Below are 57,671 nucleotides of genomic sequence, written 5' to 3'. Positions count from 1 at the left end.
TCGGCGCTGACGGCCAGGTCGGCCTCCAGGCGCTCGCGCAGCAGCCGCCCGCACCGTCGCTCCTCGGCCGGCACGGGACCGGTCGCGGTCTGTTCGGCCCGGTCGAGGTCGGCGAGCGTCGCGCGGAACACGTCGTCCATCCGGGCGCGGCCTTCCGGCGAGAGGTCGGGCATCTCGTCCCGGCCCTCCGGCACCCCCAGCCAGGTGGCGATGCCCGGCTCTACCCGGGCGAGCTCTGTGACGTGGGCGTCCGCCACGTCGCGCACCGCGCGGGAGCCGGCGGATATGTCGTCGCCCACGTGTCTCCACCTCATCCTGAGTCGTTCGCTCATTGGTTCTGTCCGGGGGTACGGCGATGCGCCATGGACCACGTAACGGACTTCAGAACGCGGTGTGCCGCACCGCCGGGGAACAGACTGGCCCGGCCGCATCCACCGGTCAATGAAGGGCCGATTAAACGCCGCCGCTCTCGGACACCGCCGGCTGGACGGGACGACCCGTCCCAAAATGACGCAGCTTGACGGTGTCGGCGCGGGTCTCGGACGCGCCGGCCGCCGAATGCCTGCGCCGCCGGCCGGTGTGAACGGGGTCGGCGGCGCAGGCCGCGGGGCGCGAGCGTGGACCGGGTGGGCGGCGGAGCGGTCAGCGGGGCAGGAACACACCGGTGCCCTGGTCGCAGGCGAGGGCGTGGACGCGGCTCGCGAGGGCCACGTCGTGCACCCCCATGCCGAACGGGTTGATCACCGTCCGGTCGGTGGGGGTGATCCGGCGTTCGTAGGCGCCGGACAGGAGGGTGGCGAGGTCTGCGTCGACCTGCCGGGCTCCCGGTGCCCGCGTGTCCGGGCCGGTGGCGCGCCCGGCCTTGGCCAGGCGCCCCAGGAGGCGGGTGTCGTCCTCGCTCACGAGGTGCCAGTCGTCGACGAACAGGTGCTCCGCGCCCAGGAGTACGTCCTCGGCGGCATCGTCGAGCGAGACATTCAGGAAGACGGAACCCTCCGGCAGCCAGTCCAGCGGTACGTAGGGGGTCGTGGTCGTGGTGGTGGCCAGGGTGACCTGGGCGGAGCGGACCGCCGATTCGGGGTCGGCGGCGATCACCACCTCGATTCCGGGCAGCGATGCGCGCAGTTCCTCGGCGAACGCCTGGGATCTGGGCGGTGAGAGGTCGTAGACACTCGCCGACTTCACGGCACCGTGGGCCGCCAGCAGACCCAGGTGCGTACGGGCCTGTACACCGGTTCCCAGCACGGCCACCCGGTCCACGGTGGGCAGGGGGCGGACCGCACGCAGCGCCGCCACGGAGACGGCTGCGGTGCGCAGGGCGCTGATGTGCGCGCCCTCCATGATGCAGACCGGTTCGGCCGTCTCCGTGTCGTACAGCAGGATCAGGCCGGCGGCACGGGGCAGGCCACGGTCCGGGTTGCTCACACTGGCGTTGATGATCTTGCAGCCGTACGCGCCCTCGTGCCAGGCGGGCAGAACGAGGCTGCGGGCCGCGGCTCCGTCGGGGGCGGTCCAGCGCAACGCCGCCTCGGTCGCCACTCCGGACCGGTTCGCGCGCACACCGAGGAACGCCTCCGTGACCGCGTCGAGCGGGTCGACCCCCGCGCACAAGGACTTGACGGCCGCACCATCGAGGTATCGCAGCGGACTGGGTTCGGTTTGCATTGACTACTTCCCTCTCGTTGCAGAACACGGGAAAACACGCCCCTTGAGGGGGTCGGACGGGCTCCCATACGGTCGCCCGCATGAACTCTCCGCGGCCTCGCCCCAAGAAGCCCCCGCGCTGGCTCCTGCGCACTCCGGACCCGAACGCACCGGCCCGTCTCTTCCTCTTCCCTTATTCGGGGTGCGGCGCCTCGATGTACCAGGCATGGCCGCGGCGCATCGGAGCGATCGACGTCTGCCTGATCCAGCCGCCGGCCCGGCAGAACAGGATCGCCGAACCGCACTACGGCACGTACGAGAACATGGCGCGGGACCTCGTCGAGTACCTGCGGCCTCACCTGGACCGGCCCTTCGCGTTCTTCGGGCACTGCGGCGGAGCGCTCCCCGGTGTCGAGGTGACCCGGCAGCTCGCCGCGGCCGGGCTCCCGCTGCCCGAACGGGTCTTCGTCTCGGGGCAGGTCGCGCCGCACGACGGACCGTACAGCCGGCTCTTCGAACTGGGCCGCGACGGGCTGCGCGCCGAGCTCGGCCGCATCATCACCGCGCTCGGCGGCGAACCGAGCGGCCCCCTGGTCGAGATGGGTCTGGAGGTCCTCGTCAACGACCTGGAGGCGAACCGGCGTTACTCTCCCGGCCGTATCTCCCTTCCCTCGGGCGTCACCGCGATCGGCTGGTCCGAGGACACCGAGATCCCCACGGAGCTCATGGGCGGCTGGCCGGACGTCTCGGCCGGCCACCGGTCTGTCGAGTTGAGTGGCGACCACTTCGCGTTCCTGTCCGCGCCCGAGGCGCTGCTCGCCGAGATCCGGCGGGACTTCGGACGGGTGGCCGAGGCCCCGGTCGTGTAGGAGCGGGGGTCGGACGGCCTGGGCGGCGCGTGCTTCGCGCCGCCCTCGTGCTCTTCCCGGCCGGACACGTCAGCGGTCCGCCGCGGGCCGGAGCACATGACCGCAGCCGGCCCCGCGCACCCGTGGCCGCAGCGGGCCCGCGCTCGCCCAGCGCGCATGGCGGTCCGCGTAGTGCCGGCTCAGCGGATGCCCCGACTGGCCGGCGGGCAGCTCGGTGGTCACGAGGTCGTCCACCGTGGCCACGATCCGGCCGGCTGCCCCGAACCCCGGGACGGCGGTGCGCACAGTATGCAGCGTGCCGGCCTGCGCCAGGGGGCGGATGCCGAGCACTCCGTCCGCCCACGGTGCGAGCGAGGTGAGAGGGTGCCTGAAGCCGATCCTGTTCAGACGGCCCCACTTCTTCGGTCCGTCGCGCAGCGCCGCCCTCACGCAGTCGGCGACGAAGCCGTCGGCGTCGGTGGTCCCGGCGGGCAGGAGCGCACAGTCACGAGCGCCGAGGATCGCGAGCAGTGGCCGGTCGTAGTCCCGGAACGGGAAACGGAACGAGGGCTCGTGTTCGCGGCAGACAGCCACGTAGGGGGCGAGGACCCGCCGGGCCAGGATGTCGCGCAAGCGCACGAGGACGCCGAAGGCGCGGGAGCCGGTCGCCGCGGTGCCGTCCCACTGCTCGAGCAGGGACCGGGCCGGGTCACCGGGCTGCAGCGCGGACACCGCGAGGTCGCGGTAGGGCAGGTAGAGATCGGCCGCGACGTCGTGCTGCAGGGCGTGCATGGCGCCCGCATCGTGCCGTTCGGCCGTGCCGAGGACATCGCGGATGCGGCGCGCCCGGTGGCCGGGATCCAGGTCGAGGCCGATCCGGAACTCGTCCTCGGGCAGAGCGCCGTCGTTCGCAGAGACGAGGATGCCGTCGGCGGGGTCGATGATCCGGGGGCGTTCCGGACCGGTGAGGTGACCGTCGGCCAGCCGGGTGCGCGGGGTGCCGGCCGGCCGGCGGGGCAGCAGTCCTGTCGCCAGGTGCGCCGTCCGCTCGCGGTCCATGACAAGGACGTTCAGCGCGACCCCGTGGGCGTGGTCGAGGACCGCGATGGCCTCGTCGACGTCACCGGCGTGGGCGAGCCGCTGGAACCGCAGGTCGGCGGCGCGGGGGTCGTGCCCCGTCCAGCGGGCAGCGACCTTCTCACCGCACAGCTCGGCGTGTGGGACGGGCGCGGTGCCGACCGTGGTGACCTCGAGGGTGGCCGGCGCCCGGCCACGGACGCGGATCTCCTCCGTCCTGGTGAGCAGGTCCTCCTCCGCGGCCGGGACCAGATCGAGCACATCGGCGGTGAGGTTCGTGACGCCCCAGGCGATCCGTCCATTGGTGCCGGAGAGCACCACCGGCAGGCCCGGGCTGGCCAGTCCGCGCAGCCGTGTGCCGGGCCAGGCGAGGTCGACCTCGTAGAGGACGTTCGGCACGCCGAAGGCCAGGTGCAGGTCGTTGGCGAGCAGCGGCCCGTCGCCGGGGGCGATCCAGCAGTTGGAGCCGGGGATGGCCTTGTCTGGGGCGATGAGGTCCTCGGCGCCCGTCTCACCGCGGTGGCGCGCCAGGTCGGGGGGCCGGCGCCCGGAACCGCCGCCCGGCAGGAAGAACTCGGCGACGGGTTCGGGCAGCGCACGGCGCATGACCGCCTCCGCCCGCTTGGCCTCCTCGTTCCAGGACAGTGAGTGCGACAGCACGAGCGAGGTGAGCACGCTGTCCTCGACCCGCCACGGCTGCGGCCGGTATGCCAGGAACCGGCACTCGAACGGGGTCTGGTGCGCGTAGGCGGCGTTGACCCCGTCGGTGAACGCCGCCAGCAGCTCCCGTTCCGGCTCGGCGAGTTGCTCGGTCGCGGCCCGGGCCGCGGCGGCGAGCCCGAGGCGGCGGTACACGGTGTCCACCGGCAGTGCGGTCCGGCCCCACACTTCCGAGAGCCGGCCGCCTCCGGTGCGGCGCACGAGGTCCAGCTGGAAACCGCGGTCACGGCCCATCGTGTAGCCGAGCGCGCGGACGGCGTCGTGGTAGTTCCGCGCGGTGATCCGCGTGACGCCGTCGCTGCCGCATTCGGCCCGCACCGGTGCGGTCAGTGCGGGCACCTCGATGTCACCCGGACAGCACGGCGCCGAGTCCTTCAGGGCACGCAGCAGCCGTCGCTCAACTGCGACCCGGCCGCAGTTGCGGTGCAGGTAGCCGGCGATGCCGGCCGCGCCCGCGGCGAGCACGGCTGCCGACACCCAGGGCCACGCGAGGAGCACGGCTGCGAGGAGCACGGTGGCCGAGCCTGCCGCGCCCACCGCCCGGGCTGTCGGAAGCAGCCACAGGCGGCGCAGGCGCGGACGGTGAACCGGGCAGGTCACGGCGTCTCCAGGAGGGCGGTGGCGGTGGTCCGCACGGCGGTCGTGATCGCTTCGAGCAGCTCGGCGGCCAGCCCCTTCGGCACGGTCGCGGGCTTGTAGCGCAGCTCGAACACCAGCGCGTCACCGGCCGGTACGAGCCCGAGGACGAAGCTGGACTCGGTGGCCACGAGCCGGGCGCTCAGCACGTCGCTGCCGGGCGTGTACGGGGTGAACACGAGGCCGTCGTCGGGTGCGACGATGCCGACCTCCTCCTGTCCGACGAGCACCGCCTCGAACACAGGGCCCTCTCCCGGGGAGCGGTCCTGCAACGCGGCAAGCACCTCCTCGAACGGCAGTTCCTGGTTGTCGAGGGCGTCGACGCAGACTTCACGGGCCTGCCTGCCGACCGCGACGGGATCGGTGTCGTCCAGTCGCATCCGCAGCACGACCGTGTTGGTGACGAGTCCGACGACCTCGTCCATGCCCGGCTCGACGCGGTTGGCGAGCATGGTGGCGATGCGGATGTCGTCCTGGCCGCTCCACGCCCCCAGCGTCGTCGCGTACGCGCCGAGCACGAGCATGAAGTCGGTCATGCCGTGCCTGCGGGCCGCGGCGCGGACCGTCCGTACGTCATCGGCCGCGAGCGTGGTCCTGGTCACCGCCGAGCGTAGCCGCTGCACGAACGGGGCCTGCGTGTTCAACTCGGCGAAGCGGCTGCCGGGGCCGTCGGCGAGGGCGGGGAACGGCGCGCCGAGGCGGTCGAGCCAGAACTCCCGCTGCCGTGCCCCTTCGTCGGTGCAGAGCCATGCGGCCCGGTCCTTGGCGAGCGAGCCGCTGCCGCGGGGGACCGGCCGGGCCGCGGGTGCGCCGTCGGCGGCGATCTCGCGGTAGATCCGGGCGGCTTCGGACAGCAGCACCGAGAGCGAACGGCCGTCGCACACGATGTGGTGGACGTTCACGAAGACCACGTGCCGGTCCTCACCGATCCGGTGCACGACGACGCGCAGGAGTGGCGCGTGATCCAGCGGCAGTGCCTCCCGGGCGGCGGCGGCCATGCGCTGCTCGCAGCGGCGGGCCGGGTGCTCGTCGGCCGTGTGGTCCTCGACGTCGACGCTGATCGCGACGTGCGGCTCGACCACCTGGACCGGGCCGACGCCGGTGTCCTCGAACCGCGTGCGCAGCGCCTCGTGGCGGGAGGCCAGTTCGGCGAACGTCCGCTCCAGGACGGCGATGTCGAGCGGGCCCTCGGCGTGCAGTGCGCCCGCCATGGCGAACAGTCCGACGCCGGACAGTTGCCGGGCCACGTCCCACATCTGGTGCTGGGCGCGGGAGAGCGGGTAGCGGGCCGCCGACTTCGCGACGGCGGGCGTCGTGGCCGGTGCGGCCGGTACGGTGTCGCCTTCCAGGAGGTCCGCCAGGCCCCTGATCGTGGGCTCCGCCATGAAGGCGCGCATCGACAGGTCGCCGTGGCGGGCCCGGAGCCGGCTCACCACCTGCATGGCGGTCAGCGAGTCGCCGCCCGCGTCGAAGAACGGTGTGTGCGCGTCGATGTCCGTGACGCCGAGGACCTCGGTCCAGATCTCGTGGATGCCGGCCTCCAGGGCCGTGCGGTCCGGCTTCGGTTCCGCCGCGGTGACCGGGGGCAGGGCGGCGGCGACCGGGACCGGAGGCGCCGTGGGGGCGGTGGCCCGCGCGAGCGCCCCGGTCGCGTCGGCGGCCGGGCCGGACGCCAGCAGTCGGGCCAGGTCGGCGATGCCGGGCAGTGGGGTCTCCAGGAAGGACCGCTCGGCGCCCTCGATGATCGAGGCCAACGCCCTGCGGTGCACCTCGGCCGCCAGCGCCATCGTGCTCTGCGGCAGCACGGCCGCGTCGTACTCCATCAGCAGCCGCAGCTCGTGGGTGCGCACGTCGACGGTGTAGGCCGAGCTGTACGCGTAGTGCGTGGACTCCAGCTCCTGCGCGTCCAGCAGCTTCAGGCCGCCGGCACCGACCATCCGGCGGGTGTTGTGGTAGTCCGTGAAGTTGAAGCCGGAGTCGAACAGCGGCTCCGCGCCGTACGAGGCCTGGATGGCGGCGCTCGGGTACCAGCGGTGCCGCATCATCTCCTGTTCCTCCTCATGGAAGCGCACCGCGAGCTCCGCCCACGACAGCCCGCCCAGCGCGACCCGCAGGGGCAGCTGGTTGAGGAAGAGGCCGAGGACGCGGTCGGCGTCGGAGTCCTCGGGCCGGCAGGCGAACACCATGCTGGTGGTCACCTCGTCGGAGCCGGTCAGCCACGACACGACCCGCAGGTGCGCGGCGCACAGCAGCGCCTTCACCGGCACGCCGAGCCGGGCGGCGACAGCCCGCAGGTTGTCGAGGCAGCCCGACAGGTCCACGTGGAACTGCCGCATCACGGGCGTGCCCGAGCGCTCCGGCGCGATCAGCCGGGCCGGTCCCGCGGTGCGCTCGGCCCAGAACGCCCGGTGCTTCTCGTCGGCGAGCGCCGCCTGTTCCAGGGCCACGTAGTCGCCGAAGGTCGTACGCGGACTCGGCTGCGGTCCGGGCGTGCCCGCGTCGAGCAGTTCGAGGTAGCGGGTGTGGAGTTCCTCGAAGAAGACGTTCACCGACCAGCCGTCGAGGATGACGTGGTTGTGGGTGAAGATCAGCTGGTAGTCCGTCGCGGACGTGGCGAGCGCCACGAGCCGGAACGGGCCCGGCCGGGACAGGTCGAAGTCCTCGGCGGTCTCACGCGCCACCACCTCCCGGATGCGTCGCTCCTGGCCGTCGGCGTCGAGCCCCCTCAGGTCCTCGTACGTGAACGGCACGTCGACACCGGTGTGCACTCGCTGCACCGGCCCCAGTTTGTTGGCGAGGTCGAAGCTGGTACGCAGTACCGGATGGCCGTCGGTGACGGCCTGCGCGGCCGCCCGGAACGCCACCGGGTCCAGCACGCCGCGCACCCGGTAGCTCAGCATGATGTGGTAGACGCGGGCGTCCGGTGCCATCTCCTGGTGGTACAGCATCCCGGACTGCAGAGCGGTCATCGGATAGGCGTCGACGACGTCCGGCGGGAAGACCGCGCCGTCCGGCAGCTCGGAGAACGGCGTGCGGAGAGGCCGGTCCTCTCCGACGGCCACGGCCCGCGGTGCGAGGGCGGCGACCGTCGGCGCGGCGTACACGTCCCGCACGGTCAGGCCCAGGCCGCGGTCCTTGGCGAGGCTCACGACGCGGATCGCCCGCATGGAGTCGCCACCGCTTTCGAAGAAGTCGGTGCCGGTGGTGAGGGACGGGTCCATGAGGACCTCGCGGAACACGTCGAGCAGCAGGGTCGCACGCCGATCGGACGGTGCGGTCTCGCCCTGGGCCGACGACGCCGGCCGGGACGCCGAGCCGCCGGCCGCCGCAGCGGCGACCACAGCCCGCCGGTCGAGCTTGCCGTTGTTCGTGAGGGGAAGGCCGTCGGCCACCACGACGGTGCGCGGGACCATGTAGCGGGGCAGCGTCGAGCGCACCGCCGTCAGGAGCTCGGCCGGTTCGGGCGTGGCGCCCTCCTCGGGCACGACGACGGCCACGAGGTGTGCGCCGCTGTCGTCCGTGGCGACCGCGGCGCCGGCCGCGGCGACCCCGGGGCGCGCGGAGAGCGCCGCCTCGATCTCGGCGAGTTCCACCCTGAAGCCGTTGACCTGCACCTGCTGGTCGCGGCGGCCGAGGTAGGCCAGGGTGGTGCCGTTGCGCCGTGCGAGGTCGCCGGAGCGGTACATGCGGGCGCCGGGAACGCCGCTGAACGGGTCGGGCAGGAACCGCAGAGCGGTCTCCCGCGGCCTGCCGAGGTAGCCGTCGCTGACCTGCGGGCCGCCGACGTAGATCTCGCCGACGCAGCGTTCGGCGACCGGCACCCCGTCGTCGTTCAGGACGTGCAGCGCGGTTCCGGGCAGCGGCGTGCCGATGTCGGACTCCGCGGTCCGGGTGTCCTCGGGGCGCAGCCGGCGCCACGACGCGTGCACCGTCGTCTCGGTGATCCCGTACATGTTGACGAGCTCGGTGCGCTCTCCGACCTCTTCGTACCAGCGCTCGACCAGCCTCCGGTCCAGAGCCTCGCCCGCGAACAGCACGTACCGCATGTGCGCGGTGGAATCGGGGCGCGCGGCGAGCGCCGGCAGCATGACGGTGAGCGCGGACGGGGTCTGGCTGAGCACGGTGACCCGCTCGCGCGCGCACAGCTCGGCGAACTCCTCCGGCTCCCACGTCGTCAGCCGCGGCACCACGACGAGTCTGCCGCCGTGCACGAGACAGCCGAACATCTCGTACATCGACACGTCGAACGAGCAGGCGTGGAAGAGGGTCCACACGTCGTCGGGGCCGAGGCCGTAGCCGTCGACGGTCGCGTCGAGCAGGCTCAGGACGTTGTGGTGGGTGACCCGCACGCCCTTGGGCCGGCCCGTGGAGCCGGAGGTGTAGATCACGTACGCCGCCGCGTGCGCGGGGACGTGGTCGAGCCCGGTCCTCTCCGGGGCGTTCACGAGTTCGGCGGGGGCGGCCCGTTCCCCGGGCACCGTCGCGTCGTCGGTGATGGTGAGGCGGGCACCCGAGTCGGTGAGGATGTCGGACACGCGCGCCGTCGGCCAGGACTCGTGCAGCACCACGCTCGCGCCGCCCGAGGCCATCACGCCGATGACGGCGACGACGAGATCCAGGCCGCGCGGCAAGGAGACGGCGACCACGTCGCCGGCGCCGATTCCGCGCGCCCGCAGGGCCTCCGCGGTCGCTTCGATCCGCGCCCACAGCTCCGTGTAGGTCAGAGCGCCCTCGGGCGCGGTGACGGCGATCGCCTCCGGGCGCGTCCGGGCCGTCGCGGCCAGGCGGCCGGTCAGCGACTCGTCGGCGCCCGGCAGCCGGACGGGTGCGGCGACCGCGCCCGGGGCGGCGGCCCCGAAGGCACCGGTGGCGAGCGTCGTGACCGAGGCGTTCGGGTCGGCGCCCGCGGCCGCCAGCACGGCGAGGACGGTGTCGGCGACGGCCTCGATGTCCGCGTCGGCCACGGTCTGGCGGTCCGCCTCCAGGTACAGGGCCAGGGCCTCGCCCTCGTCGCGGACGAGGAAGTTCAGACCGTACTTGGCACCGACCTGGGCCACCTCGACGTGCTCGATCGCCAGTCCGGGGAAGCGGGGCGCGGGCAGCGTCGTGCCGAGGTCGGTGATGATGACGTTGAACGCCGAACGGGCGGCGGCGACGTCCTCGGGCACGGGCGCGTGGCGAACGGCGCCGAGTACGGCCGACCGGGTGCGCCGCACCAGTTCGGCGAAGGGCGCGGGACCGGCGTCGAGCCGGACCGGCACCATGTCGAGCAGCAGGCCGACGACCCGTTCCAGACCGGTGCGGTCGCGGCGGGAGACGGGCATGCCGACCACCAGGTCCTCGCGTCCGGTGTGGCGGGACAGCGCGACGGCGATCGCGGTGGAGACCACGGTGAAGACACCCGTACGGGCCTGCTCGGCGATCCGCCGCACGGCCGCGGTGGTGTCGGCGGGGACGACCACGCGGTGGGCGTGGCCGCGCTCGGCATCGACGCCGTCGAGCGGCGGGGGCAGGGGGAGCGCGCTCAGCGACGCGTCGTCGAACGTCTCCCGCCAGTACCGGCGGGAGACGGCGAGATCGGCGTGGGCGACCCGGTCGGCCTCCCAGCGGGCGTAGTCGACGACGGCGACGTCGTCGGCGAGGGCGGTCGGTCGCCGCCCCGCGACCCGGCTGCCGTAGCAGCGGGCGAGGTCGTCGAGGAGCGGGGCGAAGGACGTGCCGTCGGCGATCACGTGGTGCAGGACGAAGAAGAAGACGTGGTCCTGCGGCGCGAGGCGGAACAGGCGCATCAGCACCGGCGGCGCCGTGTCCAGGGGCAGGGGCAGGTCGGCGAGGCGCGCGCACTCGGCCAGGCAGGCGTCGAGACCGGTGGCATCGGTCACGGTCAGCGGGGGCTCCACCGCCGGCAGCACCAGCTGTCGCGGCTCGCCGTCCGCCACCGGGAACACCGTGCGCAGCGACGGGTGCCGCTCGTGCAGGTCCCGCAGCGCCGTGACGAATGCGTCCTCGTCCAGCGGGCCGCGCAGACGCAGCGCCCCGCACAGGTTGTACGTGCCGTCCTCGGCGAAGTACGAGGTGGCCCACAGCGAGCGCTGCGCCGCCGTCAGCGGACCGGTGTCCCCGCCGGGAGCCGGGGGCCAGGTCAGCCCCTCACGCCGGCCGACGAGACCGATGAGGTCCTCGCGGTGCAGCTTCATCTCCGCCAGCAGCTCGGGCGGCAGCTCCTCGCCTCGGCCGCGGTAGCGGAGCCGGTCGTCGGTGAGGCTCAGGGTCACACCGAGGTCGTCCAGGTGGCTCAGTACGTCCCGCGCGCTCACAGCTCCCCCTCGAAGACCGGCTCGGCCATCCGGCGGTCGGCGCGCAGGCGGTCGAGCTCGGCGGCGACCTCCTGGACCGTGCCCAGCTCGAAGAAGTCCTCAAGGTGCAGTTCGACACCGGTCACCTCCGTGAGCCGGTAGAGCACCTGTACCGCCAGCATCGAATGGCCGCCCAGTTCGAAGAAGTCCTGGTCCACGGCGACCGACTCCACGTCGAGCAGTTCCCGCCAGACCTCGGCGACCTGTTCCTGTGTCGACACCTTCATCACCTTTCGCCGAAAGTCAGTACCGCGTCGGGCTCGGCCGCTCCGGAGCGCAGCACGTCGGCCACCGCCTTCGCCCAGCCCGCGACCGTCGCGGAGTCGAGCGTCTCGGGCCAGAACAGGACTTCCAGCCGCAGCCGGTCGGTCTCGCCGGAGACGTCGATCATCAAGTCCATGTCCATCACGGGGTCGGCCAGCTCGCGCGGCTCGACCCGGAGGTCCCCGATCCGCATCCCGGCGCGCCACGCGCTCTGATGTGTGACCTTCACCTGGAAGATCGGGAACCGGCCCGCCTGGCGCGGCGGGTTCACCGCCGCGACCAGCTTGTGGAAGGGAAGCCGGTCGTGCTCCTGCGCGCCGAGCACCTGTCGCCGGGCCAGGTCCAGCAGCTCGCCGAAGGACGGCGCCTCGCCGGGTGCGAGGCGGATCGGAAGCTGGTTGACGAACGTGCCGATCAGCTCCTCGCTGCCGGGCCACGAGCGGTTCACCGAGTCGATGCCGAGCACCAGGTCGGTGGTGGCGGTCGCCTCGCGCAGCACGACGTACGAGGCGGCGAGCACCGCCATGAACGGGGTCGCGCCGTGGGCCCGCGCGGTCTCGGCAAGGGCCTTCGTCTCGTGCGCGGTGAGGAAGGTGACCACGTGGTCGGTCCCGAAGTCCGGCTTGGCCGGCCGGGGCCGGTCGAGCGGGAGGTCGATCGCGCCGGGCGTGCCCGCCAGCGTCTCGGTCCAGTACCGCGTGCACTCCTCGGCTTCGCTGCCCTCAAGCCACGCGCGTTCGGCGGCCACGTACTGGGAGAACGAGGAACGAGGCAGGGCCACCGTGGTGTCGCCGGCCAGCGCCCGCTCGTAGTGCTCGGCTATGTCGCGCTTGAGCACCTCAAGGGACCAGCCGTCGGCGATCAGGTGGTGCAGCGTGACCACGAACACGTGGTGATCGTCGGCGATCCGCTCCAACCTGGCCCGGGCCAGCGGCGGTTCGGGGGTACGGGCGGAGATCCCGCATCCGTCCGAGGTGCCCGCTTCCAGGGTGAACTCGGCCTCGGGCCGCAGAGCGGCCTTCGGGACGCCGCGCTCCTGGCTGAAGACGGTGCGCAGCGGTTCGTGCCGGGCGGCGACCGCCGCCAACGCGTGCCGCAGCGCGTCCTCGTCGAGCGGGCCGTACAGGTCGAGGGAGAGGACCAGCAGATTGGGTGCCTTCCGGCGGTGCAGCTGTTCGAAGAACCACAGCCGCTCCTGCCCGGAGGACAAGGCGCCCACGGCGCGCGGCTCCTCGCCGACGGTCACGGATCCCGCCGCCCGGACCGCCGCGAGGAGTCCCCTCGGGGTCGGCTGGGAAAGGAACGCCCGCAGGGACGTTCCCTCCGCGCCGAACCGGGTGCGGGCACCGGCGACCAGGGTCATCGCGAGCAGCGAATCCCCGCCCGCGGTGAAGAAGTCCTCGTCCGGACCGATCACGGCCACGCCGAGCGCCTCGGCGACCAGCCCGCACGCCACCTCCAGATCAGGCTCCCGGACGGATGCCGCGGCGGTGTCCGGGGACATGTCCTCGGCGCACAGGGCTTCCAGGACCCGGTGGTCGGTCTTTCCGGAGGTGTTCACCGGCAGCCGCGCGAGCACGGTCACCTCGTGCGGGACGAGGTAGTGCGGGGCGCCTGCGCGTACCGCGGCGGCCGCGTCGACCGGGGCGTCGAGCGTCACGAAGGCCCGCAGCCGGCCGCCGGTGAACACACAGGCGGCCGAACCGACCCCGGGCACCCGCAGCAGCTCCGCCTCCACGTCGCCCAACTCGACCCGGTGGCCGCGGACCTTGACCTGGCGGTCGCGGCGGCCGTGGAAGTCGATGGTGCCGTCGGCAGCGCGGCTCACGCGGTCGGCGGTGCGGTACAGCCTCGCACCAGGCGCCCCTGACAAGCCGTCCGGGACGAAGGCCAGCGCGGTGCGCACCGGGTCGCCGATGTAGCCGCGCCCGACGCCGGCGCCGCCGACCAGCAGTTCGCCCTCGGTGCCGGCCGGCACCTCACGGCCGTCCGCGTCCACCACGTACAGGCGGGTGTTGAGCACTTCCCGGCCGATCGACGGCCAGGGCCGGGCGGCGCTCTCGGCCGCGGTCACCACGTGGTGGGTGACGTCGTCGGAGCACTCGGTCGGGCCGTAGGCGTTGACGATCAGGCTGTCCGGGCAGTGCTCGTACCAGCGCCGGGCGATCGCCCCGGGGAGCGCCTCTCCGGTGACCACGAGGTACCGCAGGGAGGACAGCCCGGCCTTCAGGTCGTCGTCGAGCTGCGCGGTGAGCACGGCGAGGAAGGACGGGACGATCTCCAGCACGGTCACGCCGTGCCGGCGGACCCACGCCACGAGTTCGGCGGGCTCGGAGATGTTGTGGGGTGAGGCCACCGCGGTCCGGGCGCCGATCGTCAGCGCGACGAGGGTCTGCCACACGGAGATGTCGAAGGAGAGCGGCGCGGTGAGGCCGACGACGTCGGCGGGGCCGAGCTCCAGGTCCGCGATCTTGGCCGCCAGGTGGTTGTCCATGCCGCCATCGGCGACCATCGCGCCCTTGGGCGTGCCGGTGGACCCGGACGTGAAGATCACGTACGCGAGACCGTCGCGCGGCCGGTCCGGCACAGTGCCCTGGGCCTCCCGGCCCGGCTCCCCGTGCTCCGTGACGGCGACGAGCACGCTCGGCTCCGGGTCGAGCCCCGCCACGACCTCGGCGGCGAACTCCTCGTGCCCGGGTTCGACGAGCAGGGCCCGCACGTCCGCGTCGGCGCACATCCGGCGGGCGCGCCGCACCGGTACGCCCGGCTCCACCGGGACGAAGGCCGCGCCGGCGAGCAGCACGCCGAGCATCATCGCCACGTAACCGGGGCCGCGGTCGGCGACCAGCGCCACCACGGTCTCTCTGCCGGCACCGGCCGCCCGCAGCGCCTCGGCATGCCGACGGGCCAGGGCGTCGAGTTCCGCGTACCCGCGGGTGACCCCGTCGGCGACCACGGCGGGCGCCTCGGGGTGCTTCCGCCGCCACGAGGCAAACCGATCCAGCACAGGGCTCACCATCGGTTCGGTCATGATCAGGTCCTCTCCACCAGGTCGCGCACGGGAAGCAGCTCGGCCAGGGACGCCGCGCCGGCACCGGCCAGCGCACGCACCGTGGCGCGCAGCCGGCGGGCCAGGTCCGCGATGCCCGCCGCGTCGAACCGGCTTGTCTGGTAGCGGTAGGTCACCTGGTAGCCGCCGTCCCGCTCCTCGATGTCGATCAGCAGCGGATACGGGGCCGCGGCGATGTCCACGCCGGTCTCCGCCACCTCGAGACCGGCCAGTTCGACGGGCCGGGAGGGCGGCTGCATCACGAGCATCACGTCGAACGGCGACCCGTCGCCGCCGGCGGCCGGCGTGAGCAGCGGCGCCAACTCCTGGAAGGGCACGTTCGCCGACCGGTAGGCCCGCAGGGCGCCCGCACGGACGGCGGCCAGTGCCTCGGCGGGCGAGTCGGCCGGGGACAGGTCGACGGCCAGCACCGAGACGTTCAGGAGCGGGCCCACGACCCGCCGCCACTCGGGCCGGTCGCGCTGGGCGATCAGCGTGCCGAGCATGATCTGCTCACGCTCGTCCGCCCCGCTGTGGGTGAGCGCGGCCAGCGCGGTCGCGAACACCATGTAGGGGGTGGTGCCGGTACGAACGGCGAGGTCGCGCACCGCCGCGCCGAGATCGGCGTCGAACACGTCGCCGTGTCCGGCCGACGCCTCCTCGTCCGGCCCGGCCGGCACGACCCGGCCCGGCAGTGCGGACCGCCGGGCCGGACGGCCCACCACGTCCCGCCACAGGGCCGCCGTCTCACCGCGGTCGCGCCCCTCCCACCAGGCACGCTCGGCGAAGCAGTAGTCCGCGAAGCCGTAGTCGGCCTCCGTCCGCCGCCGCCCGTCGTAGCGGTCGGCAAGCTCGCGCAGGAAGACCGTGACGGACCAGCCGTCGCACACGATGTGGTCGATATTGACGAACAGGCCCCAGTCCCGTTCCCCGAGCCGGGCGAGCAGCGCGCGGAACGGCAGCTCCCGGCGCAGGTCGGCGACGACCGCGGCCTCGTCCTCGACCAGCCGGTCGAAGACCGCTTCGCCGAGCTCGGCCACCGGGCCGCGCAGGTCCAGGCGGGCGAGGTCGAACTCTTCGGCCGGGCGGGCGGTCCAGGTGAGTTCGCCGCCGTCGGTGGCGAACCGGGCCAGCAGCACGGGGTGCGCGGCCAGGGTCTCCCGCAGCGCACCCTCCAGTGCGTCCTCGTCCAGGTCGCCGCGCAGCCGCAGCACGCCGGGCATGTTGTAGGTCGGCGCGTGGGGGTCCATCTCGCGCAGGAACCAGAAGCGCTGCTGTGCGGCGCTCGCGGGGACCGGCCTGGACGGGTCCGCGGGGACGCGGTCCTGCGCCCGGTCGGCGATGGCCGGGTCGGCCGCTCGCACGGCGGCGACGAAATCGCGCAGCCGCGGGTTGGCGAAGACGACGTCTACCACGAGCGCCACGTCGAGCAGGGCGTTGACCCGGTCGATCATGGCGAGCGCGAGCAGGGAGTGGCCGCCGAGCTGGAAGAAGCTGTCGTCCCAGCCGACCGTGTCGAGCTCCAGCAGGTCCGTCCACAGGGTGCGGACGGCCGCAGCGAGCGGGTCGTCCGGCTCGGCCGTGACACGGGTGGCCGTCGGTGAGGTGAACGACAGCGAGCGGTAGTCCACCTTCCCGTTCTTGGACCGGGGCAGTCGGCCGAACTCGGCGATGATCGTCGGGATCATGTGCCGGGGCAGCAGCTCGGACAGGACGGCGCGGAACCGCTCGTCCTCGTCCAGGTCGAGCACCGTCGCCACGTCCTGCGGCCCGCCGGGGCGGGACACGTACCCCACGAGCGAGGCACCCGCCGGCCCGTGGTGGACCTTGACCGCGGCCTCGACGACGCCGGGGCACCGGCGCAGCGCGGTCTCGACCTCGCCGACCTCGATCCGCTGGCCGCGGATCTTGATCTGGGTGTCGGCGCGGCCCAGGAACTCCAGATCGCCGTCGGCGTTGACGCGACCGAGGTCGCCGGTGCGGTAGAGCCGTCCACCGGGCACGGTCGCGTACGGGTCCGGGACGAACATCTCGGCGGTCCGCCTCGGGTTGCCCCGGTAGCCGCGGCCGACCGCGCCGCCGCCGACATGCAGCAGGCCGACCACACCGGGCGGCACCGGCCGCAGGTGCTCGTCGAGGACGTGCACGGTGGTGTTGGCGAGCGGCCGGCCGACCGCGGTGGTCATCGACGCGTCGGGTCCGGCCGCGCACAGCCCGGCGGTGACGTCGTCGGTGCACTCGGCAGGGCCGTAGGCGTTGTACACGGGGATGCCGGGCAGCTCCCGCATCCAGCGCCGCAGCACGTCGTGGGTGAGGCTCTCCCCCGTGGACAGCATCACCCGCAGGGCGCCCGGGGTCGCGGCGAAGCCGGTGTCGAGCAGCGCCATCATGTTGGACGGCACCAGTTCCAGCATCGTCACGCCGCCGTCGACGACGGCCTTCAGCAGGCTCGCGGGCGACTGCGAGTCCGGCTCGGGCACGATCCGCACGCGACCGCCGATCATCAGCGGAGTCAGCAACTGCCACACGGAGATGTCGAAGGAGACCGGCGCGGTCTGGGCCACGCAGTCGTGCTCGGTGAGCCCGAACTGCTCGACCATCTGCCACATGTGGTTCGTCACACCGTAGTTGGTGGAGACGGCAGCCTTGGGAACGCCGGTGGAACCGGAGGTGTGAATGATCGTCGAGGTGGCGTGGTCGTGGCAGAGCCGCGGCGGCCGTACGTCGGTGGCACCCGAGACCAGCTCGGCGAGATCGAGCACCTCGTGGCCGCCGAACAGGTGGCGGCCCGAGGCCCCGGCGATGATCGCGGCCGGCTCGACCGCGTCGACCATCGCCTCAGCCCGCCGGGGCGCCTCGCGGGGACTGATCGGCACGTAGGCGCCGTCGGCCTTGTGCAGACCGACCAGAGCCACGAGGTAGTCGGCGGACCGGTCCGCGCTCACCACAACGGTACGGTCGGTGCCCACACCTGCGGCCCGCAGCCGCTCGGCCACATGGTTGGCGCGGGTGTCCAGCTCAGCGTAGGTCAGCCGGACCCGTCCGTCATCGACCGCGACGCTGTCGGGGGCACGGTCGACCCAGTGCTCGAAGGAGTCGAGGTAGTTCTCCGGGCGCGGCACGTCGGGGCCGATCCCTCGGGCGACCAGCGCGGCGGCCTCGTCCTCGGCCAGCAGCGGGAGCGGGCCGGACGCCGCGCCGATGGCGGTGAGCAGCACCGGCAGGGTCCTGGCCACCAGCTCGGCCTGGTCCCGGGAGACCGCGGCGGAGTCGTACTGGAGCTGGAAGTCCAGCACGTCGTCGCGGATCGCCACGTTCAAGCCCAGGTCGGACTGGGTGGTGTGGTCGGGAACCGCGTGGCCGTGCAGGGTGACGGCACCTGCCACCAGTTCGGCTCGTTCGTCCCCGGTCACGATGCCCGCCGCTCCGGGCAGTGAGGCCGTGTAGCAGGTGAACATGGCCTGGAAGATCGTGGCCGTGGCGGTGTCACGGTCGGGGTTGACCAGCCGCACGATGTCGGACAGTGGTGTGTCCGCGTGGTCCAGCACGTCGAGGACGTGCCGGTGGGTGTCGGCCGCGAACTCGGCGAACGGCACCTCGGGGCGGTAGGCGGAGCGCACCGGCACCACGTTGACCAGGTAGCCGACCCACCCGGCCAGGGACCGGTCGGTGCGACCCGCGGTGGGCACGCCGACGATCAGGTCGGACTGGCCCGACAGCCGGTGCAGCAGCACCTGGTAGGCGGCGAGCAACAGGTTGTGCAGGGTCAGCCCGTGCTCACGGGCGTACTCGGCGAGCGGGGTGGCGGGCACCTGGAAGGCGAGGGACTCGCGAGGCGCGCCGGCCTCGGGCCGGCCGAGGTCGGGCAGCGTGAGGGTGGGAAGCTCGCCGTCGAGTTCGAACAGCCAGAAGTCGCCGTGCTCGTGGGGCGCGGCCGGGAGGGGCAGCGGGTGGGGGTCCGCCTGCTCACCGCGCAGGGCGGCGGCGAGGTCGGCCATGACGATCGCGAAGGACGACACGTCGCACACGATGTGGTGCAGGGAGAGCGCGAACAGCCAGTCGTCCCCGCGGCGCAGCAGCGCGGCGCGCAGCGGCGTGCCGGAGCCGAGGTCGAACGGGCGGGTCGCGATGTCGCGGTACCAGGAGGCGGCCTGCTCGTCGGACCAGTCGCGTCCGTCGGCGACCTCGACCTCGGGGGCGTTGGTGTCGCGCACCTCGGCGTACGGGGCGCCGTCGCGCGTGGTGATCGCCAGGCGCAGGCTCGGATGGCGGGCGGCCACGGCGCGCAGTGCGGCGCGGAAGGCCTCGGGGTCGACGGTTCCGGTGACCCGGAACGCTCGCGTCACGTTGTAGTCCCCGCCGTCCTGCCCGGCCCGGTGCAGGAACCACAGGGCGCGCTGCGAAGGGGTGAGCCCGTAGCCGTCGGGCGCCGCGGCAGGGACGGCCTCGGCGGTCGTGGTGGTCGCGGCGGCCGTGGAGGCGGCCACGGCGAGTTCGGCGATCGACTCCGCGCGCAGGGCGACGGTGGGCGTCAGCGTGACGCCGAGCGCCTCCTCCAGGTCGTGCCGCAGGCGGACGGCGGTCAGCGAGTCGGCGCCGAGGTCGGCGAGGGCGGCGTCCGCCGACGGGGGCTCCGCGAGACCGAGCAGGGCCCCGATGTGGAGGCGCAGGGCATCGGTCGGGGAATGAGCCCTCAGCAGCTCCGCGAGCGAGGAGCTGCGCCCGCTCAGCGTGTCGTCGCGCAGGACCGACAGCACACCGTCGAGGTAGCGCTTCCGGACCGCGTAACGCTGGACCTTTCCGCTGGACGTCTTGGTGATGGTGCCGGGCGGCACAATCAGGACCGTGCGGGCTGTGACGCCGTGGACGCGCGACAGAGTGGCGCGGACGCGCGCGGCGATCTCCGGCAGGCGCTCGGCCGGGGTGTGGGCACCGACCTCCTGGCAGACCACGACCGCCTCGTCCCCGTCGTGGCCGACGCCGAAGACGGCACAACGTCCGGGCCTGACCTCCGGGTGGCAGGTGCCGGCGTCGGCCTCCAGGTCCTCGGGGTAGACGTTGCGGCCGCGCTGGACGATGAGGTCCTTGGCCCGGCCCACCACGAACAGCTCGTCGCCGTCGCGGAAGCCGAGGTCGCCGGTGCGCAGGTGGGTGCCGAACGCCTCGCGGCTCCAGTAGCCGTCGCCGTTGCTGTCGCTCGCGACGACGATCTCGCCGACCTGGCCGGCGTCGACCTCGGTGTCGGCGGTGCGGTCGAAGATCCGTACGTCGGCGTGGTCGGGCAGCCGGTACGCGGTCAGCTCCCTGCCGTCTTCGAAGGTCCGGGACACGCCCGGCGCGACGGTGGTGACGAGCAGGGTCGACTCGGCCAGGCCGTAGCAGGGCAGATGCGCCTCGGAGCGGAAGCCGGTGTCGCGGAACGCCTCGGTGAAGGCGCGCAGCGTACGCGGATAGACCTGTGCCGCGCCGTTGAACGCGACGCGCCAGCGGGACAGGTCGAGTCCGGCCTTCTCCTCCTCGGTCACCTTGCGCACGCACAGGTCGTAGGCGAAGTTCGGGCCGCCGCTGATGTCGGCGCCCTCCGCGCTGATGGTCTCCAGCCAGCTCGCGGGGCGCTGGATGAAGGACAGCGGGTCGAGGATGATGCCCTTGGCGCCGGTGTACAGGGGCTGCAGCATCGCACCGATCAGGCCCATGTCGTGGTGGAGGGGAAGCCAGCTGGCGATCGTGGAGTCGGGCGTGACGCCGAACGACCGCTGGATGGCGGCCTCGTTGTGCATCAGCGCGCCGTGGGTCACGACGACACCGCGGGGGGCGCTGGTGGAGCCGGAGGTGTACTGGAGGAAGGCGACGTCGCCGGCGGCGGCGAGCGGCAGGTCCGCGCCGTCGTCGGCGGTGACGGGCTCGATCAGATCGGCGAGCAGCCACTCCTGGGCCTCGGCGAACGCCCGCAGCTCCGCGTCCTCGCCTGCCAGGGCGACGTCACGGACGAACGACAGGGACACGATGAGCGACACGTCGCAGTCCCGGGCCACGTTCAGTACGCGGCGCCGGGTTCCCTCGTCGATCGGCAGCGGCACGGGCACGGCGATGACGCCCGCGGCGAGGCAGCCGAGGAAGGCGGGGGCGAACTCCGGCGCGGTCGGGAACAGCAGCAGTACGCGCGAGCCGGGCCGCACCTTCTCGTGGAGGGCGCGTGCCACGGCGAGCGATCGGCCCCACAGCTGTCCGTAGGTCAGATCGGCTCGCGGGCCGCCGCCGAGCGACGCGATCGAAAGCGCCGGCTTCTCGGCCGAGTCGTGCGCGTGTGCGGCGAGCCGTGCGACCAGCCCGCCCGGGACGAACCCCGTCATTGCTTCTCCTTCCATGTGAACCGGACGGTCGCCTCGCTCGCGCCGAACATGAGACGCGGGTCGAGCAGGCGGGTGCCCGCCGGATCGGCCGCGAAGTCGAGGGTGGAGTCGAGTAGTCCACGCAGGGCGATGCGGATCTCCAGGCGTGCGAGCGGCGCGCCCAGGCAGTAGTGGATGCCGTTCCCGAAGGCGATGTGCGGGTTGGCCGAGCGCTCGATGTCGAACACGTGGGGGGCGTCGAAGACCCGCGGATCGCGATTGGCCGCCGCGATCCACACCGACACCGATTCCCCGGCGGGGATCTCGTGCCCGCCGATCACGACGTCCCGGAGGGTCCTGCGCTCGACCCGGGTGGTCTCCGAGCGGTAGCGCATGACCTCGTCGATGGCCGAGTCGAGCAGCTCGGGCCGGGCCCGCAACTTGGCGACGGCCTCCGGGTGGCGCCCGAGGACGATCACCGCATTCACGAGGGTGATGGTCGCGGCCTGCCCGGTGGACATCAGCAGCGCGATCAGTCCGGCCGTCTCGTCGTCGCCGAGGCGCTCGCCGTCGATCTCGGCCGCGATGAGCTTGCTGGTCAGGTCGTCGGTGGGGGCGGCACGCCGCTTCGCGATGAACTGGTGCAGATACGCCTCGGCGATCTGCGTCAGGGAGAGCACCTTCTGCAGGCCGTTGCCTTCGGCACTCGGGTCGGCGAGTGCCAGGAGGCTTCTCGACCACTCCTGGAAGAGCTGCTGTCCCTTCTCGGGTATGCCGAGCATCCGGGCGATGACCGTGGCCACGACCGGCGAGGCGAACTCCCGTACGTAATCGGCCTCGTCGCGGCCCCGCAGGCCGGCGAGGAAGGTCTCGACGGTCTCGCGGATCACCGGTTCGAGCCCGGCGACCCAGCGGGGGGTGAAAGCCTGGCTCACGAGGCCCCGCAGGTTGCGGTGGCGCGGCGGGTCCATCCAGGTCAGGTTGCCGGTTCGGTACAGGCGCATCGGCGAGTCCCCGGGCACCGGCCGCACCACCTCGTTGGAGAAGGCGCCGTGGTTGGCGAGCACCTCCTTGACCTCCGGGTGTCCGAAGACGTGCCAGCCGCCGGTCCCCGGGGCCCGGGTGACCGGGTCACGGGCGCGCAGCCATTCGGTCAGCGCAGCCTCGTCGGCGGGCGGCGGCGTCCACACGCTCGTCGTCACGCTCATGCTCCCTCGATTGCTGCCGGTGTGAGGTGTTCGGTGACCCAGTCGTCGGCGTAGACCGTGTCGGCGTATGGATTGCCGCTGTCGGCGCACAGGAACGCCACCACCGGCTCCGGGCCCGTGTGCCCGTCGAAGTAACGGGTGATCGCGGCGTAGACGCAGCCGGTGGAACCGCCCGCGTAGATCCCGTGGTCACGCAGCAGGGCCCGGCAGCCGGCCACCTCGTCCCGCTCGGACAGCACGACCACCTTCTTGATCCAGGCGTCGTCGACCAGCGGCGGACGGATGCTGGATCCGATGCCCGGGATGCGCCGGCGGGCCGGCGGGGCACCGAAGATGGCCGAGCCCTCGACGTCGACGGCGACCACGGTGGCATCCGGGTGTTCCTCGCGGAGCCGGCGCGAGAGGCCGTTGATCGTCGCACCGGTGCCGACCCCCACGAAGAGGTAGTCGATCCGGCCGACGTCCTCGAGCAGTTCCCGAGCAGTCAGCTCGTAGTGGCCGCGCGCGCCGTCCGGATTGGAGTACTGGTTCGGCCAGTACACGTCCGACAGCTCCGCGCGCAGCTCGGCGACCCGTACGAGCCGGCTCAGCAGGTAGCCGCCAGTGCCGTCGGGCTCGGTGACCTTCTCCACCCGCGCGCACAACTGCCGCAGCGTCCGTTCCGTGGCCGCGTTCACGTTCGGGTCGAGCACCGGTGCGAAGGGCACGCCCAGCTCGTTCAGGAACGAGGCGAGGGCGAGTGCGAAGTTCCCGGAGGAGGACTCGACCACCGTGGTGGACCGGGTGATCTCGCCGCGCCGCACCGCCTCGCGGAGGATCCAGATCGCGGCCCGGTCCTTCGCACTGCCCGTCCGGTTCTCCAGCTCCATCTTGGCGTAGAGCCGGAGGCCGGGGTGAGGCAGCCGCACGACCGGGGTCCTGGGCAGGTGGCCCAGGAGCGCGTCCACGCGGTCGAGCAGCTGCCTGTCTATCCGCCCTTGGTCAACGCGCGCAGACACGGAAGCCCATGTCGTAGCAGCTGTAGTCGGGCAGGTTGTAGATCCGCACCCACGCCAGGCAGCCACGAGGGTCACAGTTGTTGTAGAACGAGCCACCGCGAATCACGCCGAGCTCGACCTCACCCGCCTTCGTCTTGATGACGCGGCCGGGCTTGCTCGCGTCGTACGGGTAGTGGTGGTAGGCGCTGGAGGTGATCTCCCAGACGTTGCCGGTGAGGTCCACGACGCCGTACGGGCCGGCCGACTGGGGATAGGCGTCGACGGGGGTGGTGTCGGCCACGTTCATGGTGTGGTTGCAGTGCTCGGCGGTGGGCTCCTCATTGCCCCACGAGTAGCGTCGGCCGTCGGTGCCGCGCGTGGCCTTCTCCCACTCCGCCTCCGTCGGCAGGCGGGTGCCGGACCACTCGCAGTAGGCGGCGACGTCGAGGGAGCTGACGTGGGTGACCGGGTGGTTGTCCTTGCCCTCCAGCGTGGAACCCGGGCCGTGCGGGGCGCGCCAGGACGCGCCGTCGATGTTCTTCCACAGGTAGTCCTGGTCGGGGACGACCACAGCGGGGTCACCGATCCAGACCCAGCTCTTGCCCTTCCTCTCCGCGTCGGTCACGTGGCCCGTCGCCTCGACGAAGCGGCGGAACTCGGCGACGGTCACCGGGTACCTGGCCATACGGAACTCGGCCACGTGGACCTGGTGCTCGGGCGCGGCGGCACGGGGCTTGCCGTCTTCGCGCAGCTCGTCGGAGCCCATCGTGAAGGAACCGGCGGGAATGGTGACCCAGTAGTCCGAGGGGAACGCCTCGGCGGGGGTCATTTCTGCCGTCACCTGGGTCACGGATTCTCCTTATGTCGTGGTGGATGCGGCCGGAACCAGCCGGCCGTCGAGGTAGTAGCGCCACACGGTGGACAGCGGCGCGCTGCCGCAGCGCAGCAGCCGGTCGTGGAAGGCCTTCAGGCCTGCGGCGGAATCACCTACGCCGGCCAGTTCGCGCCATCGCCGGATGTGCAGTTTGCCGAGCGTGTACATGGCACCGGCCGGGTTCGCGACCACGGCCAGCACCTCGCGGCCGGCCCGCTCCGGCGACCACGCGCACAGCGTGGCGGCCTCGGCGACGGCTGCGCCGAACTTCCTCCGTCCGGAATGGACGGAGAGGAACACCAACAGGCGGGTGGCGGCCTCCAGCGCGTGGCGCAGGGCCGCGACCTCGACGAGCGGGCGGCCCTCAGCAAGGCCGCGTTCGATCGCCAGCTCCTCGGTGTAGTGAGCCCATCCCTCAGAGGTTCCGGGGAACCACGGCACACACCTGCGGATCACGCCGGCGTGCTGAGGTGTGGCCTCGTGGTGCAGGTAGTGACCCGGGACGGCCTCGTGCACGGCGATCATCTCGAGCATCGGCTCGTTGAGGTAGTCGCCCAGCACGGCGAGGTCGCCCGGCTCGGGGACGTGCAGCACATGCGGCTGAGGCACCGCCTCGAGGGCCCCGGCGTAGTCGAAGATCACCGCCGCGGAGGTCGAGGCGTCGCGGGCGGGCCGGATGTCGAGACCGTACCGGTCGGTGAGGGTGACGACGTCCTGCTCGGCCCAGAACTCCCGCAGCCGCTCGATGATCCCCGACAACACGGTGGCCACCGGTCCGGCGGGGGGCTGCGCACGCATCAGTGCGTACGCCTCCTCCCTGCTGCCCACGCCCAGTCGAGCGGTGAGCGCGTCGAGGCGGGCGACCAGCTCCCGCACCTCGGCCTCGGCCTCGGCCAGCAGCTCGTCCACCGGTGTCTCGATCCCCTCGGCCGCCTCCAGGTACCCGGCGAGCCTGTCGGGGCCGAAAACCGCACGGGCCGGTGCAGTGGCCGCGACCGCGTCCGCGAAGTCCACGAATGCGGCACGGGCCGAGTCGGCCAGCCCCAGGAGAGAGCTGCCGGCCACGTCCGGCCGCGCTGCGACGAGCCGGGCCGCGAGTTTCGGCACGGACACCGCCTGGGCCCTGGCGTTCTCGAAGCCGCTGATCCGCTCGCCCGCCGGCAGAGTGCCGCCGAACGTCTCCGCCGCGGCGGCGAGGAAGTCCGGCAGCTGTGCGAGATGACGCGACAACGCCGCGACGCGCTCGTCGAGTGGCGCGTAGTCCCCGCGCAGGTAGACGTGCACGTCCGCCTCGGCGAGCCACAGGTCGGGACCGCGATGGGGCCGACCGAGCTCGGCGATGCGGAACCGCTCGTCGCTGAGCACCCGCATCGCCGTGCCGAGGTCCGCTCGCACCTCCGGGTCCGCGTTCTCGGGCAGGGCGTCGAGCTGCTTGCGGACCGCGGTCAGCAGGCCGTCCACATCGGAAGGAGCGTCGGGCAGGACGGCGGGAAGCCGGCCGTCGAAGTCGTGACGGCCGGCCCTCCGGCCCACCTGCGGATATCGCTCGAAGATGTTCTCGACCACAGCGGATACGGAACTCAGGGCAGCAGACGTCATGTCACTCTTCTCGGCGAACAGCGAGCCGGTGGCACACGGAAAATGGACGCATAATTTACGTCACAGAATTCGGGACGAATGCGCCCGGCTAGGCCGTCTCGTTACCCGGGTTGGGCTCGATGACATCGCCGTCGTCACCATAGATCACGTCGTCGTCGAGGCTGGCCAGCATATCGCGAAGCTCCTCGGGGGACATCGCCTTCAGATCGTCGGCGTCAACCAGCTGCGAGAGTACCATTCGACTTCCCTGTCCAATGAGAGATCCGGAGTTTTCGAGAGCCTCGCGCACACTCTTCGGCCGCATGTCGGTCCACACGCTTTCGATGTGGTCGAGGCATTCCTGGCGAGGGCGGGGGTCGCCCACCGACGTCCAGCCGTCCGGCAGGTCACGGACCGCCGGCCATATCGAGTACTGCTCCTCGCCGTTTACCACCACGAGGTACTGGGTGTTCTCGTTGTCGAACATCGGATCAGAGGTCCCATACTGTCGGCCCCGATGGGGGATAGGCGGGATGTGCTACCGGTGGGAGTTACTGCCGAATATTCTCTGCCGCCTGTGCGGACGGCCCGAGCATTCATTCTCGGCAGTTCCACCGGATGGAAGCTAGGTCAGGCCGAATGGGAGTGTCAAGAAACGGAAAACGGCAGGTGCCCAGCCACACGGACCGCACTTGTCCGCCCTTGACCATATGGCCGGGCCTGGTAATGCTCGAACCTTGGTAGAAGCACTCGGCAGGCCTTGGTGACCAAAAACCGGGGTGTCGCCGCGACCTGAACTCGCGCACCCTGCAATCCGAGAGGTTATGAGTCGGGCGGAACACGTCCAAGCGGTCCGTCCGAACACGGGCCTTCCCGGAGGGGCCACCACGCACTGTTCGACCGATGCCGCGCCCCACTTGGACACCGGCCGCCGACGATCCCGGTCGCAGCGGTACCCGCGCGGGTGCCCGCGGGCCCTGCCGGCACGCCGACGCGGAATGACGATAGGAGACGCCAGTGACAACGACGGCCCCACCGGTACCTGTGGACGTGCGGACCGAGCTGAGCCCCGAGGAGTTCCGCTCCACATACATGGGGCGCAGGCCGGTGGTGATGCGCGGCGCGGCCGCGCACATGCCCGCGGTGTCCACATGGTCGGCCGCCCACCTCGGCGAGGTGGCGCCCGAGCAGCAGGTACGGGTCAAGGTGGGCACCGTCTCCGCAGGCCGCACCGCCGTCGTCAGCCTCGGCGACTACGCTCGCGAACTCGCCCAGTGGGAGACGGCGGTCGCCCGGGGAGACGACGCGGGCGATCCGCCCGGCTACCTGCACGACGTACCGCTGCTCTCGATGCTTCCGGAGTTGCGACACGACCTGGAGCCGTTCCCCGTCGACTACTTCCCGCCGTTCTTCCGCGAGCAGTGGTGGAAGTTCACGCAGTTCTTCGTCGGCCCCGCGCGCGCGGTGACGCCGCTGCACTTCGACACGCTGCTCACCCACAACCTGTTCTTCCAGATACAGGGGTCCAAGCGGTTCGTCATGGTGGCCGACGCCGAGCGCGACAAGTGCTACACCCACAACTGGCGGTGGGCGGAGGTCGACCCGGAGGCTCCCGACCTCGACCGGCACCCGCTCTTCCGCGACGCGACGGTGCTGACGTGCGACGTCGAGGCGGGTGACATCTTCTACATGCCGCCCGGCACCCTGCACAAGGTCATCTCCCCCGGCGCGTCGATCTCGTTCAACATCGACTGGCACGACCGGGCCAGCGCCCTGCGCGGCCTCGCCGCGGTGCGCGAGGGCATGCCGCTGAAGAACCTGCGGTACAACTCGCTGTTCGCCCTCGGGGTCGTCGCCGGCCTGCCGCGCGGTCTGCTCATGCCGGGCCTGCGCTCGTACTACTCCTACATCTCCTGACCAGAGCCGACTGCGGTCGCGCCACTCCGTGCACGAAGAAGGGACTTTCATGAGTATTTTCGAGCAGCACGAATCGAACGTACGGTCCTACAGCAGGCGTTGGCCGGTCGTCTTCTCCCGCGCGACCGGCAGCCGCCTGCACACCGAGGACGGCCGAAGCTGGCTCGACTTCTTCGCCGGAGCCGGCTCGCTGAACTACGGGCACAACAATCCGGTGCTCAAACGAGCGCTCCTCGACTACATCGGCAACGACGGCGTCACCCACGCGCTCGATATGTTCACCACCGCACGGCACGACCTGCTCGAAACACTCGTCGAGGTCGTGCTGCAGCCGCGGGGCCTGGACCACAAGGTGATCTTCCCTGGCCCGGGTGGCGCCAACGCCGTCGAGGCGGCCCTGAAGCTGGCCCGCACGATCACCGGCCGCAGCGAGGTCGTGCACTTCACCAACTCGTTCCACGGAGCGACGCTCGGCGCACTCGCGGTCACGGGCAACCCCGCTCACCGCCGGAGCGCCGGCGTACCGCTCACCGGCGCGACCCCGGTGCCGTTCGACGGACAGGAGGGGCAGTCCCGTCCGGAATACCTGGCTCGGCTCCTGGCCAACCCGGGCAGCGGTCTTGACCGGCCGGCCGCGGTGATCGTCGAGACCGTGCAGGCCGAGGGCGGGGTGAACGTCGCGAGCACGGAGTGGCTGCGTGCGCTCGCCGACCTGTGCCGGCAGCACGAGGTCCTGCTCATCGTCGACGACATCCAGGCCGGCTGCGGACGGACCGGTCCGTTCTTCAGTTTCGAGGACGCGGGCATCGTGCCGGACATGATCTGTCTGTCGAAGTCGATCGGCGGATACGGGCTGCCGCTCGCGCTCACCCTGGTCCGGCCGGAGCTGGACGTCTGGCGGCCGGGCGCCCACAGCGGCACGTTCCGCGGCGTGAACCCGGCGTTCGTCACCGCAACGGCGGCGCTGTCCGCCTACTGGCGGGACGACGCGCTGGAGAAGTCGACGCGCGCCAGGGGCGAGTGGATCGCGAACGCGCTCCAGGACATCGTCCGGCCCCATGCCGGTCTCGGTCTGCCCACCCGAGGCCGCGGTCTCGTCCACGGCCTGGTGGTCGGGGAGGGAGTGGCCGACCAGGTGGCCGACGAGGCCTTCACCCGGGGTCTGCTGGTGGAGACCGCCGGTCCTCGGGACGAGGTGGTCAAGCTGCTGCCGCCGCTCACGGCCTCCGACGCGGAACTCGCCGAGGGGCTCGCGATCCTTGAACAGTCCCTGCGCGCGGTGGCCGAACGGACCGCATGAGCACGATTATGACCGTCCCGGCTGTCAGTCCGACAGCGATCCCAGACAAGGACCCACTTGTGATCTCACAGCACATCGGCCCCGTTCGCGGCCTGACGCACGTCTCGGCACGGCGGGGAACACGCTGATGGCACAGGGCAGGAGCGGTGGCAAGCGGTCGGCTCTGGCCGAGGCGCTGGCGCCGCTCTACATACGGGACTTCCGCATCCTGTGGATCGGGCAGGCGGTGTCGGCCGCCGGCGGCGGGATGACCAAGGTTGCGCTGATCTTCGCCGTGCTCGCGGTGGACGGTTCGGTCACCGACATCGGGCTGGTCATGACCGCGCAGGTCATGACACAGATCGTCTTCTCGCTGGTCGGCGGGGTGTGGGCGGACAGGCTGCGCCGTCAGATCCTGATGCTGTCGTCCGACCTGGTCCGTGCGGCCGCGCAGCTGGTTCTGGCCGGTCTTCTCGTGACCGGCGCGGCCCAGGTGTGGCATCTCGCCGTCGGTGCCGCGGTCTTCGGTGGCGCCCAGGCGTTCTTCGCCCCTGCCGCCAGAGGCCTGATGGCGGAGATCACGCCGCCGGAACAACTCCAGCGCGGCAACGCGCTGATGTCCTTCTGCATCAGTGCCTCCACCGTACTGAGCCCGGCACTGGCGGGCGTGTTGATCACCTGGTGGGGTCCGGGTCTGGTACTCGCGGCGGACGCGGTCACGTTCATCGTGAGCGCCGTCTCGCTGGCGATGCTGCGGCTCGCACCGCGCAGCCTCCCCCCGGCCGAGACCTTCTGGCGCGACCTCGGAACCGGCTGGCGCGAGCTGTCCGTACGACGGTGGCTGTGGCTCAACATGCTCGTGCACATGCTGCAGAACCTGGCGGTCGCGGCCTACTACGTGCTCGGCCCGGTGATCGCGAACGAGTCCCTCGGCGGGCCGTCCGCCTGGGGCGTCATCGTGTCGGGCTTCGCGGCCGGCGCCCTCACGGGCGGATTCGTCGCGCTGAGGCTGGAACCGCGCAGACCCCTGGTCGTCGGCAACCTCGCGCTGATCCTGACCGCGCTGCCGCTGCTGGCGTTCGCGGTGCCGATGCCCCTGTGGTGCGTGGTCGGCGCGGCCTTCCTCAGCGGTGCGGCCACCCTGTTCCTCGACGCCCTGTGGCAGGCGTCGATGCAGCAGCTGATCCCCGTCGAGGTGATGTCCCGGGTCGAGTCCTACGACTGGCTGATCTCCACCGTCGCCGCGCCCCTGGGTCTCGCCCTGGTGGGTCCGCTGGCCGCCCAGGCCGGTCAGGCCGAAGCGCTGCTGATCGCCGCCGTGGTGATCGTCGTCCCGTGCGGCCTCACCCCGCTGGTGCCCGGCATCCGCGCGGTCCGGCGTGCTCCCGACGGCACGATCAGCGGACCACCCGTCCCCCAGCTCACCCACGTGTGAACGACGAACGAGAAGCCATGGTCAAGGAACAGGGTGAATGGATACGGCGGTTCGAGACGGCGTCCGACAGGGCGGTGCGGGTGGTCTGCCTCCCGCACGCCGGGGGGTCCGCGACCTACTTCCGGCCGCTGGCGGCGGCGCTCGCCTCCACCGCCGAGGTGCTGGCCGTGCAGTATCCCGGACGGATGGACCGCATCAGCGAACCGTACGTCGCCGACTTCGCGGAGCTGACCGAGCGCACGCTCGCCGCGGTGAGGCGCGAAGCGGATCGGCCGCTGGTGCTGTTCGGGCACAGCATGGGCGCACTGCTGGGATTCCAGGTGGCCAAGCACCTGGAGGCCGAGGGGACCCCGCCGCTGGCGCTGTTCGCCTCCGGAGCGCGGCCGCCCCACCAGTCGCTCCCCAGGCACACGCGTCCGCAGAGCGACGAGGAGCTGATCGCGGACCTCGCCGTACTGGACGGCACCGACGAGAGGGTCCTCAACCATCCGGAGCTCCGTGCGCTGGTGCTCTCCGCACTGCGCGCGGACTACCGCATGCTGCAGTCCCACCGACGCGACGACTCCGTGCTCACCTGCCCGATCGTGTCCCTGACCGGCAGCGGCGACCCCGTCGTTTCGATCCACGACGCCGGAGAGTGGGCCCCCCGCACCACTGGCCGGTTCGGCCTGCACGTCTTCGTCGGCAAGCACTTCTACCTCGACGACCACTGGGCCGGGGTGGGTGAGGTGGTCGCGGACCACCTCGCGGCGGACGGGACGTCACGGACGGCCTGACACCACGCACGGCACCCCTCGTCCGCTCGGAGCGGGCGAGGGGTGCCGTGCGTCGTCCGGGAACCAGGCGCCGTCAGCCGCCGGCCTGCCACGCGGGTCGCGCCAGGATCTCCAGCACGGCGCAGCTGAAGCTGAACCCGGTGGAGTCGCCCAGCAGGGCGACCCGGTCCCCCACCTCCGCGGTCCCCGTCTCCAGCAGGTGGGTCAGTCCGACGAACGAGTCACCACCGTTGATGAGATGGCCGACCGTACGCCCCAGTTCCCACGTCGTGCGCTTCGGGTCGATGCCGAACTCGTCGAGGAAGTCGCCCTCGACGAGGAAGCGTCCCGTGTAAGGCAGGAGCCAGTGCCTGATGTCACGGGCCTCCAGCCCGGCGTCCGCGAGCGCGCCCCGCACGCAGTCGCGCTTCGCCTCGTTCATCGTCCGCATCATCGACATGACCCGCTGACGCTGCGCCCGGAGGTACTCGCGGCGGTCCTGGAACCCGGCGGGGTCGAGCCCGGCCAGCCCACTGAACCTGCCGTCGCCGACGATGTCGGTGGCGAGCAGCCGCGCGACGCCGTCCCCGCCGCCCAGCACCACGGCGGTCGCCCCGTCGCCGGCCACCGCGCCCTGGTCGTCGCTGTACCGGTCGCCCTCGCGCCTGAACGAGTCCGCCGAGGTCAGCACGACCGCACGGTCGGCGGACACGTACATCGCACCGACCTCAAGCGCCGCGAGCGCCCCGCTGCATCCCTGCCGCAGCCCGAAGGCGCGGGCCCGGCCGCCGTGGGCCATGCCCTGGACGTACGAGGCCGGCTCGGCGACCCCCTCCGGACCCTGCTCGTCCACGTAGGCATGGACGAACAGACCGATCTCGGCCGGGTCGACCGCGGACCGGGCGATCGCGCTCCGCGCGGCATCGACGGCCAGGTCGGCGGCGCAGCCGCCGTCCGCGACGGCTATCGACTCGTAGCCGTGCGCCTCACGGACGGCGGGGTCGTACCGGCCGGCTCTCACCGCGTCCGTCACCGGCTCCCGTTCGCCCAGGGCAACTGCACAGGACCGGACATACACATCGTCCCAACGCACGAGGCAGCCTCCAGGGGTCGTCAGGGGTGGGTGCTGGGCGTGAACGGCTGCGACCGTAACGACCTGCGCTCATTCCCGGCAACGCTCGCCGCGCATCCGGTCGGCGCCGTCGTCCCGGGGGTGTTCAGGCTCTTCGTACGCGCCTTCACTGAGCGGCGGGGCTGTGGATACGATCCAGCGACGACCCGCTCCGGGAACAGGAGTTGGTCCCGCCACTGCCTGCGTGTCCTTCCACGTGTCCTCTGCGGCGCGAAGCGTGCCGGAGACGGACCACGTGATGCCCGGACAGCAGCGCTGAAGCTCGGTCAGGACAGAGTCCCTCGCGATCCTCGACGGTCGCCACGAACATGCTCGACGACGGTGACGGCAACCGTCGCACGTGGGGAGTTCACATGTGTCAAGCAGGGCAGGCGGAGACGGCGCGGCCACTGACGCTGTGGGGCGGTCCCGCGCAACCGGGGTGCCTGCTGGACGGGCTGGTCCGCGCGGTGCGGGAGCACCCCGGCCACCTGGCGTTGATCGACGGGGAGACCCGACTGACGTACGAGGAGCTGTGGGGGTGGGTCGCCGAGCTCGCGGGGCGGCTCGTCCGCCACGGCGTCGGGCCGGGCAGCCGGGTCGCGGTGACCGGCGCACGCGGCGCACGCACCGTCACGGCCCTGCTCGCCACCATCGCGGTCGGCGCCACCTACGTGCCGCTGGACGCGTCGTACCCGGTGCGACGGCTGGCCTTCATGCTGCGGGACAGCAAGGCGAGTCTGCTGCTGTACGACGGCGTCGAGCCGGAGATCGCCGACGAGGCCACGGCCCTCGCCATCGGGGACCCCACCGGAGCCGGGTCCGACGGCTTCCGGCCTGTCGCCTGCCGACCCGACTTCCCCGTGTACGTCATCTACACCTCCGGGTCGACCGGCCTGCCCAAGGGCGTGACGCTCCAGCACAGCTGTCTGGACCCCCTCGTGGCCTGGCAGCGCGCGGACTCCGTCCGGCCCGCGCTGCGGACCGCGCAGTTCGCGCCCCTGAACTTCGACGTGAGCTTCCAGGAGATCCTGAGCACTCTGTGCGACGGCGGCACCCTCGTCATCGCCCCCGAGTCGCTGCGACGCGACCCGTTCACCTTCTTGACCTGGCTGGCGGACCACTCCGTCGAACGCCTCTTCCTTCCCTATGTGGCCCTGCACATGCTGGCCGTGGCGGCCTCGGCGCAGGGCGGCGACCTGGGACTGTCCCTGCTTGAGGTGAACACGGCGGGCGAACAGCTGCTGTGCACACCACCCATCAAGGACCTTTTCGCAGCTCTGCCCCAGGCCCGGCTCGGCAACCACTACGGGCCCTCCGAGACCCACGTGGTGACGGCGTGGAACCTGCCCGCCGACCGCGCGGACTGGCCGCTGCTGCCGCCCATCGGCCGGGCGCTGCCGGGCTGCGAACTGCTGGTGGACCCCAGCGACCCGGAGAATCCCGCCATCGGCGAACTGCTCGTCGCCGGCGCCCCGGTCTCGCTGGGCTACCTCGACCGGCCGGAGCTGAACGCTGAGCGCTTCGTCACCGTCGAACGCACTCCCCACGGGCACACCCGCGCGTTCCGCACCGGCGACCTGGTGCGCGTCGAGGACGGCCTGGTGCATTTCCTCAGCCGTCTCGACTACGACGTCAAGATCCGCGGCGTCCGGGTCAACCTCCTCGAGATCGAGGCCTGCCTCATGCAGCAGCCCGGCGTCGCCACCGCGGTCTGTGTGGCCGTGGAACCGGTCGCCGGCTCGCGCCAGCTGCGCGCCGCCATCACCCTGCACCCCGACGGGACCGAACCCGGCGATCTTCGTGCGGCTCTGGCCGAGCTGCTGCCCGAGGCCTCGTTGCCCGCCTCGGTGACCGTACTGCCCGGACTGCCCCGTACACCGAGCGGCAAGATCGACCGCAACTCGGTCGCGCAGTCCCTGACGACCGGAGGTGGCCGATGACGGCCGAACCGACCATGGCCGAGGCCACCACGACGTACCAGCGGCGCATCGCCGAGCTCTGGTCGGCCGCACTCGGCATCGAGGTCACCGCGACCGACCACGACTTCTTCGCGGGCGGCGGCGACTCCTTCCAGGCCGTGCTCGTCACCGCGTCGGTGCGCCGCGAGTGGGATGTCGAGGTGCCCGTCCAGCTCCTCGTCGACCACCCCGTGTTGGCGGACTTCGCGGACCACGTGGCCCGGCTAACAGACGAGCGGGCGCGGTGAGCCGTCAGCGCGCGGGGAGGGCATGGAGCATGCTGAGAGTCCTGGACTACCCGGGGCGCCGGGCGGAGGCCCCGGTTACCGCGCTGGGGCTCGACGACATGGTCGCTCTGCTCGGCGACTCCCCGCCGATCGAGGGCACCGGCCCCGCGTACGCGGCCCGGCTCGACGACGGTCCCGAGCCGATCCTGGCGTACTGCGCCGCCTCGGCGATCGCGGTGCACCTCGCACATCGGTCCCGTGAACCGCGCCCCCTGATCTTCTTCGACCCGATGCCGGCCACCGACGACGACATCGCGCGGGCCTACGCCACCGCGGTCGCCCAGGTGCCGGGAGGCAGTGAGCCGCCGGGGCCGCTCGGGGAGCTGCCCTCCGAACCGGAGGCCTTCCTGAACGCCGTCCGCGAGGACCTGACAAGGCGTGCGGAGAGGGCCCTGCGAGCCCTGGGGCTGGAGGACGAAGTGGTCATCGAGCCGGTGGCGCACTTCGTACGGCAGCACCTGTCGTACCTCTCCTACCTGCTCGCGGCACGGGGCGAGCTGCCCGACGGGCCGGTCGGGCCGATGCTCCAGGTCCTCTCCCGCGAGCACTCCGACCACCGTGGCTGGCTCCCTGCGGGAGAGCTGCACACCGTGCGTATCGACAGTGACCCGACCGGGCTCACGGCCCACGAAGCGTCGAGGAGCAGCGTGATGTCGTTCCTGACCGCAGTGACGAGGAGGCAACACAGATGACAGGCGAAGAACTGCGCTCTGCGGTGCGGACGGTCTGGGAGGAGGTGATCGGCGCCGGCGTCGACGACGACACCGACTTCTTTGACGCGGGCGGCACGTCGTTCGCCGCGCTGCGCATCGTCGCGACGCTCAACAGCCGGCACGCGATCGCCGTCCCCGTGAAGGTGCTGTTCGAAGCCTCCCGCTTCGCCGACTTCACCGCGGCCCTGGACCACGAGCCCGGGCTCGCCCGGCAGACCTGACGACGTACGCGTCGCTCCGCACACCACCATGAGTTTTCCAGGACATCGAGAGAGCCGGGGGCGTCCTTGTCCGTGTCGTTGACGGTCGATCTGCTGGATCCGACGCTGTACTCGGAGGGAAATCCGCACGAGATCTGGCGGACCATGCGGGAAGCCGGCCCCGTCCACCGCCAGGTGGCGGGGACCGGCTCGGAGCACTGGGCCGTGGTCGGGCACTCCGTGGGCAAGGAGGTGCTGCACGACTGGAAGGTGTTCACCTCCACCCGCGGAGTGCTGCTGCGCCCGGACGACAACGCGGCACCCTACCCCGGCGCCGGCAAGATGCCGGTCCTCACCGACCCGCCACGCCACACCGATCTGCGCAGGGCCGTCGCCCAGATGTTCACGCCGCGCGCCGTGGAGAAACTGGGCGCGCTCGCCCGTGAGGTCGCGGGTTCGCTCCTGGCCGGCCTGCGCGCGCGCGGCGGTGGCGATTTCGCCACCGACGTGGCCATGAGGTTTCCCCTCGCGGTCCAGGCCCAGATCCTCGGCATCCCGGCGGAGGACGTTCCGCTGATCCTCGACGCCACCCGCCGCTCGGTGGACGAGTCGGAACACGGCTCCTTCGGACACCACGACGTGATGACGTACTTCCTGCAGGCGCTCGGCACGGAACGGGGGGAAGCCGGCCAGAACCTGATCGACACCCTGCTCGCCGCGCGGGCGGGAGGTCTTTCCCTGTCGGACGAGGAGATCGTCCTGACCTGCGACAACATCGTGGTCGCCGCGAGCCAGACGGTCCAGCACGCCGTGAACGGCGGGCTCCTCGCCCTGCTGGACCACCCGGCCGCGTGGCAGGCGCTGCGCGAGGGTCGGGTGGGTGTCGGCACCGCCGTCGACGAACTGCTGCGTTGGACCGCGCCGGCCACACACGTGATGCGCACCGCGGTCCGCGACACCGAACTGGCGGGCACGACGATCAGGGCCGGTGAGGCGGTGGCGGTGTGGATCTCCTCCGCCAACCGGGACGCCGCCGTCTTCGACCGTCCGGAGGAGCTGGTCCTGGACCGCAGCCCCAACCCGCACCTGTCCCTCGGCGGCGGCATGCACTTCTGTCTCGGTGCGGCCCTGGTACGTGTACTGATGCGGGCGCTGCTCGTGGAGCTGAGCACGGCCGACACGTCTCTGGCGCTCGCGAGCCCGCCCGTTTGGCACTCCACGTGGGCGGTCAACGGCCTGCGGTCGCTGCCGGTGGAGGTCGTTCCCGCCTGACCCCGAACCGCACGGTGGTCAGCCGCCGGGAGAGCCGGTACGCCCTCGGCGTACCGGCTCTCCCGGTGCTGTCGTCGGCTGTGCGCCGGTCAGAAGTCCCACCCCTCGCCGTCGCGCTCCAGAGCCTCGGCGGCCGGTTCGGCGAAGGCGCGGCCGGCCATGCCGACGGCCAGTGTGGTGCCGTCGGCCGGGTCGATGAGCAGGAAGGACCCGGTACGGCGGCAGTCGGCGTACCCGTCGACGGGCAGTGCCTCGGCGGTACGGATCGCCACCTGCCCGATGTCGTTGACCACCAGCGCACCGGGCTCGGGGTGCAGGGTCAGGTCGTCCAGCGAAAGCCGGGACACGATGTCCTTGACGATCGCCTTGACCGTGCGGGTGCCGTGCTTGAGCAGGACGCGGGCGCCCGGAGCGAGCGACCGGTCCGCGACCTGGCAGACCGTGGCCTCGATGTCCTGGGTGACGGGGGGCGCGAACGCCGCCGCGGCGATCAGGTCGCCGCGCGAGACGTCCAGCTGGTCGGCCAGGATCAGGGAGACCGACTGCGGAGCCCGGGCCACGTCCACGCTCTCGCCGAGCAGATCGATGCCCGCGACGGCCGTCGTCCGGCCCGAGGGCAGGACGGTGACCTCCTGACCGACGTGGAAGCTGCCGGCGGCGATCTGTCCGGCGTAGCCGCGGTAGTCGGGATGCTCGGCGGTCTGCGGACGGATCACGACCTGCACGGGGAAGCGGGCGTGGCGGGTGGCGAGGCCATGGCCGACCGGGACCGTCTCCAGGTGTTCGAGGACGGTCGGGCCCGCGTACCAGTCCATGTGCGCGGAAGCCTCCACCACGTTGTCGCCCGCGAGCGCCGAGATCGGGATCGCGGTGACCTCCGGGACGCCCAGCTCCTCGGCGTACGTGGTGAATTCCTCGGCGATGGCGGCGAAGACGGACTCCGCGTAGTCCGCGAGGTCCATCTTGTTCACGGCGAGCACCACGTGCGGCACGCGCAGCAGCGCGGAGATCGCGGCGTGGCGGCGGGTCTGCTCGACGACGCCGTTGCGGGCGTCGACGAGGACCACGGTCAGCTCGGCGGTGGAGGCACCGGTCACCATGTTCCGCGTGTACTGCACATGTCCCGGGGTGTCGGCCAGGATGAACCGGCGCCGGCCGGTGGCGAAGTAGCGGTACGCCACGTCGATGGTGATGCCCTGCTCGCGCTCCGCGCGCAGACCGTCGGTCAGCAGGGCCAGGTCGGGGGCGCCACGGCCCCTGCTCCTCGAAACCCGCTCGACAGCCGTCAGCTGGTCGGCCGGTACCGACTTCGAGTCGTGCAGCAGCCGGCCCACCAGGGTGGACTTGCCGTCGTCGACGGAGCCCGCGGTGGCGAACCGCAGCAGCGTGGTCGCCGCCGCGTGTGCCGTGGTGCTGGTCATTGTCAGAAGTACCCTTCGCGTTTACGGTCCTCCATCGCAGCCTCGGACAGCTTGTCGTCGGCCCGCGTCGCCCCCCGTTCGGTGAGCCGGGAGGCGGCTGTCTCGGCGATCACGGCGCGGAGATCGGTGGCGTCGGAGTCCACCGCGCCCGTGCAGGACATGTCGCCCACGGTGCGGTAGCGCACCATGCGCTCGCACACCGGCTCACCGTCCCTCGGTCCGCCCCACTCCCCCGCGGTCAGCCACATGCCGTCCCGCCGGAACACCTCGCGCCGGTGGGCGAAGTAGATCTCCGGCAGGTCGATGCCCTCGCGGGCGATGTACTGCCACACGTCCAGCTCGGTCCAGTTGGACAGCGGGAACACCCGTACGTGCTCGCCGGGCGCGTGCCGGCCGTTGTACAGGTTCCACAGCTCGGGCCGCTGACGGCGCGGGTCCCACTGCGAGAACTCGTCCCGCAGCGAGAACACCCGCTCCTTGGCCCGCGCCTTCTCCTCGTCACGGCGCCCCCCGCCGAACACCGCGTCGAACCGGTGCTCGCGGATGGCGTGGACCAGCGGCACCGTCTGCAGCGGGTTACGCGTCCCGTCCGGGCGCTCGCGCAGCAGGCCCTCGTCGATGAACTCCTGCACCGACGCGACGTGCAGGCGCAGCTTGTGCCGCGCCACCGTCCGGTCGCGGTGGCCGATCACCTCCGGGAAGTTGTGTCCGGTGTCCACGTGCAGCAGCGGGAACGGCATCGGCGCCGGCGCGAACGCCTTCAGCGCCAGATGCAGCATCACGATCGAGTCCTTGCCGCCGGAGAACAGGAGCACCGGCTTCTCGAACTCCCCCGCCACCTCGCGGATGATGTGCACCGCCTCGGACTCGAGGATGTCGAGATGGGTGAGGACGTACGACCTGCCCGTCTCCTCGGCCACTGCGGTCGATGACGTCATGCGATGCCCTTTCCCTTCAACAGATCCAGCAGCGCCCGCACCGACTCGTCCACGCTCTGCCGGTGGGCCTCGATCCGCATGTCCGGATCGGCGGGCAGCTCGTAGGCGTCGTCCACCCCACTCAGCCCGGTCAGCTCGCCGGCGGCCTGCTTGGCGTACAGGCCCTTCACGTCACGACCGGCGCACACCTCCACCGGCGTGGCCACGTGGACCTCCAGGTACGGCGTACCGGACGCCTCGTGGTGGCGGCGCACGGCCTCACGGGCCTCGGCGTGCGGTGCGATGACCGGGGCGAGGACGAGCACGCCGTGGGAGGCCAGCAGCTCGGCGACGAAACCGATGCGGGTCACGTTGGTGTGACGGTCCGCGCGGGAGAAGCCGAGCCCGCCGGAGAGGAACCGGCGCATGTCGTCCCCGTCCAGCACCTCCACCCGGCGCCCGGACGCCCGGATCCGCCATGCGGCGGAGGCGGCGATGGTCGACTTGCCCGCGCTCGGCAGCCCGGTCAGCCAGATGGTGGCACCGCGCTCCTCAGCCCCGGATCTGCTCATGATCAGGCCGTCTCTTTCCGCTCGGAGCAACAGGGCGGCAGGCGCGGGCACGGCCCGCCGCACGAGTCACGCTCCCGCCGGACACCTCGACCGCCCCTCCTCCGCGAACCGGCCCACTTTGCTGATCACGTCTTCGCCGTAGAGGCGCAGCGCCTGCTGGAGGGCGAACTCGGCCATGTAGTGCCGGAACGCGTGCACCGGCTCCTCGGCCAGGTTCAGCATCCTCCGGTTGGGTACGACCGCCGGGCCGCTCAGCCGCTCGACGGCGCGGTCGACGGCCGCGTCCATCTCCTGCGGCTCCACCACCTCGTCGATCAGCAGTCGCGCATCGGGCTCCGTGGCCCATATCCGGCGGCCCTGGAGGATGATCTGCCGGGAGGTCCGGGGGCCGGTGTGCCGGCCGAGCCGGAAGTTCGCGGCGCCGGGCACGATGCCCTCGCGGGCGGCGGGCAGGCTGAGATAGGCGTCCGACGCGGAGAGGACGTGGTCGAAGGCGAGCAGCAGCTGCGCGCCGCCGCCGATGGCGAAGGTGTCGACGGCCGCCACCCACGGCTTCTCGACCGTCGGGGAGTGCCAGGGCGCGTCGTCGCTCCGTATCCCCCGCACGAGTTTGTGGATGTACCCGAGCTCGCGCCGCAGCAGGAACCCGGTCAGCGAGATGTCCCCGGCGTGCAGGCTCTTGAGGTTGATCCCTGCGCTGAACACCCGCCGGCCCCGGTAGCGCGGGTGGGTCATCGTGCCGCCGCGCAGCACGCCCACCTTCACCTGCGGGTCGAGGAGCGCCAGGTCGACCACGGTTTCCATGTCGTCGACCTGCCGGTCGTCCTCGGCGTTCAGGCAGTCGTCGCGGCACATCGTGAGATGTGCCGTTCCGTCCTTCCGTTCCAGCCGCACCGACGCTGTCTCAAGGACGCCCGTGCGCAGGAATCCGGGCAGCAGCCGCAGTGCCCGGGGGGTGGGTCGCAGCATCGTGTCGAGCAGGTGCGTGCCGGCCTCGGGCGATCCCAGGACGGCTCGCAGGAAGATGCCCTGGTCGATCTCGTATCCCTCTTTGTCCGCCTGCGGCCGACCGCGGTCCGCGGCCACCTGCTCGGCTGTCGGGACCAGGCCGGGGAACTCCACCGCCGCGGCCTCGACGAGCTCCACTGTGCGCAGCTCCCTGGTGCGGCCGTCCGTCAGACGGTCGTACACGGCGTCGATCCGCGCCTCCAGGAAGCGCATCCGCAGCGTCCGCGCGGCGTCCTTCACCGCGGCCACCTCCGCCTGCTGTTCGGGCAGGCGGGCGCCGGGCTCGGGCAGCGTGGCCAGCAGCCGGTCGAGGTGCGCAACCGCCGCCTGGACCTCCGGCCAGAGCGCCACGCTCATCACGCCACCTTCACGGGCGTACGCAGAACCCGGTCACATGCCGCCAGGTGCTGACCGAGGGCCTCATCGAAGCTCGTCGTGGCGGCATCGAAGTGCAGCTGCCTGCGGATGGAGATCTCCGCCCCGGCCAGCCCGCCCACCAGGTCCACGGCAGTGGCGAGCGCACCCGCGAGGTCCTCGGTCATCTCGTCGGCGAGTCCCGTCCGCAGCGCCGCGGTGGCCTCGATGGGCTCCCCGAACAGCAGCGCACGACGGACCCGGGCGGCTCCGGCCAGCTGGACGAGCCGGAATCCGGCCATACCCGGCCAGGTCGCGGCGGCGTCCCTGGCCACCAGGAGCCGGGTGTCGGGCGTGACCACCCGGATATCGCAGGCGACGAAGACATCGAGGGCGGCGCCGCCGCAGTCGCCGGACGCGATGGCCACGGTGGCCCGTGCGAGCCGCTCCAGCCTGCGCAGCGCCCGCTCCCACTTGTTGACCACGGTCACGTCGAGACCGCTGGTCCATCCCTCGGCCGGTGCTCCGCTCACCCGCAGGACCACGGCGCCGGAACCGGCCTGGTCCTCGGCCGCGTCGCAGAATGCCTGCACGGCCGCAGCCGTCGCCGCCGACGGCGGCTCGGTACCGTCGATCACCAGAGTCAGTGCGTCTTCCATGACGTCCTCCACATTCACCACTGGACCAGCGCCGTTTCGATCGTCGAACCCGGGCCCATCGTCATCAACACGCCGTAGTCACCGGGTTGGGCGACTCCCTCGTCGAGGAGCCGTTCGTACGAGAACAGGAACGAGCCGCTCGACACGTTTCCGTAGTCACGCAGCACACCGACGGTGTGCCGTACGTCGTGCCGGGTCAGCCTGAGGTTGACCGAGACGGCATCGATGACCTTCTTGCCGCCGGAGTGCACCAGCCAGTGGGCGATGTCGCTGCGGCGCAGGCCGGTGTCCGCGAGCAGCCGGTCGACGACCAGCTCGGCGTGGGCGCCGACCACATAGGGGACCTGGGGGTCCAGGTAGAAGCTGAAGCGGCCCTGGTCCCGGTCCCAGTCGTAGCGCATGGCGTCGATGGCGTTCGGGATGAGGCAGCTGGCGAACTTCAGGATCTGCGGCCCTTCGACGACGGCCGTCTCGTCCGGAGCGGGGCCCGAGCGGATCGCGAGCGCGGCGGCGCCGTCGCCGAACAGGCTGTTGACCACCGCTGTGCGCATGGTGGAGTCCATGGTGTAGGCGGCGGAGCAGGCCTCCACGCACAGCACGACGACCAGTTCGCCGGGGTGGGCGGTGGCCCAACCGGAGGCCACTCCCAGAGCGTTGAGACCGGCGTTGCAGCCCATGCCCACGATGTCGGAGCGGCTGCAGTGCCGGTCGATGCCGAGCTCCTTGATGAGCAGGGCGCTCAGTCCGGGGGTGAGCAGTCCCGTGGATGTCACGCAGCACAGGTGGCGCAGATCGGAGAGCTCGGCCCCCGCCCGCTTGAGGCAGGCGCGCAGGGCCTCGGCACCCATCTCGAGCGCCGTCGCCTTGTGCTTGTCGAGGAGGTCGCCCTGGGCCTCGTGGACGCGCCCGCCCGCACCGTCAGCCGGGGGAAGCGTCAGATGGCGGCGCTCGATGGCGCTGTTGAGGAAGAGCGACCGGATCTTGGGGTCGTTGATGTCGAAGGCGTCGAGCACCTCCTGCTGGGTGTACGACGTGCCGGTCACCGCCGTACCCACACCCAGGGCACGGGGTCGCAGCCCGGCTGCCGGGGTCATCGGAACATCCACCCCCACATACGCGGCTTGCTCCGCGGTCGTCGGCATCGACTCGGTTCGGACACGTGTACGTCCTCTCTCGCTGGGATCTGCGCAGCCTGACCGGTCGGGTCAGAACGCGCTGCTCTGCGCCTCGACGAAGCGCACGAGCCTCGCGGTCCCCTCTTCGATCTCGGCAGGCGTCAGGTAACTGGTCGACAGCCGGATGCCGTGGTGGCCTCCGGTGCCGGGATGGAAGTGCTTCATCGGCGTCCAGATGACGCCGAAGTCCTGCGCGGAAACGATCAGCCGGTCGTTGTCGACCGTGAAGGGGACCCGCAGGGTGAGGAAGAAGCCACCGGTCGGCCGGTTCCAGCTCACGCCGAGGGCCTCGCGGCGCTCCGCGGGAAGCCGGGCGTCGAGCTGCCGCAGCATCTCCCGCATCGCCTTGCCGTAGTGGTCGGCCGCTCCGGCGCTCACCTGCGACAGCCGGCCCCGCGCGCCGAGCAGCGCACCGGCCACGGCCGCCTGGCCGAGCGAGGAGGTGTTGACCGTGACCATGCTCTTGATCTTGGTCAGCTCGGCGGCCAGCAGATGCTCGCCGCCGTCGGCGTCACGGACACGCTGGTCGGCGACGACGAAGCCGACCCGGGCACCGGGAAAGACCGTCTTGGAGTACGAGCCCAGATGCACGACCCTGCGCGTCCGGTCCCGGGACTTCAGCGTGGGCAGGGGCGTGCCGGGGCTGACCAGCCGGTACGGGCTGTCCTCCAGGACCAGGAAGTCGTAGCGCTCGGCAAGTCCCAGGAGTTCCTCGCGGGCCTCGGTCCCCATGGTGGTACCGGACGGATTGGAGTGGTCGGGCACCACGTAGAACGCGCGCGGTCGGCGGCCGTTCGCCAGCTCGTCCCGCACCGCGGCCTCCAGGTCGGCGGCGCTGAACCCTTCCTCGCGCTCCTCCACCGGGCGGACGCGCACGTCGAGCAGCCGGGCGGCACCGGTGATCCCGACGTAGCAGGGGCTGGACACCAGCAGTACGTCGTCGGGGCCCGCGATGAGCGCGCGCAGAACCAGGAGCATGGCCTCCTGGGCGCCGACGGTCACCACGATCGAGTCGGCCGGCACGTCGATGTCTTCGTCCGCCCGTAGCGAGTCGGCGATGATGTCGCGGATCAGCCCTGCCGTGGGTCCGTACTGGTACAGGGCCGTGCGCACGTCGTCAGGCGATCCGCCCTGCTCGGCCAGGTGGTCCAGATACCGGCGAATGTGGCCGATCACCTGCTCGGTGTCGAAGAAACCGTCATAGGGGCGCCCAGGTGCGAACGAAATCGCATCCGGGTATCGATGGGTTATCTCGTTGAGGAAGTTCATGGTGTCGAGCACCGGCTCGGAAACACTGCTGTGCAGCTCTGCCATGTCCAGCCAGTCCCCCGAACGGGTGTCGGCGGGCACAGTGGTTCCTGACATGTATTTCCCCTGAGTTCTGATGGGTTGAGGCAGCGCATGAATCCGGCCGCGCGTGACCACTCGCGCTCCGCCGGGTGCCCGCACACGCCTCCGGGACGGCTCAACCGTTTTCCCGGCGCCGGTCAGACCGGTGCGACGCCCCCCGCGGCGAAGGTCCGGCGCCCGGGATCGACCACGACTGTCGCGAGCAGTTCGGCGAAACGGTCGCCGATGCGCTGGACCGTCGACGCGTCGAACAGCGCGGTGTCGTACTCCAGACAGCCGATGACGCCCGACGGGCGGCGACCGTCGCCGTACTGCTCGGTGAGGCTGACGAGCAGGTCGAACTTCGCGGTCGACGTGGCCTCCTCGACCACCGAGACGTCGAGGCCCGGCATCGCGAACTCGTAGCCCGTGACGTTCTGCAGGACGAGCATGACCTGGAACAAGGGGTGCCGGGACAGCGAACGGGACGGGTTCACGGCCCCCACGACCTGCTCGAACGGCACCTCCTGGTGGGAGTGCATGTCCAAGGTGGCCTCCCGCACCCGGGCGAGCAGCTCGGCGAAGGAGGGGTCGCCCGACAGGTCGGTGCGCAGGACGACCGTGTTGGCGAAGAAGCCGACCATGTCGTCGAGTACGGGTTCGGTGCGCCCCGCCACCACGGTTCCCAGGGGGATGTCCGTTCCGGCGCCGAACTCGTGCAGCACCCTCGCAAGGGCGGCCTGGAACACCATGAACGACGTGGCGCCGTGGGTGCGCGCCAGCTCGGTTACGGCCACCTGCAGTGCGGCGTCGAGCCGGATCGGGATGCTCGCGCCCCGGTGCTCGCTGTCCGCGGGACGGGGCCGGTCGAAGGGCAGGGCCAGCTCGTCCGGGACCCCGGCCAGGGCCTGTTTCCAGTAGTCGAGCTGACGCCGGGCGAGACTGTCCTCGGCTCCCGGTTCGCCGAGGAGCCGGTGCTGCCACAGCGTGTAGTCCGCATACTGCACGGGCAGCTCGGACCACCGCGGGGCCTCGTCGGCGCGTCTGGCCGCGTACGCGGTCGCCAGATCACGGCTGAGCGGGGCCTTGGACCAGCCGTCCGACGCGATGTGGTGCAGGGTCAGCACCAGGACGTGCCGGCGCTCGTCCAGGACGAACAGGTCGGCCCGCACGGGAAGGTCCGCCCGCAGGTCGAAGGGCCGGCGGCCGGCCTCCCGAACCGCGTGGTCGAGCTCCGTCCCGTCGATGTGCCGGACGGGCAGGGGGGGATGCACATCGGCGGGGTCGAGGACCAGCTGGTAGGGCTCCCCGGCTTCGGCGCCCACGACGGTGCGCAGGCTTTCGTGCCGGACGACCACGTCCCGGACCGCTTCCCGCAGCGCGTCCCGGTCCACATCACCGCTCAGGTGCAGGACGACGGGCAGGTGGTACAGCGGGGAGGGACCGTCCCACTGGTCCAGGAACCACATGCGGTGCTGGGCGGCGGACAGCGGGACGCGGACGGCGGGCTCCCTGCGGGTGAGCTCGGGGCGGTGGGAGTCCGGAATCCGCCCGCGGAGCAGCGGGCACAGTGCATCGACCGTCGGAGCGTCGAAGAGCTGCCGGATGGACAGGTCCACGCCGAAGGCGTTCCTGAGCTCGCCGAGCAGCCGAGTGGCGAGGAGGGAGTGGCCGCCGAGGTCGAAGAAGCTGTCGTCCACACCGACCCGCGCGATGCCGAGCGCCTCCGCGAAGAGCGCGCAGAGCCTCTCCTCGTCCGAGGTGCCCGGGGCACGGTAGGACGCTCTCGCGACATACCGCGGTACCGGCAGAGCCCGGTAGTCGATCTTTCCGTTCGGCGTGAGGGGAATGGCGTCCAGGGCCACGAACGCGGCAGGGACCATGTACTCGGGCAGGGCGCTCGCGGCGTGGTCGCGCAGGGCGTCGACGTCCACGACGCCGTCACCCACGTAGTACGCCACCAGGCGCTTGTCGCCGCCGGTCTCGCGGGCGGTGACCACGACCTGGTCGAGCCCGGGGAGAGCCGACAGGACGGTTTCGATCTCGCCCGGCTCGACGCGGAAGCCGCGGATCTTGACCTGCTCGTCGGCGCGGCCGAGGAAGCCGAGCATGCCGTCCGGGTTCCGGCGCACCGTGTCACCGGTGCGGTACATGCGGCTGCCGGCCGGGCCGTGGGGGTCGGGGACGAAGCGCTCGGCGGTGAGCGCGGGGTCGCGCAGGTAGCCGCGGGCCAGCCCGGCGCCGCCGATGCACAGCTCCCCGGGGCCGCCGTCGGCCACCGGAGCCGACCGCTCGTCGAGGACGTATGCGCGCATGCCGTCCAGCGGGCGGCCGATGGGGACCTCGTCGGTGACCTGGACGGCGTCCGTGTAGGCGTGCTGGGTGGCGTACAGGGTGGTCTCGGTGGGGCCGTACGTGGCGCGCACCACCGTGCCCGGACAGGCCTCCAGAATCCGCCGCACCGCGACCGGGGAGATGACGTCGCCGCCCGTGGAGACCTCCCGCAGTCCGCGGAAGGTCTCCGGCGCCGACTCGCCGATGGTCCGCAGCAGGCCGGCGGTCATCTCCAGACTGGTGATACCCTCCGCGGCGAACAGCTCGCGCAGCCGGGTCGCGGACACCTGGTCGGCGGAGGCGATGACCGAGGTGGCCCCGCGCAACAAGGGCATCCACAGACCGTGCAGCGAGGCATCGAACGCGTAGGGGGCGATCAGCAGAACCCGCGCGTGATGCCCGGTTCCGAACAGGGAGTCGTCCACCAGATCGAGCACGTTGCGATGGCTGACGGCGACGCCCTTGGGCGTTCCCGTGGAACCGGAGGTGAACATGATGTACGCCAGCTGGTCCGGCGTGCACACCGCCTCCACCGGTTCGGACGTGGCCTCGGCGATGTCCGGGCCGTCGACCCGGACCACGGTGACGTCACCCCCGGGAAGTCCCTCCGCGGTCATCACCGCATCGGTCAGCAGAACACGTGCGCCTGTCCGGCGGATGATCCACTCCATCCGTTCGGCCGGAAACCCGGTGTGCAGGGGCACGTAGCAGCCGCCGGTCTTGAGTACACCCAGGAGCGCCACCGTGATGTCCACGCTGCGGTCGGTCAGCACGGCGACCGGTGTCTCCCGGGCAACTCCGAGGCCGGTCAGGACACGCGCCAGAGCGTCGGACCGCCGGTCCAGCTCCCGATAGGTCAGCTCGCGCCCCGCGGAACGAACCGCCACCGCGTCCGGAGTACTCGCGGCCTGTTGCCGGAACCGCCCGTGGAGGGATTGCGCATCACTCATCTGGCACGGCTCCACATCATGGTAAAGGAGATGCTCTGCAAACACAGGAGCAGCAGGAGGACCAGCTCGGAAGGGTTCTCCACAGGATGCGAATGATCCTCGATCGGTGATCTGCTGCTGTTGTGAACCACCAGACCAGAAACGACGTGGAGCGTCAACGCGCTCTATTCGTTTATTGCGTTCGCGCATCGCTCGGCGAAAAGGGCGCGTTCAACTCGTCCCGTGGACCACTCAAGTGACTTCCGGAAGCACTTGGACAGTGCCCATGGGCTCTGCAGGCCCCTCACCGAGGCCCCCAGGGCCGGCGCGGACGCGTCAATCGGCGTGAAGCGGGAGGAATCCCAGCTGTATGGCGAGTACTCCGGCCTGGAAACGGCTGCGCGCGCCCAGCTGGGTCATGAGACTGGACGTGATCCTGCGGGCGGTACGAGGTGACACTCCGAGGCGCTTGGCGATAGCCTCGTCGGTGTGGCCGAACGCCAGCAGATGGAGCGCCTCGGCCTGCTGGGCGGTCAGCTCTCCGGGAGCCGGTGACACCGGTGCTTCGAGCGACTCCGCGGATTGCCACACCTGCTCGAACAGCCAGTGCAGTACGGCAACCATGCCCGGCGCGCCCACCCGGATGGCACCGACGGCGGTGTTGTCGGCGTCGGCGGCGATCATCACGGACTTGCGGTCGTAGATGATCATCCGGTTCGGCAGTGACGGAACGGTTCGCACCTTGCATCCTTGCTCGATCAGCCAGCGTGCATGGTCCATGGTCGGCCGGTCGGCACGAATGCTGTTGAGATAGATGGTGCGCATGCGTACACCGCGCCGGAGCAGCTGTTGGTTCAGCGGGCGGGACGCCTCCATGTTCCCGGGCTGCTGCGGGCCGCCCGGCGCGAAGGTGAGGAGCTCTTCGGCCACTTGGTCGTTCATCACCGCCAAGTGGTCGCGGATGGCGTCCAGCCCTGGGAGATACTCGATCTCTCCTTCGGAGGCACCGGGTAGCTGACGTTCCTCGTAGGCCAGGATGAACCTGGCCGCAGCGGCCTGCGCCACGTCCAAGCGCTGTTGGTGCACGGCAAGTTCGGAGCGCTGCCGAGCGATCAGGATGTCCATGCCACGGTGCGGGCTGACCGCATGCAGACGATGGGGGGATGCGGTCGAGGCACGCACGAGGGCCAGCTCGCTGAGGCGGTCGAGCGCGTCGCGAACAGCGGACTCCGGCAGACTCAGCCGACGGCAGATGTCGGAGACGCCCTCCGCCCCCTCCAAGAGAGCGATGTATACGGACTCGACTGGCGACTCCAGGCCCAGCGAGCCCAGGGGGCCGTGGGTTGCTTCCCCGTCAGTCATTCCCCCCACCTCGACGATTTAAGGCACACATTGGTCAATTCCCACCCTACGCGATCAAGCCGCGCCATGGCAAGCCCTTTTTGGGTGCAGTTGACTTCACATCAATTCAAATGCCTACCTTGCATACTGAGGACCCAACAATGCCACGGAGATCAGCTTCCGTGAATCGGAATTCAATCGCCCGGAACCAAGAACCCAGAGGACAAGGACATCCATGTTTCTCGTCCACGTGCCCATCAGACCGCGCAGGCCTGAAGCAGAAATACCCGAATCGGCCGCGGAGTCGATCACCCTATCCTGCGCGGGCCGGGACGGCTTCGAGCACGTGAGTGTGCACCCACACGCACTCCCCCATCCGGTCATCGGCTTCTACGTGCGGGCCGAGTCCCCGCTCGAGGCCAAGGCAGCAGCCCTCTCCCTGTGGCGTCTGGCCAGTTCAGGCCTGGTGCAGCTACAGGGCTGGGAGCCGTTGCCCGCCGAGGACCCGTTCTTCGGTCCCGGCCTCGAGACGGGTGCGCCCTGAGGGGCGTGTGGACGGATTAGGTCATGGCCGGTTTACCTCCCTCAGGCCTACTTTCCCTCCTCGCAGACAGACGGCAGTCTCTTTCCCATCAGCAAGATCTAGTCGACGAGAAGGAGCATCCGATGGCCCACCCGATTCTGCGCAAGGCACTCCGCAGCATAATTGTGGCCGCCGCGATTACTGTGGGAGTCGGATTTCCGGCGCAGAGCGGGAGCACCGACTCCGGCGCTCTGGTGGTTCATGCGCAGGTCGGCAACCCGGAGGCGACCACGGGGTCCGAGGACGACCATGGATGGCAGTGAAGTCGGTCAGTCGCTCTTGAATCGGATTGGATTCACGAAATGGACGTGGCTATGGAACGAGCAGACTCCGACTATTTGATCAGGCTGCAAACCGCCACCAAAGCACTGCCCGTCGAACGAGTCCCGGTGGAACTGCTGCGGACCGGTTTCTCCCCGCGGGTGGACGGTGAAGACGCCGACCACATCCGTATCCTCGCCGAGAACGCCGGCGAGCTTCCGCCGATCCTCGTGCACCGCGGGAGCATGACAGTCATCGACGGCGCCCACCGGCTACGGGTGTCCGAGCTGCTGGGCGCAGACCATATCGCGGCGCGGTTCTTCGACGGTGACCAGGCTGATGCCCGACTTCTCGCGGTGGCAGCCAACATCGCACACGGGCGTCCCTTGTCCACGGCCGACCGGTCAGCAGCCGCGATGCGCATCTTCGCCGCGCACCCGCAGTGGTCCGACCGGGCGGTCGCCGCGGTCGCCGGCCTCTCCCCGAAGAAGATCGCGCGGCTGCGCAAGGAGCTGGTGCTGCCGCAGTCCGACTCCCGAGTGGGGCGTGACGGACGGGTTCGCCCGATCGACTCCGCACGCAGACGGGAGCGGGCCGGTGAGCTGATCCTGAGCAACCCCGACCTCTCCCTGCGGCAGATCGCGGCGGAGGTCGGACTCGCCCCGGCGACCGTCGCGGACGTGCGCGACCGCGTCCGGCGCGGCGAGAGCCCGGTGCCGAACGGCGTACGGGGGCGCTCGCCCCGGCCCCCGGAGACCACGCGGCACCCGGCGCACCCGGCGCAGCCGGCCGCGGTCCAGGTCGTCAGCAGTCGGATTCCGGCTACGCGCGCTCTTGCCGACGAAATACCGCCGGGTCTGGCCCTGAAGGACGTCAGGAAGATCACCGGCATGCTGGCCCGCGATCCGTCGCTGCGGCACAACACCTCGGGACGGTCCCTTCTGCGCCTGCTCGATGTCTGCGCGCTGATCACCCTGGACCGGAAGAAGATCACCGATACCGTACCCGCGCATTGCAAGGAGTCCGTCGCGCAGCTCGCCCGTGAATATTCCGGAATGTGGAAGTGGCTGGCCGAGGACCTGGTACGGCAAGTCGAGGAGATGAGCGGCCTCGGCGATGACGGCGAAGCGCTCAGCGCGTAGAACCCGCGCAACCCCTCCCTTTTCTCTGACGAGGAAGAAGTGACCTCGGAAGTCATCTACGAAAAAACCGGGCATGTCGCCCGTATCATCCTCAATCGCCCGTCGGTGCTCAATGCGATGAATCTGGCCATGCATGAGCAGCTTGCCGATGCCTGGGATGATTTCGAGCAGGACAGCGATATGTGGGTCGCGGTGCTGTCCGGCGCCGGCGACCGGTCCTTCTCGGTCGGCCAGGACCTGAAGGAGCTGGACCAGCGCACGGGGGAGGGGCTTGCCGCACCCTCGACGTTCGGCAGCCGCGGCAAACCCGGCTGGCCCCGGCTGACCGAGCGGTTCCACCTCGCCAAGCCAGTGGTGGCACGGGTCAACGGGTACGCGCTGGGCGGCGGGTTCGAGCTGGCACTGGCCTGCGACGTGATCGTGGCTGCCGAACATGTCGAGTTCGGACTGCCCGAAGCCCGGCTCGGCCTGATAGCCGGCGCCGGCGGGGTCTTCCGGCTCGCTCGGCAGGCTCCGCTCCGCGTCGCACTCGGCCACCTCATGACGGGCCGCAGGCTGAGCGCGGCCAGAGCGTACGAACTGGGCCTTGTCAACTCGGTCGTACCTGCTGAGGAGCTGGACACCTGTGTCGACGAGTGGGTCGAGGACATCCTGCGCTGCGCCCCCTTGGCGGTCCGTGCGGTCAAGGAGGCCGCGCTGACCTCGGTCGACCTCCCCTTGGAACGGGCATTCGCCACGCGCTACCCGTGGGAGGAACGGCGTATGCACAGTGCTGACGCCAAGGAGGGGCCTCGTTCCTTCGTGGAAAAGCGCCCACCCAGATGGCAGGGTCGCTGACCCCCGAACCGCGCCGAGACGCGCAGTGCTCCCCGAGGACTTCCAGGTGACGACAGCTGCTGATCTGTGCTCTCTGACGCTGCGGCTCGACAGACTGGTCGAACCGTCGGCACTGCCTGCTCCAGGTGAGGCGCTGGTGCGGTTCGTGGACGCGAAGACGCAGGCCCCGTCTGCCGAACAGCTCGCGCCCGACGTGCTCGACGCGATGGAACTGCGGCGTGCCGACCGGTTCGCACGCCCCCGGGACCGCGCCTCCTATCTGGTCGCACATGTGGCGCTGAGGCTGCTGCTCGGCGAGTTGCTCGACACCTCCCCGCGAGACTTGGTGATGAGCCGCGACGCCTGCCCCGAGTGCGGCGGCCCGTCCGGGCGACCGGTTCTCCTGGGCGGCGGCGCCCACTTCTCGCTGTCGCACAGCCGGGATGTGGTGTTCGTGGCCTGTGCGTCCACGCCGGTCGGAGTGGACGTGGAGGCGGCGCCGGTCCCTGAGGTGATGGCCCGGAGCAAGGACTTCTTCCACCCGGACGAAAGCGCCGAACTCGCCGCGCTCCCCGAGTGCAGGCGTGCTGCGGCGTTCGCACGCTTGTGGGCGCGTAAGGAGGCTTGCCTGAAGGGGACCGGAGCGGGGCTGGCGCACGACGGCCACCGGAGCTACCTGGGGACCGGCCCGGCTGCCGAGGCCGTTCCCCCGCCTTGGTCCCTCACCGACCTGCCCGCCCCCGAGGGATTCGCCGCCGCGCTCGCGCTGCGCGCCCCTTCGGTGAGGTGGTGTTGAGGGGAGGTCAAGTCCGGCTCCGAGGGAGTGCATCGCCCGGAAGTTTCCCCGTGATCCCGGACACGTGATCGCTATGCCGCGAGGCTGCGCTGATGCCGTTGCCTGGTCTCGGCCGGGGTGAGGTAGCCGGACCTGCGGTGCTTGCACAGGCGGCGGTTGTGGGGGATTTCGATGAAGGAGGAGGCCTCGGCACGGGCGGTGGCCCGGTCGGGCCGGGTACGGGTGCCGATCCCTTCCTCGAGCAGGTCCCGGAGGCTTTCCGCAGCGGCGGCCTGAAGCCCACCGGCCTCCCACCGCGACAGGCCGGTGCTCCCGGGGAAGCGCTGGCGCAGTGGTCCGTCGGTGTTCTCGGTGGTGCCCCGTTGCCAGGGGCTGTGCAGGTCGGCGGAGCGGGCTTCACGTGAAGCCCCCCTGATCACGGACACCCGGGGACCGGGACGTGAGGTTCCGGAGGAAGCAGTGCCAGGTGGGACCAAGAGCAACCGCAGCAGGCGGTACACGGAGGAGTTCGAACGGGATGCGATCGCACTCGTGCACTCCTCCGGGAAGACCGTCGCCGGGGTGGCCCGGGAGCTCGGGGTCAGCGCCGGGGGGCTGCGGAAGCGGGCCAGGCGGGACCGGGCCGACCGCGGCCAGGGGGCGTCGGGCGAGCCGACGACGGCCGAGCGGGAGGAGCTGCGCCGGCTGCGCAAGCTGACCCGTGAGCGGGCAGAGGCCATTGGGGTGCCGCGGAAAGCGGCGGTCTTCTTTCGCGAAGGGGAGCGATCGGTGAGCGCGGTGTATGCGTTTGTCGAGGCGGAGAAGACCACCCGCAATGTCGCCCTCCTGTGCCGGTCGGTGCCGTACCGGCCTGCCGCATGCCCATGACCGGCCACGGTGGAAGCCGGGACGGGCGGTGTCGTCGCGCAGGGCCGGGTGGCACACGGGTGCTCAGCGCAGGCGGCCGAGGTGGATCACGCTGACGCGGACCTGCTGGTCGCTGATCTCGTACAGCACCCGGTAGGCCCCGACGTGGATGCGCAGCACGTCGCTGCTGCCGAAGGCGCCCTGCGGGCGGGGGTCGTCGGCGAGGCGGTCGACGGCGGCGAAGACCTGCCGTACCCCGTCGGGGTCGTCCTTGGCGAGCCGCTCCGCCTGGAGCAGGGCCTCGGGCTCCCAGACGACCTCGTAGCTCACGCCGTGTCCTGGCCGAAGACGCGGCGGTAGGCCTCCTCGTGCGGAACGCCGGCGTCCTCGCCACGGGCCTGGCGGGCGTGGTAGGCGGCCAGCGCCCGCAGCTCCTGCAGTTCCAGGGCATCGGCAGGGCTGACCAGCATCGCGACGGTCTGCCCGTGGTCGGTGATGGCGACCGGCTCGCGGGTGGCGCTGACCTCGCGCGCGATGGCGCCGAGCCGGGCGCGGGCTTCCACGATCGAGTAAGTGATCTCCGCCATGCACACCACCTTACGCAAGTGCGCACATGATGGCACTTCCCCCTGACCGCGTGGCGCAGGCCTTCCCTGCACGAGGTGCGCGGAGGCCCCGAGGGGGCTTGTCCCCGGCTCGGCCGGGGCTCGGAGGCGGCCACGCGGTCTCCGTGGAGCACCTCGGTGTGCACCGGTCCCCGTATGCCGTCCGGGCGCTGGGTCCTGGTCGACCACAGCAGGTGGTCGCGGAACAGGGGCATGCCGGTGGGGCCGGCGACGGCGCGGCCGTGCGCGGCCTCGATCACCCCGGGACAGCCGGCTGCAGCGGGGTGACGTGCGGCGGCGCCTGCGGGAGGGGACCGGGGCCAGCGTCCGGCCCGCCTGCACGAGATCCTCCTCGCGGAACCCCGCGCGACGGGCCTGCCGGACATGGAGGACGCCGCGATCGACGGCTCGCACGTCCGGGCCCCTGGAAGGGGCGCTCGCACCGGACCTTCGCCGGTCGGCCGCGGCCGCCGAGGCAGCAGGCACCACCTGATCACCGGCCGGCACGGAACGCCCCTCGCGGTGTCGTCGACCAGCGGAGACCATCACGGCGTCACCCAGCTCGTGCCGCTGCCCGGCACTGCACGAGGTAAACGAGGAGCGTCTCGTCCACCTGGTGGCCAAGGGCGACCGTGCCGCGTTCGAGGAGCTGTACCGGCGCACGTCGCCGTGGATGGCGGTGCGGCTGCGCCGCCGGTGCGCGGACGAGCAGGTCGTCGCGGAGGTCATGCAGGAGACCTGTCTGGCGGTGTGGCGCGCGGCGGACGCGTTCGCGGGGGCCGCGGTCGGCGGGACGGCACCTGGACGGCTGTGCTCCTCGCGGTCGCCGGCACCGCGGCCTGCGCCTTCGCGGGGCCGCGACGGTGACCGGGCCGGGCCGCGGCAGCGGGGGCCGGAGGACCGGCCCGAGCGCGCGGCGGGGGCGGCGGCCGCGGCGGGGAAGACGGCCCGGCCGGTGTGCCGTCCGGCCGGGCCGCGCGGTGGGCGCATCGAGGGCGCGTCCCCCGTAGCCTCTTCCCGTGCCAGCCTCCCGTCTGCATCGCGTCGCCGTCCTCGTGCTCGAGGGTGCGAAGCCGCTCGATGTCGGCATTCCCGCGCAGGTCTTCACGACCCGCGCGAGCATGCCGTACGAGGTGCGGGTGTGCGGGGCGACACCCGGTCTCGTGACCGGCGGCGACGGCCTGGCGTACTACGTCGCCCACGGCCTCGACGCGCTTGCGTGGGCCGACATCGTCTTCGTCCCCGGCTACCGGTTCCCGGACCGCGACGACCCGCCGCAGGCCGTCGTCGACGCACTGATCGCCGCCCACGACCGGGGCGCGCGGCTCGCCGCCATCTCGACGGGCGCCTTCGCGCTCGCCGCCACGGGCCTGCTCGACGGCCGGCGCGCCACGACGCACTGGCACTACACGCGGGCGCTCATGGCCAGGCATCCGCTCGTCCGGGTCGACGAGAACGTGCTGTTCGTCGACGAGGGCACCATGCTCACCTCGGCCGGCGCCGCCTCCGGCATCGACCTGTGCCTGCACATCCTGCGCGGCGACCTCGGAGTGGCCGCGTCCAACCACGCGGCCCGGCGTCTGGTCGCCGCCCCCTACCGCAGCGGCGGCCAGGCCCAGTATGTGCCGCGCAGCGTCCCCGAGCCGCTCGGCGAGCGGTTCGCCGCCACCCGCGAGTGGGTGCTGCACCGGCTCGGCGAGCCCCTCACCCTCGACACACTGGCGCGGCAGGCCGGGGTCTCGCCGCGCACGTTCTCCCGGCGCTTCGTCGAGGAGACCGGCTACACGCCGATGCAGTGGGTGATGCGCGCCCGCATCGACCTGGCCCGCGAACTGCTCGAGCGCTCGCAGCGCAGCGTCGAGCAGATCGCCGCCGACGTCGGGCTCGGCACCGGCGCGAACCTGCGCCTGCACTTCCAGCGCATCCTCGGCACCACACCGAGCGAGTACCGGCGCACCTTCACCCGGGGCGAGTGACCCGTCCGGCACCGTGTGGCGAGATCCTTGTGAACCGTGGCGATCCCGCCACTGTCAGCGGCGCGCGCCGCGGGCGAGCCTGGTGGCGAAGGGAAGGGGTTCACTCATGACTCGCATCGCCGTCAACGGGTTCGGCCGCATCGGACGCAATGTGCTGCGCGCACTGCTGGAGCGCGACAGCGCCCTCGAGATCGTCGCCGTCAACGACCTGACGGAGCCCACCGCCCTGGCCCGGCTGCTCGCCTACGACAGCACGGCCGGCCGGCTCGGGCGCCCGGTGACCGTCGAGGGGGACGCCCTCGTCGTCGACGGCCGCCGGATCACGGTGCTGGCCGAGCGCGAACCGGCGCAGTTGCCGTGGGCCGAACTCGGCGTCGACATCGTCCTGGAGGCCACCGGCCGCTTCACCTCGGCCAAGGCCGCCCGCGCCCACCTCGACGCGGGCGCGAAGAAGGTGCTCGTCAGCGCGCCGTCGGACGGTGCCGACGTCACGCTCGCGTTCGGGGTCAACACCGACGCCTACGACCCGGCCGCGCACACGATCGTCTCGAACGCCTCCTGCACCACCAACGCGCTCGCGCCGCTGGCCGCCGTCCTCGACGAACTCGCCGGTATCGAGCACGGGTTCATGACGACGGTGCACGCCTACACGCAGGAGCAGAACCTGCAGGACGGACCGCACCGCGACGCCCGCCGCGCCCGGGCCGCCGGCGTCAACATCGTGCCGACCACGACCGGCGCCGCCAAGGCGATCGGCCTGGTGCTGCCGAACCTCGACGGCAAACTGTCGGGCGACTCGATCCGCGTGCCGGTGCCGGTGGGCTCGATCGTCGAACTCAACACGACCGTCGCCCGCGACGTGACGCGCGACGACGTGCTGGCGGCGTACCGCGCCGCAGCGGAGGGGCCGCTCGCCGGCGTCCTCGAGTACTCGGACGACCCGCTCGTGTCGTCCGACATCACGGGCAATCCCGCCTCGTCGATCTTCGACTCGGCCCTCACCCGTGTCGACGGCCGCCACGTCAAGGTGGTCGCGTGGTACGACAACGAGTGGGGCTTCTCGAACCGCGTGATCGACACGCTCGAGCTCCTCGCCGCCCGCTGACCGGGCGCCGGGGCGGTGCCCCGCGTGCGGCGGCCGCGCCGGCCGGCACTTCCTTCGGGCGCTCCGGCCGGCCGGTGGGGCCGGCCGGAGCGCCCGGCTGCGGAAGCGGGTCCTGCCCGGACCGGAACCGTGGGCGGTGCCCTCGCGGGCGATCTTCGGTGTGACGCCCCGGGCCCGGTCGTCCGCCGAGCGCCCGCGCCGCGCTCGTTTCGGAACGATCCGCGACCACGCTGGGGAGAACCCTCGCCCTTGGTACGGTCGTGACGTGGTGATGGAGCACCACCATGGCGCAGTCGGGGGGAACCGATCACATGCGCACGACGACGCGCCGTCTGTCCTCGGGGGGCGCCGCCCTCGCCGTGGCCGCCACGCTCGGCCTGGCCGTGACGGGAGCTGCCGCAGCCGGCACCACCCCCGCTCCCGCTCACCTCAGCGCTCAGGAGCAGGAACTCCTCGCCTCCGGCACCCCGAAGACGGTCGGGATCGATCCCGCCACCGGGAGGATCCTCTCGGTCGAGGAAGCGACGTGACCGCCCCGTCACGCGGACGGGCCGTGAGCGCGCCCCGCCTCGTCCCCCTGGTCCGCGCCGGAGCCCGCTTCGAACGCGGGCACCTCGTCGAACGCCCCGAGGCGGTTGCGGCGTGAGCACCACCGCGGCCCAGACCGTCGGAACCTAGCGACCGGACCTGCTGCCGCTGCGCGTCGAGCACGCCGAGGAGATGGCCGCCGTGCTGTCCGGTCCGGCTCTGCACGCCTTCACCGGCGGCACCCCGGACACCCCGCAAGCTCTGCGCTCGCGCTACCGGCGCGTGACCGAGGGCTCACCCGATCCGGCCGTCTCCTGGCTGAACCGGGTGATCCGGCTCCGTGCCGAGGCATGCCCGACGGGCACGGCCCAGGCGGCGGTCAGGTCTTCCGGCCACGGGCCCGCCGGCGCCGAGTCGGCGGGGTGCACCGGGCCGGGAACGGCGGAGAGCCGGGGCCCGCACCCAAGGTGCGGGCCCCGGC

The 57,671-nt window shown here is 71.6% G+C and carries 42 protein-coding genes and 2 pseudogenes (1 of these 44 running past the window's edge); 19 read left to right on the top strand and 25 right to left on the bottom strand.

Annotated features, from left to right (window positions below):
- A protein-coding gene (locus ACFSJS_RS25175) for a DUF885 domain-containing protein (RefSeq protein ID WP_380904282.1) crosses the window boundary here: on the bottom strand, nt 1-314 show its start. The gene continues 1,417 nt to the left of window position 1, outside the view; 314 of the gene's 1,731 nt are visible here — the first part of the coding sequence; the start codon lies at nt 312-314; its stop codon lies beyond the left edge, outside the window.
- 328 nt (nt 315-642) lie between these two features.
- Nucleotides 643-1,665 carry an ornithine cyclodeaminase gene (locus tag ACFSJS_RS25170; protein WP_380904280.1) on the bottom strand — a complete coding sequence of 341 codons (1,023 nt, stop codon included), beginning with the start codon at nt 1,663-1,665 and terminating at the stop codon, nt 643-645.
- An 80-nt stretch (nt 1,666-1,745) separates the two neighbouring features.
- Between ACFSJS_RS25170 and ACFSJS_RS25165 the strand changes: the two genes are divergently transcribed.
- Nucleotides 1,746-2,513, top strand: a complete 768-nt coding sequence (locus ACFSJS_RS25165) for a thioesterase II family protein (RefSeq protein ID WP_380904278.1) — start codon at nt 1,746-1,748, stop codon at nt 2,511-2,513.
- A 69-nt stretch (nt 2,514-2,582) separates the two neighbouring features.
- Here ACFSJS_RS25165 and ACFSJS_RS25160 read toward each other — a convergent pair whose 3' ends face one another.
- The 10 genes from ACFSJS_RS25160 to ACFSJS_RS25115 form a co-directional block, all read right to left on the bottom strand.
- Entirely contained in the window at nt 2,583-4,802 is a 2,220-nt protein-coding gene (locus ACFSJS_RS25160) for a penicillin acylase family protein (protein WP_380904276.1), read from the bottom strand.
- Between the two features lie 83 nt (nt 4,803-4,885).
- Nucleotides 4,886-11,242: an amino acid adenylation domain-containing protein gene (locus ACFSJS_RS25155; protein WP_380904274.1), complete on the bottom strand. Its 6,357-nt coding sequence runs from the start codon at nt 11,240-11,242 to the stop codon at nt 4,886-4,888.
- Nucleotides 11,239-11,502 (bottom strand): phosphopantetheine-binding protein, encoded by a 264-nt coding sequence (locus ACFSJS_RS25150; protein ID WP_380904272.1) that lies wholly within the window; start codon nt 11,500-11,502, stop codon nt 11,239-11,241. Before ACFSJS_RS25150 ends, ACFSJS_RS25155 begins: the two co-directional genes overlap by 4 nt.
- Nucleotides 11,503-11,507: 5 nt before the next feature.
- Nucleotides 11,508-14,576 (bottom strand): amino acid adenylation domain-containing protein, encoded by a 3,069-nt coding sequence (locus ACFSJS_RS25145; protein ID WP_380904270.1) that lies wholly within the window; start codon nt 14,574-14,576, stop codon nt 11,508-11,510.
- A gap of 2 nt (nt 14,577-14,578) precedes the next feature.
- Nucleotides 14,579-20,947 carry an amino acid adenylation domain-containing protein gene (locus ACFSJS_RS25140; RefSeq protein ID WP_380904268.1) on the bottom strand — a complete coding sequence of 2,123 codons (6,369 nt, stop codon included), beginning with the start codon at nt 20,945-20,947 and terminating at the stop codon, nt 14,579-14,581.
- A complete protein-coding gene (locus ACFSJS_RS25135; protein ID WP_380904266.1) occupies nt 20,944-22,128 on the bottom strand; it encodes a cytochrome P450 in 1,185 nt (394 codons plus the stop codon). The genes ACFSJS_RS25140 and ACFSJS_RS25135 overlap by 4 nt, the downstream gene beginning before the upstream one ends.
- A gap of 2 nt (nt 22,129-22,130) precedes the next feature.
- Complete coding sequence (gene sbnA / locus ACFSJS_RS25130; RefSeq protein WP_380904264.1) at nt 22,131-23,132, bottom strand: 2,3-diaminopropionate biosynthesis protein SbnA; 1,002 nt, start codon at nt 23,130-23,132, stop codon at nt 22,131-22,133.
- Nucleotides 23,116-23,961, bottom strand: coding sequence for a formylglycine-generating enzyme family protein (locus tag ACFSJS_RS25125; protein ID WP_380904262.1), 846 nt, complete (start codon nt 23,959-23,961; stop codon nt 23,116-23,118). The genes sbnA and ACFSJS_RS25125 overlap by 17 nt, the downstream gene beginning before the upstream one ends.
- Before the next feature lie 9 nt (nt 23,962-23,970).
- Nucleotides 23,971-25,584 (bottom strand): DUF885 family protein, encoded by a 1,614-nt coding sequence (locus ACFSJS_RS25120; protein WP_380904260.1) that lies wholly within the window; start codon nt 25,582-25,584, stop codon nt 23,971-23,973.
- 88 nt (nt 25,585-25,672) lie between these two features.
- A complete protein-coding gene (locus ACFSJS_RS25115) occupies nt 25,673-26,050 on the bottom strand; it encodes an MbtH family protein (protein ID WP_380904258.1) in 378 nt (125 codons plus the stop codon).
- A gap of 530 nt (nt 26,051-26,580) precedes the next feature.
- Here ACFSJS_RS25115 and ACFSJS_RS25110 point away from each other — a divergent pair.
- From ACFSJS_RS25110 to ACFSJS_RS25095, 4 genes are all read left to right on the top strand, one after another.
- Nucleotides 26,581-27,480, top strand: a complete 900-nt coding sequence (locus ACFSJS_RS25110; RefSeq protein ID WP_380904256.1) for a cupin-like domain-containing protein — start codon at nt 26,581-26,583, stop codon at nt 27,478-27,480.
- Nucleotides 27,481-27,529: 49 nt separating this feature from the next.
- Nucleotides 27,530-28,780: a diaminobutyrate--2-oxoglutarate transaminase gene (gene ectB, locus ACFSJS_RS25105; RefSeq protein WP_380904254.1), complete on the top strand. Its 1,251-nt coding sequence runs from the start codon at nt 27,530-27,532 to the stop codon at nt 28,778-28,780.
- 127 nt (nt 28,781-28,907) lie between these two features.
- Nucleotides 28,908-30,194: an MFS transporter gene (locus ACFSJS_RS25100; RefSeq protein WP_380904252.1), complete on the top strand. Its 1,287-nt coding sequence runs from the start codon at nt 28,908-28,910 to the stop codon at nt 30,192-30,194.
- Nucleotides 30,195-30,211: 17 nt separating this feature from the next.
- A complete protein-coding gene (locus ACFSJS_RS25095; RefSeq protein WP_380904250.1) occupies nt 30,212-30,970 on the top strand; it encodes a thioesterase II family protein in 759 nt (252 codons plus the stop codon).
- Between the two features lie 73 nt (nt 30,971-31,043).
- Here the strand turns inward: ACFSJS_RS25095 and ACFSJS_RS25090 are convergent, their stop codons facing one another.
- Nucleotides 31,044-31,982: a ketoacyl-ACP synthase III family protein gene (locus ACFSJS_RS25090; RefSeq protein ID WP_380904248.1), complete on the bottom strand. Its 939-nt coding sequence runs from the start codon at nt 31,980-31,982 to the stop codon at nt 31,044-31,046.
- A 452-nt stretch (nt 31,983-32,434) separates the two neighbouring features.
- Between ACFSJS_RS25090 and ACFSJS_RS25085 the strand changes: the two genes are divergently transcribed.
- The 5 genes from ACFSJS_RS25085 (at nt 32,435) to ACFSJS_RS25065 (ending at nt 36,493) form a co-directional block, all read left to right on the top strand.
- A complete protein-coding gene (locus ACFSJS_RS25085) occupies nt 32,435-34,003 on the top strand; it encodes an AMP-binding protein (RefSeq protein WP_380904246.1) in 1,569 nt (522 codons plus the stop codon).
- On the top strand, nt 34,000-34,269 hold the full coding sequence (locus ACFSJS_RS25080) for a phosphopantetheine-binding protein (RefSeq protein ID WP_380904244.1): 270 nt from the start codon (nt 34,000-34,002) through the stop codon (nt 34,267-34,269). The genes ACFSJS_RS25085 and ACFSJS_RS25080 overlap by 4 nt, the downstream gene beginning before the upstream one ends.
- 29 nt (nt 34,270-34,298) lie before the next feature.
- A complete protein-coding gene (locus ACFSJS_RS25075; RefSeq protein ID WP_380904242.1) occupies nt 34,299-35,000 on the top strand; it encodes a hypothetical protein in 702 nt (233 codons plus the stop codon).
- On the top strand, nt 34,997-35,242 hold the full coding sequence (locus ACFSJS_RS25070) for a phosphopantetheine-binding protein (protein WP_380904240.1): 246 nt from the start codon (nt 34,997-34,999) through the stop codon (nt 35,240-35,242). Before ACFSJS_RS25075 ends, ACFSJS_RS25070 begins: the two co-directional genes overlap by 4 nt.
- A 72-nt stretch (nt 35,243-35,314) precedes the next feature.
- Nucleotides 35,315-36,493 (top strand): cytochrome P450, encoded by a 1,179-nt coding sequence (locus ACFSJS_RS25065; RefSeq protein ID WP_380904298.1) that lies wholly within the window; start codon nt 35,315-35,317, stop codon nt 36,491-36,493.
- 89 nt (nt 36,494-36,582) lie between these two features.
- Here the strand turns inward: ACFSJS_RS25065 and ACFSJS_RS25060 are convergent, their stop codons facing one another.
- The 9 genes from ACFSJS_RS25060 to ACFSJS_RS25020 all read right to left on the bottom strand — a co-directional run bounded on the left by ACFSJS_RS25060 (nt 36,583) and on the right by ACFSJS_RS25020 (nt 48,553).
- A complete protein-coding gene (locus tag ACFSJS_RS25060; RefSeq protein ID WP_380904238.1) occupies nt 36,583-37,914 on the bottom strand; it encodes a sulfate adenylyltransferase subunit 1 in 1,332 nt (443 codons plus the stop codon).
- Nucleotides 37,915-37,916: 2 nt separating this feature from the next.
- On the bottom strand, nt 37,917-38,852 hold the full coding sequence (cysD, locus tag ACFSJS_RS25055; RefSeq protein ID WP_380904236.1) for a sulfate adenylyltransferase subunit CysD: 936 nt from the start codon (nt 38,850-38,852) through the stop codon (nt 37,917-37,919).
- Complete coding sequence (cysC, locus tag ACFSJS_RS25050; protein ID WP_380904234.1) at nt 38,849-39,403, bottom strand: adenylyl-sulfate kinase; 555 nt, start codon at nt 39,401-39,403, stop codon at nt 38,849-38,851. Before cysC ends, cysD begins: the two co-directional genes overlap by 4 nt.
- 66 nt (nt 39,404-39,469) lie before the next feature.
- Nucleotides 39,470-40,768 (bottom strand): (3,5-dihydroxyphenyl)acetyl-CoA 1,2-dioxygenase DpgC, encoded by a 1,299-nt coding sequence (gene dpgC / locus ACFSJS_RS25045; RefSeq protein WP_380904232.1) that lies wholly within the window; start codon nt 40,766-40,768, stop codon nt 39,470-39,472.
- Nucleotides 40,768-41,424: an enoyl-CoA-hydratase DpgB gene (gene dpgB, locus ACFSJS_RS25040; RefSeq protein ID WP_380904230.1), complete on the bottom strand. Its 657-nt coding sequence runs from the start codon at nt 41,422-41,424 to the stop codon at nt 40,768-40,770. The genes dpgC and dpgB overlap by 1 nt, the downstream gene beginning before the upstream one ends.
- Before the next feature lie 14 nt (nt 41,425-41,438).
- Entirely contained in the window at nt 41,439-42,518 is a 1,080-nt protein-coding gene (gene dpgA / locus ACFSJS_RS25035; protein WP_380904228.1) for a 3,5-dihydroxyphenylacetyl-CoA synthase DpgA, read from the bottom strand.
- 111 nt (nt 42,519-42,629) lie between these two features.
- Entirely contained in the window at nt 42,630-43,964 is a 1,335-nt protein-coding gene (locus tag ACFSJS_RS25030; RefSeq protein ID WP_380904226.1) for an aminotransferase-like domain-containing protein, read from the bottom strand.
- 122 nt (nt 43,965-44,086) lie between these two features.
- On the bottom strand, nt 44,087-47,212 hold the full coding sequence (locus ACFSJS_RS25025) for an amino acid adenylation domain-containing protein (protein ID WP_380904224.1): 3,126 nt from the start codon (nt 47,210-47,212) through the stop codon (nt 44,087-44,089).
- 315 nt (nt 47,213-47,527) lie between these two features.
- Nucleotides 47,528-48,553: a helix-turn-helix domain-containing protein gene (locus tag ACFSJS_RS25020; protein WP_380904222.1), complete on the bottom strand. Its 1,026-nt coding sequence runs from the start codon at nt 48,551-48,553 to the stop codon at nt 47,528-47,530.
- A gap of 331 nt (nt 48,554-48,884) precedes the next feature.
- Here ACFSJS_RS25020 and ACFSJS_RS25015 point away from each other — a divergent pair, with 331 nt between their 5' ends.
- From ACFSJS_RS25015 to ACFSJS_RS25000, 4 genes are all read left to right on the top strand, one after another.
- Entirely contained in the window at nt 48,885-49,076 is a 192-nt protein-coding gene (locus tag ACFSJS_RS25015; protein WP_380904220.1) for a hypothetical protein, read from the top strand.
- Nucleotides 49,077-49,429: 353 nt separating this feature from the next.
- Nucleotides 49,430-50,518 (top strand): ParB/RepB/Spo0J family partition protein, encoded by a 1,089-nt coding sequence (locus ACFSJS_RS25010; RefSeq protein WP_380904218.1) that lies wholly within the window; start codon nt 49,430-49,432, stop codon nt 50,516-50,518.
- Nucleotides 50,519-50,557: 39 nt separating this feature from the next.
- Nucleotides 50,558-51,355 carry an enoyl-CoA-hydratase DpgD gene (gene dpgD / locus ACFSJS_RS25005; RefSeq protein WP_380904216.1) on the top strand — a complete coding sequence of 266 codons (798 nt, stop codon included), beginning with the start codon at nt 50,558-50,560 and terminating at the stop codon, nt 51,353-51,355.
- A 46-nt stretch (nt 51,356-51,401) separates the two neighbouring features.
- Complete coding sequence (locus tag ACFSJS_RS25000; RefSeq protein ID WP_380904213.1) at nt 51,402-52,130, top strand: 4'-phosphopantetheinyl transferase family protein; 729 nt, start codon at nt 51,402-51,404, stop codon at nt 52,128-52,130.
- Between the two features lie 263 nt (nt 52,131-52,393).
- Here ACFSJS_RS25000 and ACFSJS_RS24995 read toward each other — a convergent pair.
- Nucleotides 52,394-52,516, bottom strand: a pseudogene (locus ACFSJS_RS24995) (IS30 family transposase); the annotation flags it as partial.
- Between the two features lie 73 nt (nt 52,517-52,589).
- Here ACFSJS_RS24995 and ACFSJS_RS24990 point away from each other — a divergent pair.
- Complete coding sequence (locus ACFSJS_RS24990) at nt 52,590-52,997, top strand: transposase (RefSeq protein WP_380904211.1); 408 nt, start codon at nt 52,590-52,592, stop codon at nt 52,995-52,997.
- Nucleotides 52,998-53,060: 63 nt separating this feature from the next.
- Here the strand turns inward: ACFSJS_RS24990 and ACFSJS_RS24985 are convergent, their stop codons facing one another.
- The gene (locus ACFSJS_RS24985) at nt 53,061-53,306 is read right to left on the bottom strand and encodes a type II toxin-antitoxin system RelE family toxin (RefSeq protein ID WP_380904209.1); all 246 of its coding nucleotides are present in this window, start codon (nt 53,304-53,306) and stop codon (nt 53,061-53,063) included.
- Complete coding sequence (locus ACFSJS_RS24980) at nt 53,303-53,563, bottom strand: type II toxin-antitoxin system Phd/YefM family antitoxin (protein ID WP_380904207.1); 261 nt, start codon at nt 53,561-53,563, stop codon at nt 53,303-53,305. The genes ACFSJS_RS24985 and ACFSJS_RS24980 overlap by 4 nt, the downstream gene beginning before the upstream one ends.
- 634 nt (nt 53,564-54,197) lie before the next feature.
- Between ACFSJS_RS24980 and ACFSJS_RS24975 the strand changes: the two are divergent.
- The 4 genes and pseudogenes from ACFSJS_RS24975 to ACFSJS_RS24960 all read left to right on the top strand — a co-directional run.
- Nucleotides 54,198-54,392, top strand: a pseudogene (locus tag ACFSJS_RS24975) (RNA polymerase sigma factor); the annotation flags it as partial.
- Nucleotides 54,393-54,600: 208 nt separating this feature from the next.
- Entirely contained in the window at nt 54,601-55,557 is a 957-nt protein-coding gene (locus ACFSJS_RS24970) for a GlxA family transcriptional regulator (protein ID WP_380904205.1), read from the top strand.
- Nucleotides 55,558-55,663: 106 nt separating this feature from the next.
- The gene (gap, locus tag ACFSJS_RS24965; protein WP_380904203.1) at nt 55,664-56,662 is read left to right on the top strand and encodes a type I glyceraldehyde-3-phosphate dehydrogenase; all 999 of its coding nucleotides are present in this window, start codon (nt 55,664-55,666) and stop codon (nt 56,660-56,662) included.
- 311 nt (nt 56,663-56,973) lie between these two features.
- Nucleotides 56,974-57,192 carry a hypothetical protein gene (locus ACFSJS_RS24960; protein ID WP_380904201.1) on the top strand — a complete coding sequence of 73 codons (219 nt, stop codon included), beginning with the start codon at nt 56,974-56,976 and terminating at the stop codon, nt 57,190-57,192.
- The last annotated feature ends 479 nt before the right edge of the window (nt 57,193-57,671 follow it).

Source organism: Streptomyces desertarenae, from assembly GCF_042681365.1.
Classification (GTDB): Bacteria; Actinomycetota; Actinomycetes; order Streptomycetales; family Streptomycetaceae; genus Streptomyces; species Streptomyces desertarenae.
Note: the sequence above shows the minus strand (reverse complement) of the source record. Positions and strands in the feature narration are given on the sequence as shown.

What these genes read in the sequence shown, in the direction of transcription:
- ACFSJS_RS25145 (WP_380904270.1), bottom strand. Translation starts at nt 14,576, where the DNA reads ATGACCGAACCGATGGTGAGCCCTGTGCTGGATCGGTTTGCCTCGTGG.
- ACFSJS_RS25120 (WP_380904260.1), bottom strand. Translation starts at nt 25,584, where the DNA reads ATGACGTCTGCTGCCCTGAGTTCCGTATCCGCTGTGGTCGAGAACATC.
- ACFSJS_RS25010 (WP_380904218.1), top strand. Translation starts at nt 49,430, where the DNA reads ATGGAACGAGCAGACTCCGACTATTTGATCAGGCTGCAAACCGCCACC.
- dpgB (WP_380904230.1), bottom strand. Translation starts at nt 41,424, where the DNA reads ATGGAAGACGCACTGACTCTGGTGATCGACGGTACCGAGCCGCCGTCG.
- ACFSJS_RS25115 (WP_380904258.1), bottom strand. Translation starts at nt 26,050, where the DNA reads ATGTTCGACAACGAGAACACCCAGTACCTCGTGGTGGTAAACGGCGAG.
- ACFSJS_RS25085 (WP_380904246.1), top strand. Translation starts at nt 32,435, where the DNA reads ATGTGTCAAGCAGGGCAGGCGGAGACGGCGCGGCCACTGACGCTGTGG.
- cysD (WP_380904236.1), bottom strand. Translation starts at nt 38,852, where the DNA reads ATGACGTCATCGACCGCAGTGGCCGAGGAGACGGGCAGGTCGTACGTC.
- ACFSJS_RS24980 (WP_380904207.1), bottom strand. Translation starts at nt 53,563, where the DNA reads ATGGCGGAGATCACTTACTCGATCGTGGAAGCCCGCGCCCGGCTCGGC.
- ACFSJS_RS25095 (WP_380904250.1), top strand. Translation starts at nt 30,212, where the DNA reads ATGGTCAAGGAACAGGGTGAATGGATACGGCGGTTCGAGACGGCGTCC.
- ACFSJS_RS25170 (WP_380904280.1), bottom strand. Translation starts at nt 1,665, where the DNA reads ATGCAAACCGAACCCAGTCCGCTGCGATACCTCGATGGTGCGGCCGTC.
- cysC (WP_380904234.1), bottom strand. Translation starts at nt 39,403, where the DNA reads ATGAGCAGATCCGGGGCTGAGGAGCGCGGTGCCACCATCTGGCTGACC.
- ACFSJS_RS25060 (WP_380904238.1), bottom strand. Translation starts at nt 37,914, where the DNA reads ATGACCAGCACCACGGCACACGCGGCGGCGACCACGCTGCTGCGGTTC.
- ACFSJS_RS25165 (WP_380904278.1), top strand. Translation starts at nt 1,746, where the DNA reads ATGAACTCTCCGCGGCCTCGCCCCAAGAAGCCCCCGCGCTGGCTCCTG.
- ectB (WP_380904254.1), top strand. Translation starts at nt 27,530, where the DNA reads ATGAGTATTTTCGAGCAGCACGAATCGAACGTACGGTCCTACAGCAGG.
- gap (WP_380904203.1), top strand. Translation starts at nt 55,664, where the DNA reads ATGACTCGCATCGCCGTCAACGGGTTCGGCCGCATCGGACGCAATGTG.
- ACFSJS_RS25075 (WP_380904242.1), top strand. Translation starts at nt 34,299, where the DNA reads ATGCTGAGAGTCCTGGACTACCCGGGGCGCCGGGCGGAGGCCCCGGTT.
- ACFSJS_RS25025 (WP_380904224.1), bottom strand. Translation starts at nt 47,212, where the DNA reads ATGAGTGATGCGCAATCCCTCCACGGGCGGTTCCGGCAACAGGCCGCG.
- ACFSJS_RS25100 (WP_380904252.1), top strand. Translation starts at nt 28,908, where the DNA reads ATGGCACAGGGCAGGAGCGGTGGCAAGCGGTCGGCTCTGGCCGAGGCG.
- ACFSJS_RS25020 (WP_380904222.1), bottom strand. Translation starts at nt 48,553, where the DNA reads ATGACTGACGGGGAAGCAACCCACGGCCCCCTGGGCTCGCTGGGCCTG.
- ACFSJS_RS25070 (WP_380904240.1), top strand. Translation starts at nt 34,997, where the DNA reads ATGACAGGCGAAGAACTGCGCTCTGCGGTGCGGACGGTCTGGGAGGAG.
- dpgA (WP_380904228.1), bottom strand. Translation starts at nt 42,518, where the DNA reads ATGACCCCGGCAGCCGGGCTGCGACCCCGTGCCCTGGGTGTGGGTACG.
- dpgC (WP_380904232.1), bottom strand. Translation starts at nt 40,768, where the DNA reads ATGAGCGTGGCGCTCTGGCCGGAGGTCCAGGCGGCGGTTGCGCACCTC.
- ACFSJS_RS25140 (WP_380904268.1), bottom strand. Translation starts at nt 20,947, where the DNA reads ATGACGGGGTTCGTCCCGGGCGGGCTGGTCGCACGGCTCGCCGCACAC.
- ACFSJS_RS25030 (WP_380904226.1), bottom strand. Translation starts at nt 43,964, where the DNA reads ATGTCAGGAACCACTGTGCCCGCCGACACCCGTTCGGGGGACTGGCTG.
- ACFSJS_RS25080 (WP_380904244.1), top strand. Translation starts at nt 34,000, where the DNA reads ATGACGGCCGAACCGACCATGGCCGAGGCCACCACGACGTACCAGCGG.
- ACFSJS_RS24960 (WP_380904201.1), top strand. Translation starts at nt 56,974, where the DNA reads ATGCGCACGACGACGCGCCGTCTGTCCTCGGGGGGCGCCGCCCTCGCC.